This is a genomic window from Pseudomonas sp. A-R-19 (assembly GCF_019956575.1).
Lineage (GTDB): Bacteria > Pseudomonadota > Gammaproteobacteria > Pseudomonadales > Pseudomonadaceae > Aquipseudomonas.
Window position 1 is genome coordinate 57,672 of sequence record NZ_JAHBDR010000030.1, and the last position, 56,955, is coordinate 114,626.

A 56,955-nucleotide genomic window follows, 5' to 3' on the forward strand; every position below is an offset into this window, starting at 1 on the left:
CATGCGACATGCAGGCGCGGGCTCGATCATCAATGTCTCCTCTCGCTCCGGACTGGTCGGCATTCCGGGCGCGGCGGCCTACGCGTCATCCAAGGCCGCCGTTCGCAATCACACCAAGACGGTGGCGCTTTACTGCGCCGGGCAAGGCCTGAAAGTGCGGTGCAACTCGATTCATCCGGCCGCCATCCTTACCCCCATATGGGAGCCCATGCTGGGCACAGACGCAGGCCGTGAAGAGCGGATGGCGGCCCTGGTTCGCGACACTCCGCTGAGACGATTCGGGATGCCCGAAGAGGTGGCGGCCATGGCCCTGTTTCTCGCCGCGGATGACTCGACGTACGTCACCGGCAGTGAGTTCAACATCGACGGGGGGCTCCTGGCAGGCTCGGCGGTGACCCCCACGGCTGTCGATGACAGCGGGGACTAGCTCCATCCGGTCGTGCGAGCTCAAGTAATGTCTTAACTTGAACAGTCGCGCAAAATAACCTCTGGCCGGCAGGCACCAACCTGTCTGGTCACGGTCAATAAAACCCGCACGGCGTCACCGCACGTTTTCCCTCAATTCCATTCGAAGATTTAACCCATGCACCTACGCAAAATTGCAGTTGGGCTGTCGGCCCTTGTTTTGCTTTCAAACGGGGCGCAAGCCCGCAGCCTGCTGGATCTGCTCAAGCCGCCCACCGCGCAACACGAACAAGTGTCACGCTCGGGCTCGATCAGCCAGCGCGCGGCCCTGGACCTCTACTCGAACAAACAAAAGCAGCCAACGTTTGACGGCTGTGCAGAGCTGTTCCCGGCAGCGAATCCGATCAACACCGCCACCGTGCCTGCATCGATGAAGCCCCTGGCGCTGTGTTCCGACAACTTCGCGGTGTTGTACTCGCAAACCAGCAAGACCCCGCTGGTCGTGGTCGAACGCCTGAATGCGGCCCAGCTGCAGGATGCCAAAGGAGAGGAACGCACCAACCAGTTCTACCCGGACCCCCGCATCCCCAAGGGCGGGCGCGCGGAGTTGAGCGACTACCGCAGCCAGAAACCGGCCGTGGACCGTGGCCATCAATCCCCGGCAGCCGATGCACCGAATCCCAATGCCATGGCCCAGTCCTTTGCGCTGTCGAACATGGTGCCGCAAGACCCGACCAACAACCGCAAGATCTGGAGCAAGGTCGAGGCGGATGTCCGCAAGTTTGCCAAGCGCGCCGATGGCAACGTGTTTGTCTTTACCGGCCCGCTGTTTGACCCAGGCTACTCCACCATCGGCGACAACCAGGTCTGGGTGCCGACGCGCCTGTTCAAGCTGGTCTACGACGCATCGTCCAAGCGTGCCTGGGCCTATGTGCTGCCGAACGCAGAAACCCGTATCCAGAAGCCCATGGACTATGAAACCTTCGTGAAGAGTACCGGGCTCAAACTGCTCGGGAACCTGCCCGTGACAGGTTCAGCAGGGCGTACCTGATGGCTGGATGAGCAGTGCCCCGAAGGCTGGATTCATCCTTTGGGGTGTTTCACTCACGGATTAATAGGGTGCGTGATCGGTGAGAAATAGCGCTTTGGCATTAATACTTAGTGTTTATTAAAGCACCGAAAGACCGGAAAACAGGTTCGGTTACTTCGCCATGAACCCCACGGAAAAGCGGGTCAAGGAAATAAATCCGGCAAGAAGTAACAAATAGTAAAAATGAACTATACCCAATAGGGCAATCGCTCCTGACCCCGGGACTTGGTGCCTTTGAAGTTGATCGTCCCTGGAACTTCAACGTCATTAGACTGAGAGATTCTGGTTATGAACGCCTTGAAAATCGCTGCCAGCGAGGCGGTTCGGGATTGTTTTTTTAATTCCCGTGAAATCGTCCCGCTCGACCAGACTGACTTTACCGATGTCGCGGTTGCCGTGCTCTCGATCGATGATCTGGCAGCCGGTTCGCTGGACGCCATCAAGCGTACCGGCTTCGACATCCCGATCTTCCTGGTGGCCAGGAAGGGCGGCAGCAATCGCTCCCTGGAGGTCTACAAACAACTGCAGGATGTGATTTTGCAGGTCAATGGTGTCTTTGATGTCTCCAGCAATAATGCCCAGTACTACGGCAACCAACTGGAAACCGCCGCCAAGGCCTACGAAGAAAGCCTGCTGCCGCCGTTCTTCGACGCCCTCAAGCACTACACCGAAGCAGCCAATGCGACCTTCGCCTGCCCCGGTCACCAGGGCGGCCAGTTCTTTCGCAAGCACCCGGCCGGTCGGCAGTTTTTCGACTTTTTCGGCGAGACGCTGTTTCGCGCCGACATGTGCAACGCCGACGTCAAGCTCGGCGACCTGCTGATCCACGAAGGCCCGGCGCTGCTGGCGCAGAAACACGCGGCGCAAGTGTTCAATGCGGACAAGACCTACTTCGTGCTCAACGGCACCTCGGCGTCCAACAAGGTGGTGACCAATGCTCTGTTGACCCCCGGCGACCTGGTGCTGTTCGACCGCAACAACCACAAGTCCAACCACCAGGGTGCGCTGTTGCAGGCCGGCGCGACGCCGGTGTATCTGGAAACCGCACGCAACCCCTACGGCTTCATCGGCGGCATCGACGCCCACTGTTTCGAAGAAGACTACCTGCGCGAACTGATCGCCGAAGTCGCCCCGGACAAGGCGCAACTGCCACGGCCGTTCCGCCTGGCGATCATTCAACTGGGCACCTACGACGGCACCGTGTACAACGCCCGGCAAGTGGTCGACCGCATCGGCAAGCTGTGTGACTACATCCTGTTCGACTCGGCGTGGGTCGGTTACGAACAGTTCATCCCGATGATGAAGGACTGCTCGCCGCTGCTGCTCGACCTCGACGAAAACGACCCGGGCATCTTCGTCACCCAGTCGGTGCACAAGCAGCAGGCCGGTTTTTCCCAGGCCTCCCAGGTGCACAAGAAAGACCGCCACATCAAGGGCCAGGCCCGTTATTGCAACCATCACCGGCTGAACAACGCGTTCATGGCCCAGGCCTCGACGAGCCCGTTCTACCCGCTGTTCGCCTCGCTGGATGTGAATGCGCGCATCCACTCGGGCCGCAGCGGCCTGCGCCTGTGGGAAGACTGCGTGAAGTTCGGCATCGAGGCGCGCAAGTTGATCCTCGAAGCCTGCACCATGGTCCGCCCGTTCGTGCCGTACACCATCGAAGGGCGCGCCTGGGAAGACTATCCCACCGAAGAAATCGCCAATGACATCCGCTTCTTCGAGTTCCATCCCAAGGATCGCTGGCACGCCTTTGCCGGTTACGCCGAGAAGCAGTACTTCATCGACCCGTGCAAGCTGCTGTTCACCACCCCGGGGATCGACCCGGTCGACGGCAGCTACACCGACTTCGGCATTCACGCCGGCATCCTCGCCAACTTCCTGCGCGAGAACGGCATCGTTCCGGAAAAATGCGACCTCAACTCGATCCTGTTCCTGCTCACCCCGGCCGAAGACTGGGCGAAGATGACCCACCTGGCCGCGCAGATCGCCCGTTTCGAACGCTTCATCAGCGATGACGCGCCGATGAGCCGGGTACTGCCGGCAATCTACGCGCAGCATCAGGAGCGCTACCGCAACTACACCATCCGCCAGCTCTGCCAGGAAATGCACGACCTGTACCGCCATCACAACGTGCAGCAACTGCAAAAGGACATGTTCCGCAAGGAACACTTCCCGAAAAAGGCCATGAACCCGCAGCAGGCGCAAATCGAGTACATCCGCGGCAACGTCGAGCTGGTGGCGTTGGCGGATGCGGATGGGCGGATCGCGGCTGAAGGTGCGTTGCCTTATCCGCCGGGCGTGCTCTGCATCATCCCGGGCGAAGTCTGGGGCGGCGCGGTGCTGAAGTACTTCCTGGCGCTGGAAGAAGGCATCAACCGCTTGCCGGGTTTCACACCGGAGTTGCAGGGCGTGTATTTGCAGCAGGAAGCCGGACGAACCCGGGCCTACGGTTACGTGCTCAAGGTCTGATGCAGTAGGTGTTAGCCCCTGTCTGGCCGCGTGCTGCACGTCGCCAGGCCAGGTTCAAAACTCTGAACAAGGCAAGGAGTTTGCGATGGCGGATTCAAGCAAGAAAATGGGCCTGATGGGGCTCACGACGCTGGTGACGGTCAACATGATGGGCTCGGGCATCATCATGTTGCCTACCAATATGGCGCAACTGGGCGCCGTCTCGCTGCTGTCATGGATTTTCACCGCGATCGGCTCGATGGCCATTGCCTACTGCTTTGCCCAGTGCGGGGTCTTCTGTCCGCGTTCGGGCGGTTTGTCCGCCTACACCGAGGAAGCCCATTCAAAGTCGGGGTTTTTCCTCTGTTCGTACCTGTACTTCCTGTCCCTGGCTATCGCCAACGTGGCCGTGGCCATCTCGGCGGTGGGCTACATGACGGCCTTCATCCCCTGGCTGGGCACGGGTGCCATTCCACTGTGCGTCGGCACGATCGCGCTGATCTGGCTGACCACCTTCGCCAACTTCGGTGGCCCGGGCATCACCGGCAAGATCGGCGCTTTCACGGTGTGGGGCGTGATCATTCCGGTAGCGGGCCTGAGCATCATCGGCTGGTTCTGGTTCAAGCCCGATGTGCTGGCCGCCGCCTGGAACCCCAATAGCCTGGCGATTTCCGAAGCCATCGGCAAAGCCATCCCCCTGACCCTGTGGGCCTTCCTCGGTATGGAATCGGCGGCCCAGGCCACCGATGCCGTGGAAGACCCCAAGCGCAACGTGCCCCTGGCCTGCCTGTTCGGCACCCTGGGTGCCGCCGTGGTCTATGTGCTCTCGACCACCGTGATCCAGGGCATCATTCCCAATGCCGAGCTGGCCAAATCCTCGGCACCCTTCGCCTTGGTCTACGCGACGATATTCAACCCGATGGTGGGCACTATCGTCATGGCCCTGGCGGTGATGGCCTGTGTCGGCTCGCTGCTGGGCTGGCAATTTACCCTGGCGCAAACCGCGAAGATGACGGCTGACCAGAACCTGTTCCTCAAGCTGTTCAGCAAGGTCAACTCGATGAATGCGCCCGTCGTCGGGATGATCGTCTGCGGCGTGCTGCAGACCTTCATGGCCCTGTCGACCATCTCGCCCGATGCCGCCGCCCAGTTCAGCAAGCTGGTCAGCCTGGCAGCGGTGACCAACCTGATCCCCTATATCACTGCGCTGACCGGCCTGCTGGTGATCATGCACAAGGCCGGGGTTTCGTCGGCGATTCACACGCGTAATGTGGTGGTCTTGCTGATCGCCGTCACCTACTCCTTGTACGCCCTGTATGCCTGCGGCAAGGACGCCGTGATGGGCGGCACCCTGGTGCTCGCTGTCGGCTACCTGCTCTATGGATTCCTCGCCAAGCGCTTCACCGAAGCGCCATCCGCCAACCAGGCCAGGGCCGGTAATCCTTAGGCGTGGCCATCAGGACTGCACAGACATCTGCATACGGGGAAACCGGACATGAACGTACCATTTGCCACAACCACCAGACTGCTGCTGGCCTTCGCACTCTTGACGCTGCCGCTGGTGGCCGGCGCCAACACCCTTGAGCGCGTGCGCAGCAGCCACACTTTTACCTTGGGCTACTTGCCGGACCTGGCCCCTTTCAGCAAGCAGGAAGGCGACAAGGCCAGCGGTTATGCCATCGACCTGTGCCTGAAAATCGCCGACACGCTCAAGCGCGAACTGGGCCTGCCCGACCTGCAGGTGCACTATCAGCCGGTAACGGTTGCGGACCAGGTCAGTGCCGTGAGCCAGGGCAAGGTCGATATCCTCTGCACTCCGACAGCGCCCACCCTGGAACGGCGCAAGATGATCAGCTACTCCATCCCGATCTACACTGCCGGTCTCTCGGTCGTGGTGCGCAACGATGCGGGCGAACCCTTGCTCAATGTGCTCAATGGCAAGGTCGCCAACACCGGCCCGACCTGGCGAGCCAGCATCAACAATGGCCTGGCCAACCAGACCTACGCGACCCTTGAGGGCGGCGTGACCGAAGACTGGATTCGCGAGCAGATGCGCCTGCTCAACGTGATCGCTTCGCTGGTGACCGTGGCCAACAACGACGAGGGCGTCAAGCTGGTTGCCGAGGGCAAGGCCGATGCCTTCTTCTCCGAACGCATGCTGCTGCGCAACGAAGTGGCCAAGGAAGGCGCGGCCAAGAACCTGATGATCCTGGACCGCATCTTCGAGTACTCGCCGGTGGCGATGATGGTGGAACGCAACGACGAAGACTTCCGCTTGCTGGTCGACACGGCCCTGAGTGAGGCCTATTACTCGGGCTTTGTGGAAAAGGCCTACGACCAGTATCTGGGCGGGAGCAACCTTACGGTGAAGAGACTGTTCAGGGTGTATGCGTTGCCCTGATGTCATCGTGAATCAAAGGCCGCTTGCGGGCGTTATGTTGTTCACTTAATACGTGGTGGGGTGGTGTACATATCCGTTGCTGCGGTAACGGCTGCTTTTGGTTCCGCCCTTACGGCGGGTCACTTGGAAAAGCCCCATGTAACCAAGGGCTCTTGCCCCTTTCGTTCGGCCTCTCGATGGGGCAAGAAGATCCAAAGCAAAAGCCAAAGCGAGGCGGCCGACCGGCCTGATTGGGAGCCGTGCGTATTTTTCCCTGTAGGAGCTGGCTTGCCAGCGATGGCGGCCTGACAGCCGACCTGTTTTTTGTTGACTGCGTACATATCCGTTGCTGCGGTAACGGCTGCTTTTGGTTCCGCCCTTACGGCGGGTCACTTGGAAAAGCCCCAAGTAACCAAGGGCTCTTGCCCCTGGCGTTCGGTGCCTCGCTGTGGCTCGGCATGCCCTTGCTCCGGTCCTGCTCCGTGGGCCCGCCGCCATCGGCCATCCATGGCCTAGGGCGGCTAACCCGGCATCCATGCCGGGTTGCCCACTGCGCAGAACCTCCACTCGGCCTCTCGATGGGGCAAGAAGATCAAAAGCCAAAGCAAAAGCGAGGCGGCCTGCTGGCCGGCCTGGTCGATAGCTCGGACGTTTCTACGCTTTGGCTTTGGCTTTGGCTTTGGCTCTGGCTCTGGCTTTTGATCTTGATCTACCTGCCCCGTTTCCAGAGGCCGAACGCAGGCGTTGCGCAGTGGGCATCCCGGCATGGATGCCGGGATAGCCGCGCACGGCCATGGATGGCCGATCGCGGCGGGCCCACGGAGCAATGCCGGAGTGAGGGCATGCCGAGCATTAGCGAGGCACCGAATGGTGGGGCAAAGCCTTTTGGTTCCTTTTCGGCGTTTGGAAAAGGGACTCGCCGTAAGGGCGAAACCATAGGCCGCCGTTACCGCAGCAACGGATATGTACGCGATCAAAAAAAGATTGGCTTTGGCTTTGGCTCTGGCTTTTGATCTTGATCTACCAGCCCCGTTTCCAGAGGCCGAACGCAGGCATTGCGCAGTGGGCATCCCGGCATGGATGCCGGGATAGCCGCGCACGGCCATGGATGGCCGATCGCGGCGGGCCCACGGAGCAATGCCGGAGTGAGGGCATGCCGAGCATTAGCGAGGCACCGAATGGTGGGGCAAAGCCTTTTGGTTCCTTTTCGGCGTTTGGAAAAGGGACTCGCCGTAAGGGCGAAACCATAGGCCGCCGTTACCGCAGCAACGGATATGTACGCGATCAAAAAAAGACTTTGGCTTTGGCTTTGGCTTTGGCTCTGGCTTTTGATCTTGATCTACCAGCCCCGTTTCCAGAGGCCGAACGCAGGCGTTGCGCAGTGGGCATCCCGGCATGGATGCCGGGATAGCCGCGCACGGCCATGGATGGCCGATCGCGGCGGGCCCACGGAGCAATGCCGGAGTGAGGGCATGCCGAGCATTAGCGAGGCACCGAATGGTGGGGCAAAGCCTTTTGGTTCCTTTTCGGCGTTTGGAAAAGGGACTCGCCGTAAGGGCGAAACCCTAAGCCGCCGTTACCGCAGCAACGGATATGTACGCGATCAAAAAAGACATATCGGCTGGAAAGCCGCCTTCGCAAGCAGGCTCACTCCCACAAAGGAGCACTTGGTTTACTTGCGACTGGACCGGTATTGCGGATTGTTTGCCTGAAGCAACAAAACTTAAGTGAACAACATTACGCCTGCGGTCGGCATTTTCATTGGGTACCGCATCAATTGGCAAAGACCATGGCGAAGTAGCCGAGGACCGTCAGCAGAATGCCCGAGACTGCAAACGCGACCGGAAAACCGACCCACGGCACGTTGCTGCCGATCTCCGCCGCAGCCTCAAGACACGGGCCGGAATGACTGCGGGCACCGGCCATGCCACCCATCAGTACCGCCGGATTGATCTTCATCAAGTGATAGCCAACCACCCAGACGGCGAACGGCGGCAGCATGCAGGCGACGAAGCCCACCAGGAAAATCTGCACGGCGAGCATCCCCGTCAGTTGAGCGAGAAGGGTGGCGCCGGCATTGATCCCGACAATGGCAACGAACACCAGCAGGCCGATGTCCTCGAGGATGTTACGCGCTGCGTTCGGCGTATTGCCGAAGAAGCGCAGGCGCGAGGACAGCGACGAGACGATGATGCCCGAGACCATCAGGCCACCCGCGCTCCCCAGGCCGACGGAGGCGCCGAAGGCGGGGAACTGGATCAGGCCGATCAGCAGCCCCAGGGACATCCCGACAAACAACGTCAATAAATCGGTCATGCTGCTGGGCCGGGCGATAACCCCAAACAACTCGCCCGCGCGCTGCACGGCGCTGGACAGGCCGGTGACGAACAGCACGTCGCGACGCTGCAACCGCGTCTCAGGCCCGACGGGCAATGGAACACCGCCGCGCTGGATGCGAGTCAATTGAAGCTGCCCGGCCAGGTCCAGTCCGCGAAACTCCTTGAGCTGCTTGCCGATCACGGTTTTCTCGGTCACCAGGATCTCCGCGTGGTCCAGGGGGACGGCGAGCGCCTTGGCGTCATCGACCTCCGGGCCGATCAGGCCGATGTTGGTGGTCAGGCCTGTACGTGTGCTGCCAAGGGTAATCACATCCCCCAGCTGCAGCTGGATGTCAGGATCGGCCCCTATCGCCTCATCGCCGTGATGCACATTGACGATGCGATACTCCGGGAATCGAGCGAGAAATTCGCGGACGGTCAGGCCGGCAGTCGAACGGTTTTCCAGGCGATAAGCGCGCAACCCGAAGGCCTTGTCAGCGGTGAGGCCGTCGTCCTCCAGATCATGCATCCCATGCTCTTCCTCATAACGACGGGCTGCCGCCTTGGCATCGACCCCCCACCAGCGCGGCATGTATTTGCACATCAGCACGATGCCGACGGTGCCCCAGATGTAGGTGATGCCGTAGGACAGGGTGATCATCGCCGACACCCCCTCGACAGTGTCGCCCGGTGCGAGGTGGACGGCACCCGAGGTAACCGCCTGCTCGGCCGAGCCGATGGCGGAGGACATGGTCGTGGCCCCGGCGAGGATGCCGCCGGCCGCGCCAGTCGGCAGGTTGAAAAGACGCGTGCCCAAGACCACCACGGCCAGGCTGACCACACTGCAAATGACCGCAAGCACGGTGAACTTCAGCCCATCATCCTTCAGGCTATTGAGAAAGGACGGACCGACGCGCAAACCGACCCCGTACATGAACAGGTAGTAGAAGAGGTTCATGGTGAACGTGTCGAGCTTGAACGTGATGCCATAGAGAGAGGCGGCAATGGCGACGCCGCAGCCAACCACGATGGCGCCGCCGACGGTACCCAACCCGTAACCCTTGATGGTGAAGCGGCCAATCAGCACCGCCAGGCTCACCACCAGGAACAGCAACATGTAGGGATTGGCGTTGAGAAACGCGAAGAGTGCCTGCACGGTTTGAATCCCCCGGTTTAGCTATGTTTATACCTGATGCCAGGAAAGCCTCAGGCAGTAGCGTAGCGTGTGAAGCCGAGGGTGTTGAACCAAGTGCCAGATAAGTAACGTCCATGGCTTTTCCTCCCGCTGTGAGGAAAAGCCTGAGCGGACCTTTGCCAAGTTGTCACGACCTTCAGTGGTCGGTCAGACAATCCCGACAAACGACAGGATGAACAGGACGATCACAACAGCACCGACGAGATAGATAATGTTGTTCATGACTTCAGCGCTCCATCTGGATTGGGATGCGAAACAGAGGTGTCTATACAGCTGACACCTTCGCTCGCATTTCCGTTCCGCAATCCATCTTGCCGGGGCGCTGATGACTATCGACTAAAACGCGCAGCCAGGCTGTGCAGGTACTCGGCCATGACTTCCAGGTCCTGGCTGATCGCGGCACCTTGTTTGGCCTGCCCGGCGCTGTGATCACAGAGTTGGGCAATTCGCGTGATCTGTTGGTTGATGTCTTCAGCCACATGGCTCTGTTCTTCAGACGCCGAGGCCATCTGCTGGCTCATGCCGGTAATCCGGGTGACGGCCTGGCTGATACCGACCAGAGCCGACTGCACCGCCTCGACACGCTGCATGCTTTCACGGGAAATCTGCTCGCCACGGCTGGCCGTCGAGACTGCGCGATCGGCACCGCTATACAGCGAAGCGATGATGCCGTGGATCTGTTCGGTGGAGGTGCGAGTGCGTTGTGCAAGGGAACGCACCTCGTCGGCCACCACGGCAAAACCGCGCCCTTGCTCACCGGCGCGGGCCGCCTCGATCGCCGCATTGAGTGCCAGCAGGTTGGTCTGTTCGGCAATGGAGGTGATGACATCCACGACACTGCCGATCGATTGCGTTTCGCTCGCCAATGCATTCACCGCCTGGCCAATCTCGTTGACCGCCGCGTGCATGGTTGCCATGGCGCTCAGGCTTTGCTCCGCCAGCTCAGTGCCCTCACGGGTCAACTGGTCGGCCTGCGACGCGGCATGTGCGGTGCTGATGACGTTTTGGGTGACTTCCTGGATGGTCGCGGCCATCTGGGAAATGGCGGCGGCGGACTGATCGGTTTCACTGCGCTGACGATCCAGCGACTGCGCCTGGGAACCCGAGAGTGCGGATGACTGCGCCGCCTTGGCCTTGACGTTGACCCCGGCATCGACGAGCCGGGACAGGGCTGTCTGCAAGCGCGCTTCCTCACTGAGCATGGCCATGTCCAGGCGACCCTGGGGGCCGTGGTTGTCGCTATAGGTGAGCGCGACCAATGGATCGGAAAAGGCTTTCGGATGCTCGGCCAGGGTGCGCTCGATGGCTCTGCGCTGTCGGGATTCGATCAGGTACCAGGCAATGCCCAGGCTCGCCACCAGGACTCCTTGCGCCGCCGTTTGTGGTAGCCACTGACTGCCCAGCAGTGAGAGCCCGCCAGCCATCAGCAACGGCCAGCCGTGTTGCAGCGGTCTTAGAATCCGCGCACTGCGGGCAACGATCGGCTTGCCGGCGCGCATCCTTGCATAGAGTGCCGCTGCCCGACTGACCTGGTCGCGGCTGGGCAGCGAACGAACCGACTCGTAACCACTCAGGCGTCCGTTTTCATAGATGGGCGTGACGTAGGCACTGACCCAATAGAAGTCACCATTTTTCGAGCGGTTTTTCACAAGACCCATCCAGGGTTTGCCTTGCTTGATGGTGTGCCACATATGAATGAATACCCCGGGAGGCATATCGGGGTGTCGAACCAGGTTATGGGGCTGACCGACCAGTTCGTCGTAGGTGAAACCGCTGATGGCCACAAAGGCGTCATTGCAGTAAGTGATGCGGCTGTCGAGGTCGGTGGTGGAGATCAATCGCTGTTCGGCAGGGAATACTCTTTCATGCTCGGTCACGGGTAAATTCACGCGCATACGGTGCGGCCCCTCGGATTATTATTATGATGTTGAGCATATAAAGCAGACAGGCGCCCAGCATTGCACCGGGCTCGACTAGGAATTTATGGGCGGGGGAGACTGGCGGCGATTCATTCGACGACAATTTCTTGTCATTTCATGACAAGTCCACGATGTCGATTTCAGGCACTGCGGGCAAGCCATGGAGAAAGGCGGCTATCTGGCGGCTACCGCGCAAGTGCACCACAGGAATCCGTGGGCCTATGGTCAGGCGCACCGCCTCGATACCCGGGCGGTAGCCTCGATCGAAATTCCACACGAACTTGAGGAAGGTCAGGAACGCCCGGTCGAGCTTCTCTGTGCAGCCGGCTGCCAGGTCGGGGCGAGGGCGGTTCAAGACGCTGCGCATGATCACCCGGATGAAACAGGTGAGTCGCGGCGTATCGAGCCAGATGATCAGGTCGGCCCGGGGCAGGCGCAGGTCGAAGGTGCGCCGGGCATAGTTGCCTTCACACACCCAGGTATCCGCTGTGATTGCTGCGCTGACCCGCGCGCGGAACTGCCCGGCGTCGGGTTCGATCCAGCCGGGCTCCCAGAACAATGTATCGAGGTGCACCACCGGCAAGCCCAGACGCTTGCCGAGCGCGCGGGCGAGGGTGGATTTGCCGCTACCGGCATTGCCCAGAATTACGATCCGTTGCATGGGAGGGACGTCCTGTCGCGAAAAAAGCCGGCAATTGTGCAGGGTTTTGATGGCCAGTCAACGGCTGTCAAGGAAACCTCACGGATATAGCGCCTGGCCGGCTCGTTTCGTGTTTTAGACCGCAGCGCTCACTCCTGCGCCTTTCTCCTGTGTCGCAACCTCATGCAGGGAAATCCTCGAGGTCTCCGGCAATGCCAGTCCACCCGCCAGCGCGAGCAAGGCCACCGCGATCAGGTAGAACGCCGGTGACAGGTTGCTGCCGGTGGTGCTGATCAGCCAAGTCGCCACCAGCGGTGCGGTGCCGCCGAAAAGGGTGTACGCCATGTTGTAGGTGATCGCCGAGGCGGTGTATCGGGTACGGGTAGGGAAGGTTTCCGAGAGCAGGGCCGCCGTCACCACGCCACACAACACGGCGCCAATCGCCAGGAGCATGACGCCGACGACAGACGCCGCGAACGAGCCGGAGCTGGCCATCAGGAACGATGGATACACGGTCACGATCAGCAGCGCGCATGCCGTCATCACCGTCCTTCGACGTCCGACCCGGTCCGAATACAGCCCCGCCAGCGGGCAGATCGCCGCAGCGAACAGCAATGCGATCAGTGAGACCAGCAACGCTGTGGCGCGACTCAAGCCGCCGGCGACTTGCAGGTAAGTCGCGAAATAGGTGGTGAACATATAAAACGACAGTGCGGTGAGTGACACAAAGGCGCCCAGGCAACAGATCGCCGTCCCATGATTGCGCAAGGTTTCCTTGAGTGGCGAGTGGGCGACGGCATGTTCCTCGGTCACCGCCTGGAATGCCGGTGTCTCATCGAGCTTCCAGCGCAGGTAAAGCCCCACCAGGCCCAGCGGCGCGGCAATCAGGAACGGCAGGCGCCAACCCCAACTGCCCATTGCTTCGGCGGACAATGACGCTTCGAGCGCGTAGGCCACCACGGCGGCCGCGGCGAAGGCGGAAAAGGTCGACACCGGAATGAAGCTGCCGTACCAGGCGCGTTTATCACTCGGTGCATGTTCCATCAGGTAGGCACAGGCGCCGGCGTATTCGCCCCCGGCGGAAAAGCCCTGGGCGCAACGGATCAGCGACAGCAGAATCGGCGCCGCGACCCCGATCGCCGCATAAGTGGGCAGCAGGCCGATCAGGGTCGTCGCACCGGCCATCAACAGAATGGTCATCGCCAGGGTGCGCTTGCGGCCGATCCTGTCGCCCAGCATGCCGAAGAAAATCCCGCCAAGGGGTCGAAACGCAAAGGCCACGGCGAACACCGCAAAGGTCTTGAGCAACGCGGCACTGGCATCGCCACTGGGGAAAAATTGCTGGGCGATGGTCGTGGCCAGAAAGCCATAGACGGCGAAGTCGAACCACTCGACGAAATTGCCAATGCCGGCGGCCACAATCACTCTTCTCAGCGTTTTTGGGCTGACTTGTTCCATAGTTGCGCTCGTCATGCTTGACCTCGACAATTCGTCAGTAAGCTATCGATTATCAGGGCAGGCTCTGCGGCGGCTTACTTCAAAAGTGTCATCCACATAGTCAGCACCGACGTCTTGCCGTTAAATTGCCCGCTGTTCGCCTACCAGGACTTCAACGATTTAAAAGGGATGAAAATGACATTGACTGTCGAAAAACTGATCAGTATCGCAATGACCAACCCGGTAAACGCAGCGCTTGCCGAGCGCTTGCCCGAGCTCGGTCTGCAGCAATGCATGCTCACGGCCGGTTGCCTGTTCCAGGCTGTCTGGAATCATCAGTCACAGCGACCGGTAGCGTGGGGAGTGAAGGATTACGACGTCTTTTACTTCGATGAAGATCTGTCCTGGGAAGCAGAGGATGAGGTCATCCAGCGCGCCGGGCGTCTGTTCGAGGACCTCGGGGTGAACGTTGAAGTCAAGAACCAGGCTCGCGTGCACCTGTGGTACAGACAGCGGTTTGGCGGGGATTATCCTCAGCTTCAGTCGGCCAGGGACGGGATCGATCGCTACCTGGTTGCCGGTACCTGCATGGGTTGGGATGTTGCAACCGGCGAGGTTTATGCTCCTAACGGCCTGGCCGACACAGAGCACGGGCTACTTCGAAACAATCCAAAGAACCCCAGTCCAGACTTGTTCGAGCAGAAGGCGAAAAGTTATCAGGCCCGTTGGCCCTGGCTCAGGATCATCGAGCCCCTCGGTTGAACTGCAGATGAGAGCCGATTGTTGCCTGTTACGCTGTCCACCTGGCATTTATTGGGTTCTTCACGCAATCCCGGGGAACACCAAAACGCAATACCTGTAGGAGCCGGCTTGCTGGCGATGGACTGTAGGAGCCGGCTTGCTGGCGATGGACTTGAGTGCACCGCGTTTATCCTGTCCACCCGCGTTATCGTTAACGACCATCGCCGGCAAGCCAGCTCCTACAAGGGACCGCGTCCCGGTCGAAATGATGTGAACGCCAAACTGTAGGAGCCGGCTTGCTGGCGATGGACTTGAGTGCGCCGCGTTTATCCGGTTCATGCGCGTTATCGTTAACGACCATCGCTGGCAAGCCAGCCCCTACAAGGGACCGCGTCCGGGTCGAAATGATGTGAACACCAAACTGTAGGAGCCGGCTTGCTGGCGATGAACTCCAGTGCGCCGCGATTATCCAGGTCATACGCGTCATCGTTAACCACCATCGCTGGCAAGCCAGCTCCTACAAGGGACCGCGTTCATCCGGCTCACCCGCGTCATCGTTAACGATCATCGCCAGCAAGCCGGCTCCTACAAGTGACCGTCGAAACAAAAGGGCCTCAAATCTTTTGAGGCCCTCGTTGCTAAAGCCAGGTTGAACTCAGTTCCCCACTACCGGCACCGTCACGGTTTTGCCGAAGGCCGACTTGATGGTCGCTGTCGGGCTGGTCGATGGCGGACTACCGACGGTGGTCACCGCGAACTGCCAGCGTGCGCCGGTAGGCGTGGTGGTCAGGGTGGCGTTGCCAAGGTTCACCGTACCGGTTGTGGTCGTGGCAGTCGCTGTGATGCTATTGCCTGTGCCACGCGAGGTGGTGCCGGACAGGACCCAGTAATAGCGGCCGTTGCTGCGGGCAGTAACGGTAGCGCCGGTAACGATCAGATTCTCGACGACCGCTGCCGAGACCGCCACGGATACCGTTGCCGGTGTCGACTCCGCACCCTTGGCATCGGCGGCCTGATAGGTAAAGGTCGCGGTGAACGGTGCGGCGACAGTAGCCGGTGGTGTGTAGACCACGCGCAGGCCATCGGTGCTGACCGTGCCCTTGCCGGAGTCCGGTTGCGCCAGGCCCACCACTTTAAGTGGCACGTTACCGTCAGGGTCGGTGTCGTTGGCCAGGACGTTGATGGTCACCGGTTGACCGTTGCTGACAGCGCTGTCGGGGTTGGCGATCGGTTTTTTGTTATCGCCGTCACCATTACGTGTATCGCCAGTGCGGAAGGTTGGCAGCGCGGCGGAGTTGACGTAGGTGACGCCGTCCCAGCCGGGCAGTGGCGTTGGCATCAACTGGAACTGGCCGGGATTCTCGACATCCCAGCGCAGCAACATGGACGTGTCCTCGTGCTGGGTGTTGTGGCAGTGCTCCATGTAGGTCCCGGCGAATTCACGGAAGCGGATCGCCATTTCCACGTCCACCGTACTGTCGATGCCCTGGCCGATGATATAGACGTCCTTGCGTGCCCATTTTTCCCATTCCGGCGGTGCCTTGCCGTCGCGGTTGAGGATGACGCCTTCTTCGAAGTGCACGTGCACCGGGTGGCTCCAGCCGTTGCCGCCGTTCCTGATTTTCCACACTTCCAGGGTGCCGTCGCCGGAGAACCCGGCAGGGCTCGGGCCAGTGGCCAGTTGCGGCGCGGCGCTGATCCGGCGTAGGTCCGCGCGGTTGCCAAAACCACCGTCGGTCTTGATGGTCCAGGGTTCCTGGTCGGTGCCGTCGGAGCGGCCGAAGACAAACTCGCGATGCCGCGCCAGCTTGAGCTTGGCCTGCATCGTCGGATCGTCGCGGTTGATCGTCAGCGGGATCATGACCTTGCCCACCGGTTTACCCGGTTTGGCGGGTTCGTAGTCGGCGGGGTTCATGCTCACGTCCTGGCCGGCATAAGGCTGCACCACCATCTGCATGAACTTGCCCACCGCCGGGTCACCCAGGTCCCATTCCAGCCCCTTGCTGCCCGACTTGAGCACCGCCTTGTACTTGCCGGACAGTACGTCGGCCAGGCTCAGCGGTGTACTCTCCGGCCCCTTGCCGCCCTGGTGCTCCATCAGGTTGACGAAGTACAGCTTGTCGCCGGTCCTGATCCCGTTTTTCGCGAAGTTGACGATGATGTCGAAGCGCTCGGCAATGCCCTGGGTCGGCAGGATGGCGTTGTGGTCTTGCACATCGCCGTCGGCGTCCAGGTCCATGCTGCCGTCGAACGGCACGGCGTGTTCCATGAGGTTGCCGTCGTTGCCGATCATGTGGAACGGCACCCGGGTATACGACAGGCCGGAACCGGCCGGGCCGGGGAACTCACCACCGGTGCCAACGACTTCACGCACCAGCGCAATCCTGAAGAAGCGCGACACCGAACCATTGAGGATGCGGAAGCGATAGCTGCGCGCCCGCACGTTCAGGCGCGGCTGGTACTGCCAGTTGACCAGGATCTGATCGCCGAGGAAGCCGTCGGTGTTGAACGGGTTGAACCACAGTTGGCCATTGGCGTCCCAGGCCTTGTCGGCGATCATCAGGTTGACGTCATAGTCGCGGTTGCCCCAGGGCAGCGCCGAACCGCTGGGCAGGCGCAGGTTGACCCCGTCTTGCAGCGCTTCGTTGCCACGGTCCACGGCGCTGTAGTAGTTCATCATCGTCGCATTGCCCTTGTAGACGTTCTGCGCGGTGAAATCGAGCATGTGGTCGTGGAACCAGTGGGTGCTCATGGTTTCGCGCCAGTCGCCACGGATCTTGATGCTGCCGTTGTTGCAGGTCTTCAGGCCCGGAGTAGCGTCGTTGACGAACAGGGTTTCACCCGGGGCGCAGGGGAACGCCGCGCGCGCATCCTGGGCGTTGGTATTGATGCTGTCATAGCCGGCCAACTGGATCGGCCAGCGATAGTCGTAGTACTGGCCCGGGAAGAAAAACGCGTTGGCATAGCCGTCGCTTTCGGCCGGGGAGTGGCCGTTGTGTTCGTGGGTGCTGAGGGTGTGCAGGCCGAACCCCATGTTGGCCGACGGATCGATCGGCAGGGCGTTGTAGTGCCGCATCAGCACCCCTTGGCCGTAGCGCACCATCAACAGTTTCGGCGGAAAGGTGCCGTCGAAGGTCCAGAGCGCCTTGTGGTTCTGGATCGGCATGTTGGGGTGAAAACGCGTGTCGATGCCTTTGGTGGTGCCCGCGATGATCGGCGCGTCCGAGGTCTGGTTATACAGCCCACCCGGCCCGAACTCACCGACGGCATAGTTGTGCAACTGGCGGCGGTCGCGCATGCCGCCGTTGAGCTTGGCGCCCGCTTGCGCGGTCTTGAAGGCGACCTGTGGGTAGAACTCGTTCCAGCGCTGGTGCGACCAGCCTTTTCCTGGCGGACGACCTTCGGCCGGCGAGCTGACTGGATGGCGGTTGAGGAAAGCTTCGATCTGCGCTTTCCACGGGTTGCGGTCCAGCACGTTGGAGTACTGCGACGGAAACGGGTACAGCCCCGGCTGGCGCATGAAGGCTTCAAGCGACGCCGCCGAAGGGCCACTGCGGGCGATGCTGTTCGGGTCCTGCGTGGGCGCCGGGCCAACGATCGGAGGCGGGAAGGTCAGCGGTGGGGCCGGCAGTGTCGGGTCGAGTTTTTCCGTGCCGAATTCTTCGAACAGCAGCAGCTGCTGCGTGTACGGCAGGGCCCCGAACAATGGGCTGGGCTTGCCGTTGGTAGGGATCTTGAAGGATGTCTGCAGGGCTGGCGGCAGCACGTTGTCGGCCCGTGGCGTGTCCCGGTCGCCATACGCGCCGTTGGGCAGGGCGATGGCGCCCTGGTTGGTGGCTGGCAAGGTCAGCAAGGCATCCAGCGCGGCCTTGGGGTCGGCTGGCGGGTTGGCAAACGCCGAGGGGTCGGTCGGTGGTGGCGGGCCGAAATCATCCAGCGGCACGGCGTCTGCCGTGGCCAGGGAAAACAACATCGCACAAGGCAGGCCTGTTTTGCGCAGCAGATAGAGCGAATTGCTTGAGTGTGTTGCGCGTTTCATAGGTCACCCCTCGCTTGATGTCCCGCCGTCTCCATGTCCGGGACGACTGCTGTTTTGGGCACAAAAGGGGGTGTGCAACTAATGAGCCATTACTGGAGCAAAAGAAACTCAAATCAACGAATCAGTTTTTCCGGGCGTTGCAGCCCAAAGAAGTGGGGGGGAGAGAGGGGGTTATTCCTCTAATTTGGTGATAAACACCCGGGTAGGTGGGTGAAGAACCCCATTTCCGGGGGATGTGGCGGCCCGGTCTGAGACTTTGGTCTGATACAATCGAGCAATTACAGGTTGAGCAGAACACCATGAATCGTCGCAAGAAACTGAATCAGATACTCAAGGCCAACGCGAAAAAGGCCAGCGCCAAACTGGCACCGAAAAACAAGGATAAATACATCAGCAAGGCTGACCGGTTGAAGCTGGAAGCCGAAGCCGCTCAAGACCCGGTCGTATCCCCCGAAAGCTGATCCCGGAAGCACTGGCCCCGTTCTTTCGAACCAGAGGGGCCTTTTATCGCCACGAACTCAACGAATACCGGTGCCCGCCATGGACTCCGGCACCCACTGCGCCGTCGATAGCGGCTCGATGTAGCGGATGCCACCATGGGGGCCCACCACGCCATTGATGTTGTAGGTGCCTTTCGACAGGTCGTACGTCATGAACGGGGTGGCATCCGGGACCTGCTTGTCATAGCTCTGGCTGAAGAAGGCGAAGGAACCACGGTACAGCTGGCCACTGGTGTCGTATTGATCGGAGGCCACCGCGGCCCAGGTATCTTCATCCAGGTAAAAGCGGCGCTTCTGATAGATATGCGTTGCACCGGCCTTGAGGTTGCCCTCCACGACATAGACCCGGTGCTTTTCCCAGCGCACGAAGTCCGGCGCAATGAAGTTCGGCGTGGTCAGTGATTTGGCATCGCGAGCGTAGGTCAGTTTGTAGGTGTTGTAGGGCACGATCATTTCCTGCTTGCCCACCAGCGTCCAGTCATACAGCTCGAGTGCACGGGCGGTACCGGGGTTTGGGGTGTCATAGGCCAGGATCGAAATCTGTTTGACCCGGCGCTGGGCCGGCATGTACTGCCAGGCACGGCCGGGGCGCTGCAGCGGGTTGGTGGCGTTCTTGAGCATGATCGACTCGCCGGCCCGCCGCGCAGGTCCGGTGTAGGACAGCTTCAACTGGTAGTAGATGTCGGAGTTGTTGATCGGTTTCGCCATGTTCTCGTAAATCGGGAAGGAGACGAACGCCTCGCCGGTCACAGCCAGGCTCGCCACGCCCGCCGTGTCGACGCTCCACGAGTCATATTTGGAATGGATGTTGACGCCCTGGTAGCGCAGCAGGAAATTCCACATGGCCTCGGCGCCCGATTGCGGGATCGGGAACGGCACACCCGGCAACACGTTGTCGAACGCAATTCCGCCGTTGAGGGACTTGGCGGCTGTGGCGTTCTTGCGGCTATTGTCCAGTACCGCCTGTGGCAGCGATGCCGTGCGGTGGGTCGGATACACGTCGATGCGAAAGCCGGGGTAGCGCTTGGCCAATGCTACGGTGGTGGCGGTGAGCATGCCTTTGTAGGCATCGACGTTCCTGCCGTTGATCACCAATAGCGGTTTTTCGTCCGCAAAGGGGTCCGGGCGCATGCTGTCGCCGGTCTTGAAGCTGGAGGGGGCGGTGGTCAGGCCACCGTTGTAGGGCGGAATAGAGCCGTCGGCATTCCCGGCCTTTTCGGCCCCCACCCACGTCAGGCTGGTGCCGAGCCGGGCGGCTTCCTGGTTCGATACGGCGGCATGGGCATCAATGGCCAGCACCATGAGCGGCACGGCGGCCAGAAGACTTTTCACGAATTTCATATTGTTATTCTCCTGCCTGGCGTACCAGGCAACTCGTGACTCGGGCGCAGCGGTCGTATCCGCCGGCTCGATAGCCAGAGACTTTTTAGAACCTCCATTAAAAGCCCCACGGTACGGGGGCGCTTTTCATTTGACGACAGTCCCTTGGCTATCCATGACAGACCCGGGTGTCTGGAGGGGGCATTTGCTGGCGTGATGGCTGAGTGCTACGCAGCAATTGTTTGTATTTCCTAAAGGAATCATTGAGTTACTGGATGGTCATAGCCACGACTGAACGCTGCCCGGATGAAAATTCGGACGGCCGCAACCCTTGCATACCTCCGACATTCAGGACGTTCCTATGAATCGCGCAGTAACCTTGATCGTGGCCATTTCCAGCGCCGTCTTGTTGGGAGGCTGCGGCCCGCACTGGGATGACGGAGAACGGTACGGCCGCTATCACGATCATGACCATCGACGGGGTTACGACCAAAGAGGGGACGATGATCAGGGATATGATCGTCGAGGCTATGATCGCAGTGATTATGACCGCGATCACCGTCGCTACCGCGATCGTGATGACAACGACGACTGATAGATTCAACGCCATTTGAAAGCAGGGGCTAATGGGCAGTTGCCGTGGAACCTGGCCCCTCGCAGAGCTTGTGTCTGAGACTGAACATCAAAAAAAACGCCACTCACTAGAGTGGCGTTTCTTTGTTAGGGTCGCTTGCCGCCCGCTTCGCTCAGGGTGATCAAGCGCATCACCATGGATACCTTGCCTGGGCAACAGGCAGCGAATAATTTGCGGCCAGTCTCATCCCTGGTACTAAAGTGAACAAAGTCATTGAAAAAAACCGCTATAAGCTTTAAATGAGAGGAGTAATGTCATATTGCTAGTAGGTAGTAGGTGAGTTTCGGCAGTTTTTGGCGCAGGGAGCCCTGATGAGTATTCGTACATTGACCGACTCCCGCCGGCATTCGAGCCATTGCGAAGTGGCCGCACTTCAACCCATAGGGAACCCGGATACTGTCGGCATGGCTTACGCTGGCGACGACGACACCATCGAACACTTGATGGACTCAGCGCGGAACTGGGTCCATACCACCGCGTGGGTGTTTTACCGCGCCGGTGAACAGATGCATCGGGTTGGCCAGGGCGATCCGCGGGCACAGTGGCCTTCAAGCGTTGCGAATGACGAGTTTGAAGCCTTTTGCCGCGCCCGCAACGTGCACCGCTGGCCGACCGGCAGGGGCGAAAGTGAGTTGGGTTGGCTGCTTGCGCCAATCGAGGATGCTGCGGCGCCGGCGCTCGCGGGATTTGCCCAGCGCCTGGGCATCCAGCTACAGACCGATACCCTGGCCCGCGCGCAGATCACGCAGCGTGTGCTGTATGAAATCACCTACCTGGCCAGTTCGACCCGTGATCGCTCGGTATTTCTGGTCGGGGTTCACCGCTTGCTGGCCAGCCTGATCGACGCCGAGAACTTCTACCTCGCGCTGTATAACCCGCGCACCGGCAAGATCGACTATCCCTATTACGTCGATATCATTGATCCGGAGGCCCTGGAGGCCGAGAACTACGAATACCTTGACCCAACGCACCTGTCGTTGACCGGCCAGGTATTGACCTCCGGCCAGCCGGTGCTGATCGACGCCGCCGGCATTCTCGCGGCTCAAGCCGAAGGGCGTTTCTACTGCGTGGGCGAGCGTCCCGAGTTCTGGATGGGCGCGCCGTTGAAAAACGCCTCGGATGACGTGTTTGGCATGCTGGCGATGCAGGTCTACGACGTTTCTCGTACCTACAGTGCCGAAGACCGCGCGCTGTTTCTGGTGGTCGCCCGCCACGTGGCCATGGCACTGGACCGGATTCTGCACCGCGAGGACCTCGAAGAAACAGTGATGCGTCGCACCCTGGAGCTTTCGGCACTCAATGACGCCTTGAGGCAGGAAGTGGCAGACCGCGAACGCGCCGAACATCTGCAGAGCGCGCTGTTCCAGATTGCCGAACTGTCGAGCCAGCCGGGCGACATGGCCGAGTTGTTCCAGACCCTGCATGGCATCGTCGGCGATCTGCTGTTCGCGCAGAACTTCTACATCGCGCTGTTCGACGACGACACCGGTGAGGTGACGTTTCCCTATTATGTGGATGAGCGGCAGACGACCTGCCCGGCGGCACGCCGAGGGCGCAGGGGCTTGACCGAGTACGTGATCCGTCAGCGCCGGCCTTGCCTGATTGACGCCGGCGAGGCTGAGCGATTGTCGGCCCAGGGTGAAATCGAAGAGGCCCGCGAGTCCGTACGCTCCTACTCCTGGCTGGGCATTCCATTGTTCGAAGAGGACGTGGTGCGTGGCGTGCTGGCGGTGCAGAGCTACACCTCGCAGGTGCGCTATACCCTGCGTCACCAGGAACTGCTGACGTTCGTGTCACGGCACATAGACACTGCGTTGTCGCGACGCACGGCGGCCGAAGCGATCCATGCCGCCAACCTCAAGTTGGAAGCCCGGGTGCAGAGCCGTACCCGCGAACTCGATCACGCCAATGCCAAGTTGCAGCACGAAAACTCCCACGATGCGCTGACCGGGCTACCAAATCGCACCTACCTGCAACAGCGCCTGAATCTGGCCTGGGCGCGGTTCGGCAGCGAAGGCGGGCACCTGGCGGTGATGTTCATCGATCTCGACCGCTTCAAGATGGTCAACGACAGCCTCGGCCACCATTTTGGCGACCTGCTGTTGATGCAGGCGGCCCACCGTTTGCGCGGTTGCCTGCGCGACACCGACATGCTGGCGCGCCTGGGGGGCGACGAATTTTCGGTGCTGGCGCCCGACGCCCCGCTGGAAGTGGTGATCGAAATTGCCGAGCGGATCCTGGTCGCGTTCGACCTGCCGTTTTTCATCAATGGCTATGAGGTTTTCTCGTCCTGCAGTATCGGCATCGTCAGTGCCGACAGTCAGTTCCATCACGAGCCCGCCGACTTGTTGCGCGATGCCGATGCGGCGATGTACCGGGTCAAGAGTGCCGGGCGCGACAGCTTCGCGGTGTTCAACCAGGAAGTGCGCCGTGAAGTCTCGGACCAGGTCGAGCGAGAAGGGGCCTTGCGCAACGCGCTCAAGCGTACTGACGAGCTGCTGCCGTATTTCCAGCCGATCGTCAGCGTCGAGACTGGCGAACTGTTGGCTCTTGAGGCGCTGATCCGCTGGCATCAGCCGGGCGACCGGGTGATCGCACCGGGGGAGTTCCTGCCGGATGTCGAGGGCTTGCGCCTGATCGGTCGACTGGACCTGTACATGCTTGCCAGCATTGCCGCAATCCTCGCACAACCTGACCACGCCAATTGGCCACCGGTGCACGTCAATTGTTCGAGCTACAGCATGACGCGTCCCGACTTCGCCAGTGAGGTGCTGGAACTGTTGGCTCAGCACCGGGTCTCGCCGTCGCGAATCTGCCTGGAACTGACCGAAGGGGCGCTCGTCGCCGAGCCGGCGATTGCCCGGCAGACCATGCAGCAACTGGCGGACAACGGCATGTCGGTGGTACTCGATGACTTCGGTGCAGGGTTTTCATCCCTGAGCTATGTGCATCAATACCGGTTCAGCGGCTTGAAAATCGACAAGTCGTTCATCCTCGAACTGACCACCAGCCCGCGCAGTCGCGCGATCGTCCGGGCGATAGTGCGGATGGCCGAGTCGCTGGACCTGAGTGTGGTGGCCGAAGGTGTGGAAGATGAAGCGACGCTGGAGCTGCTGCGGGAAATGGGGGCAGGGCAGGCCCAGGGTTATCATTTTGCCAAGCCGATGGGCTTGAAGGCGCTGCTGGCCAGTTCACTGCTCGGTCCCTTGTAGGCGCTGGCTTGCCAGCGATGGCGTGTGAACCGGATAAACGCGGCGCACTGGAGTCCATCGCCAGCAAGCCGGCTCCTACAGTTTGGCGTTCACATCATTTCGACCCGGACGCGGTCCCTCGTAGGAGCTGGCTTGCCAGCGATGGTCGTTAACGATAACGCATACAAACTGGATAAACGCGGCGCACTGGAGTCCATCGCCAGCAAGCCGGCTCCTACAGTTTGGTGTTCACATCATTTCGACCCGGACGCGGTCCCTTGTAGGAGCTGGCTTGCCAGCGATGGTGGTTAACGATAACGCGTACAAACTGGATAAACGCGACGCACTGGAGTCCATCGCCAGCAAGCTGGCTCCTACAGTTTGGCGTTCACATCATTTCGACTCGGACACGGTCCCTTGTAGGAGCCGGCTTGCTGGCGATGGTCGTTAACGATAACGCGTACAAACTGGATAAACGCGGCGCACTGGAGTCCATCGCCAGCAAGCCGGCTCCTACAGTTTGGCGTTCACATCATTTCGACCCGGACGCGGTCCCTCGTAGGAGCTGGCTTGCCAGCGATGGTCGTTAACGATAACGCGTATGAATTGGATAAACGCGGCGCACTTGAGTCCATCGCCAGCAAGCCGGCTCCTACAGTTTGGCGTTCACATCATTTCCACTCGGACGCGGTCCCTTGTAGGAGCTGGCTTGCCAGCGATGGTCGTTAACGATGACGCGTATGAATTGGATAAACGCGGCGCGTTGGAGTCCATCGCCGGCAAGCCGGCTCCTACAGTTTCCCGGGAATGCGTGAAGAACCAAATTTCATGATAGAAGCAAACACGGATGAGTCATTCTTCAAGGGAGCTACACATGGCATCAGGACAATGTCTTTGCGGGGCGGTACGTTTTTGCCTGGCCGTTGAACCACGATTTTTCTATCGCTGCCATTGCAGCCTGTGTCGCAAGCAAACCGGGGTCGGCCATAATCTCGCGACGCTGGTCAATGCCCGCGACTTTCGATGGGAAAGTGGGCAAGAGGCGATCAGCAGTTGGCGCAAATCCAGCGGCTACAGAAATGACTTTTGCGCAAGCTGCGGCTCGACGGTGCCAAATCCGCTTCGAGAAACGCCTTACTTCTGGATTCCGCTCGGGCTGCTCGATGTCGAGTTGCACATGGAATGTGTTGGCGATTTCTGCACCGATGACGCGATGCCGTGGGATGAACACCGTTCGGAAAAAAGTCATTGCGCAGCCCCGGATTCACTGGGGTTCATTCTGCAAGAACTGCGGGTCAATGATTGATTCAGGCGCCTGGTCGGCATAGGGATGAATGGGTAGCCTGGCCCGGAACCGGTTCACCGCTACCCGCTACCTGGAGCGCCCAATGTCGCCCATCATCACGTGCCTTTTGGCGCTGCTTGTGTTTGGCCTGACGCTTGAAGTGCCGGCCCAGGCCAACGACTGTCCGGCTGGCGAGAAACCAGTCTGCCTGGACGACTGCATCTGCCTGCCGGACGTGGTGCCCGATGGCATCTACCAGATCGCCGTGCCGGCCCTGGCGCTGTGGCTGGCCCAAGCCCGCGCCGAAGCAGCCAGTGCCGGCATCCAGCCGATTCCAGCGCACATCCGTGAGCAACTGCTGCATTGGTACGACCCCGACGTCCTCGATACCGCGCGCTACAAAATCAGCGACAACGGCCAATTCAGCGCCGCCACTGCCATGCTGCAAAACCCCGATGTCGGTGCCGTGACGCTGATCGACATCATCCTCTTCCGCGACGCTCAAGCCGCAGAGCAGGACATTGCGCTCTGGGCGCACGAACTCAAGCATGTGCAGCAGTATCAGGCGTGGGGAGTGGCGGGATTTGCCCAGCGCTATACACAGGATTTCAATGCCGTGGAGGCGCCGGCCTATGCCATACAGGCTGAGGTCAGGCGGTCGCTGCGCAAAGAAACGACCCCTTCGCGAGAGTGAACACCCAAGGCGTGCCCCAGCCTGTACTACACAGATCAGCCGTTGGTGCGATTGCTCGCCTTGGCCTTGCTTTGAGCCACAGCGGCTTCAGCCTTCTGTTTCTGCGCAACCTGGAAGGCTTCCATCGAGACTTTGCGGGCCGCCTCCATGCGATTGAAGTTCTTGTCACCACCACCCGTGGCCATGGCCAGGGAAGAAGCGGTCAGAGCGGCGATTACGAAGAGAGTTTTCATGGATTTCATTTGATTATCCTCAAGGGAAAAAGTGAGATTTAGTAAAAGTTAACAGCGAATTCGTGGGCTAAAGCTGAACCTGCTTAGCGTTACCAGCCAGCCAGGGCAGCGTTTCTGCTGCCCCAGGTGCGTTGCTCCATACGGCCTTCAGCGTCTTTGTTTTTTGCCCAGGCAGTGAGCAGTACCATCGCGCCAAATCCACCGACGATGAGCACCGGATAGGCGGCCAGCAACTCGACCAGCGAGTACTTCCAGGCCAATGGGCGACCAACACCGAGCATGGCGGCATAGAACCACGACACACCAGAGAGGGCGCCGGAGAACAGCGCGAGCATGCGCAAGTTGAAGGAGAGTTTGAGTATCGAACCGGCTTTTTTCAGCGCCGGCAATACAGCGCTATGCAACAGGAAACCATTAAAGGTCAGCAGTACAACGATGCCGATCTTGGCTTGTAACTTTGGATTGAGGAAATACTCCATTCCCTTGCCGGCATAATCGATGCCGATAATACCAATGCCGGTAATCCAGAGCGCTACAAGTGCAAACGATACGGTTTTTTGAAGGCTTTCCATGTGCGCGTCATCCTGGTGACCCGACACATCTCCCTTCAGGAGTTGCTTGACCATTGCAATATCACTGGTCAACACCAGCCCGATTGCCACACAGCAGGCGATAAGATGAAAATATACAACGCCCAAACGCATATATTCCACGGTGGACGAAGAGAACATACTAAGTTCCATGGTGACCTCATGACTTCAATAGTGAATCAACATGGCTCTCGGCACGGCTTGATTGGAGTTTGCCGTTACTGATTGCAATCAGGATCCAGTAATTATTATTAAATAAACTTGCAGCGTTACGCCGGCAAGATAATGGCGATTTTCGCGAATGAGCTTTTAATCATTCGATCATGTCCATTTTCAGGTAACAAAAAACCTCAATCGCACTGAGTGCATCGACGGTTCAACTTCCACTTCTGGGGGGGGGGCGGCGAGGCCCGGAACACTCTCGGCGAGCGGATCAGACAATGCTGGCGGGGTTGGCAGGGCTTCCACCCCATTCGAGGAAACGGATCTTCTGGACTTCGCCCTGGCTGTCCAGGTAGACCAGGGTCACCGGTACCACGCCGGTCTTGTCGGATGTATCGGTGCGCTGCAAGACCTGTTTCACATCGATGTCCATTCCGTAGTGGTAATCGATGGCTGAGACATGTGCACCTGGCGCTTGCAGGCCGTTCTGGTCAAAGACACTGGGTGCGAGACTCGAAATCACGGCACTTACTACTGTGGCCATGTTCATTAAGCTGTACCTCTACTGAAGTTCACTTGACGGGGACCTAATGTGACACGTGATGAAAGTGAAGTTCACTTGACAGCGACGAACGTGCCCACCTGAAAAGCCTGTAGTGGCTGCAAACTCCCGGCAATTCCCCGCGCTTGACGCCTCTTGACCGTTCGTCCTTTAAACCCCGTAATTGCTGGTCAAAGTCGGTTTTTTAAAGAGGTCATGACATGTCATGACGGATTGTCACGCAGGATGAATCAGTGCTTTTAATTGAGTCGGCTTAGTCGGGGCGAACTCGAATTGAGGCGCAAGTGACCGACTGCGAGCGCCCCATAACAGTCGCTGGCGGACCTCAAGAGTTAATCCGGGAAACATAGCAGTCAGCTCTCTGACTGTCCGCAATTGGCTTGCATATTGTATTCATCATGGCGGTAAACCGTACAAATGACGGGCACGATCCTGGCAACGCACGGGGATGCTGGCTCAACGTGATCTACACTCCCCGGACCTGTGAGTGGGTGCTTCGCCCCTGTATTGAAGCTCTGACCACCAACATGACTTGGCACTATTGAAAAAAATCGGGGAAGGGTTCAGGCATTCAGATTGTTTCGCCGTGGCCATAAACACTCACGAAGCCAGCTTGCTCAAAACTAACGAGGTGGAAATGAACAGGATGTTTAACAGGGGATGGACAATGGCTGCGGCAGTCGTCGTAGTGGGTTCAACACTTTTCGCAGGGTGTGCGAGCAAGACCGATCCGATCACGCAGGCAGACCAAGCCGATGTGGCCAAGGGCGTGCCCGCGCCGAGTCTGGAGCAGACCAAGGCGATCGCCGAGGAAGGCTTTGTCTACGGCTTGCCGTTGGTCATGAACTACGCCGTGATGAATGAGTTCGCGGTGGACTCCAGGTCCAGCCAGTTCAAGGCCCCCTTTAACCAACTGTCCAACGAGCATCGGGTCGCGACGCCCGCTGACACCGCCGTCATTACGCCAAACAGCGACACCCCGTATTCGATACTCTGGGCCGACCTGCGGGCCGAACCTCTGGTGATTACGGTGCCCGCAGTCTCGAAAAAGCGCTACTACTCGGTGCAACTTATCGACGGTAACACCTATAACTACGGCTACATCGGCAGCCGGGCAACTGCCAGCGCACCCGGGAGCTATCTGATTGCAGGCCCCGATTGGAAGGGGGCGACACCCCGCGGCATCGATAAAGTGTTCAACTCCACGACCCCCTTCGCACTGACGTTGATCCGGACCCAGTTGTTCAATCCAGCCGACATGCCGAATGTCGAGAAGGTTCAGGCGGGTTACAAGGTCCAGCCGCTTTCCGCCTTCCTCCATCAACCCGCGCCGCCCGCTGCGCCGAAGATTGATTTCGTACCGGCCACCACGGCTGGTATCAAGGACAATTTCTTCGAGTACCTGTCGGCCGCGTTGGAGTATGTGCCGCCATCGGCTGACGACAAGGCAATCCGGGCGAAGCTGGCCAGCATCGGCGTAGGCCCCGGCCGGCGCTTCGAATTCAAAGACCTGTCGCTGGAGCACAAGGCTGTGGTCTTGCTGGGGATGAAGGCTGGCGACGAGAAAGTCGACAGGTTTCTCTCGAGCGGTATGAAAAATATCAACGGCTGGAACGTCGGTGCGTTCTTCGGCGACCAGGCGTTCTACAAGGCCGACTGGTTGATGCGTGCCGGCGCCGCGAAGGGCGGACTGTACGGTAATGACGCCGTCGAGGCGATGTACCCCTATACCCGCACCGACGGCACCGGCAAGACGCTCGATACCAGCAAGCACAACTACACGCTGACCTTCCCCGCTGGAAAGCTGCCACCGGTCAATGCCTTCTGGTCGGTGACCATGTACGACGGCAAAAGCCAACTGCTGATCAAAAACCCGATCAACCGTTACCTGATCAATTCGCCGATGTTGTCGGCCATGAAGAAGAACGCGGATGGTTCGCTGACGCTGCATATCCAGAAGGACTCCCCCGGCAAGGCCAAGGAAGCCAACTGGTTGCCGGCGCCTGACGACACGGTCTATCTGGTGATGCGTCTCTACTGGCCGAAGACCACACCGCCTTCGATTCTTCCTGCTGGCGAAGGCAGCTGGCAGCCACCGGCGCTGGTGGTATCGAAGTAGTGCGACTTTTGCTCAGGATGTGCCCCCCGGGATTGGTAGAGAGGAGCGGGGGGAGACTAGGATTTTGTTTGTTTTTATTTTCACATTCGAGTCCTTGGAACGCGGATTGGGTAACTGCGGCAAATCTCCAGCACCGAATTCAAGGCCGGCGAATGGGCGCCGGTATTGCCGGTGTTGCGTTCCGACGATGGATGATCATCAAGGGAGAGATGGTAGGCGTGTAGCCAGTTTAAATCTCAGGAATCCTAGCGCATCTTTGTAAATCTGATGCCATGCATCAGAGGGCTCGCTCACCAATGGATGCCAAAAGAATCTGAACGCATGCCCACCGTCATCTTCAGCATGATGAACCCAGGTATCGGGTAGCTCTTGTGCAACGTGACACTCATGGAATGCCCATGTATGTCCTGTTATACGCGAGCGCCACGTTCCCAGATCTCGCACTACCGCACCTTGAATTCCTGCTTCTTCTACCAGCTCTCGTGCAGCGGTCACATCAGTAGACTCACCGGGCTCGACACTCCCTTTGACCAATTGCAGACCGGCCATCGGATGCTCAAAAGCCAGGATTTCTAGCGTTTGACGGCTCCGTAGCACCACCGGGCAAGCTTTATCTATCATCATGGCGCCTTCTCCTTTGGCGGGTAATTTTGTGTGCTGAGCGGGTTGGAAAGCCTAGGTGAAGTCAGCCAGTGAGGCAATCAGACTCACGCGTGGCATCGTCAAGATCTATTAGCAATCCGCATACAAGCAGCGGGTCGACAGTCGCGAGTCCCAGTTTGATCACCGAGAAATTCACGCCCCATATGGCCGTGATCGAAATGGCGAGCAAGAGGTGTCGGGTCTTCATGCGGTTCTTCCTTGATGGTTCGTTGAGCCATGCAGCGTGAGAAACCACACCGCCAGGGCCATCGCGCTGATCGAGGCGCCCAGCAGGCTGACGGCTATCCAGCCCCATAGCGCATAAACCTGCGTCGCGGCGGCAGCTCCCACTGCGCTGCCCACCGAGTAAAAGCACATGTAGGCAGCGACCATGCGACTTTGCGCGTCGGGTCGTGCCGCAAAAACCAGGCTCTGGTTGGTGACGTGTACGGCTTGCACGGCGAAGTCGAGCAGGATCACTCCGCACACCAGCGCGATCAGTGACGCCTGCGCAAACGCGATGGGCAGCCAGGACAGCGTCAGGATCGCCAGCGAAATGCCGGTCACGCGTTGCCCCAGGCCCTGGTCGGCCCAGCGACCGGCTCTTCTGGCAGCCAGGGCGCCAGCGACGCCTGCCAGGCCGAACATGCCGATGAGCGTGTGTGAAAGCGCCAGCGGCGGGGCGCTCAACGGCAGCACCATGGATGTCCACAGCACGGAAAAAGCGGCAAAGATCAGCAAGGCCAGCAGGCCCCTGATGCGCAAGACCGGCTCGGTCATGAACAGCGTGAAGAGCGACCGGATGAGTGCCGGGTAGGTGTATCGATTGTGTGGGGACACCACAGGCGGCAGCGTTTTCCAGAACACCGCGGCGAGGATCAGTATCAGCCCCGAGGAAACGAAATACACGGCGCGCCAGCCCGCCAGATCGGCGATCAGCCCGGAGGTGAATCGCGCCAGCAGTATGCCCAGGACAATGCCGCTGGTGACGGTTCCCACGGCCTGGCCACGTTGCGACGGTGTTGCCAGCGCGGCGGTGCAGGCCACCAGCACCTGGACCATCACCGCCAGCAAACCCACGACGATCATGGCCCCCAACAGGGTCAGCCATTGTTGTGCGGCGCCAACCCCCGCCAGTGCCACTGCAGACAGCAATGCTTGCGTCAGGATCAGTCCTTTACGGTTCAACAAGTCGCCCAGCGGGACGATGAACAGCAACCCCAGCGCATAACCGACCTGAGTCGCCGTCACCACAACCCCGATCATCGATGAAGCAACACCCAGGCTCCGGGCCATTGAATCGAGCAAGGGTTGAGCGAAGTAAACGTTGGCGACGGCCAGCGCGCTGGCGACAGAAAATAAAAACGTGAGTGCCGGAGAAAGTCCCGGAGCCTGTGTGACAAAAGGATGGATGGCTGAGTCGGTATCTGCTGTCACATGAGCCTCCGTGGCGCTAAACTGGTTTCAATTGAAAACTGGATTCGATTGTTAATGAATCAGGTTTCAAATTGCAACCACATTGTTCAGGATTGAACGACGGACGTGGCAGTCCTAATCCAAAAGGTAATTACGATGGTCGAAGACCCTTCATCGCAAAGCAGCGAATGCCCGGTAGCAAGAACACTGGAGGCCATTGGGGATCGATGGTCGCTGATGATCATCCGCGACGCGTTTGACGACATTCGCCGATTCAGCGAATTTCAGAAAAGCCTGGGGGTGGCCAAGAATATCCTGGCATCGCGCCTGAAAACGCTGGTTGAGGTCGGAGTATTCGACGTCCAACCGGCGTCGGATGGCAGTGCCTACAAGGAGTACGTCCTGACGGACAAAGGCCAGGAGATCTTTCCGGTGGTGGTCAGCATGCGGCAGTGGGGCGAACGTTTCCTGTTCAAGCCGCAAGAGACGCGCTCTGTGTTGCTGGACAATGAGTCCGGCCAGTCCCTGATGCCGATTGAAGTGCGCTCATTGAGTGGTCAAAAACTCGGACCGTCCGATTGCCACAGGGTCAGGGTGGTTGCCGACGAGTCATGAATCGATCGAGTTCAAGGGCAGCCGTCGTCCGGGGTTGATCTCCCCCCGCACCGATACACTGCCCAAACGCTGTGAGCGGTTTTGCACGTCATGAGGTACGCGATTGGAGTGTCGCGCTGCTCAAGCCCTCGGCGGTCGTCAGTCGAGCAGTGCCACCAGCCGTGGTTCGATTGACTGGGCCTGCACTTCAAGCAACGCCAGCGTGACAGGCAACGTGAAGCGTCGACGTCCGGCGCTGCCCGGATTGAGGAACAGCCGCTCACCGCGCCAGTCGATGCCCGGCTTGTGCGAGTGCCCGGTAATCACCAGCTTGATACCGTCATCGAGATTGGCCGCCACATCGGCCATGTCATGCACCAGCAGAACCTTCCAGCCATTGAGGTCCAGGCGCAGACAATCGGGTAACTCGCGCGCCCAGGGCGCGTCCAGGTCATTGTTGCCACGCACGGCATCCACCGGTGCGATAGCGGCCAGTTGCTCAAGGATCTGTGAACTGCCGATATCGCCCGCGTGGATAATGCGATCACAGCCTTGCAGGGCGGCGATGGCTTCGGGGCGGAGCAAGCCGTGGGTGTCTGAGATAACGCCGACTTTCATAAAACAGCCACCTATCGCACCGAACTTTGTTGAACGAATCGCTCAATCAGCCATCTCGCGGCCGGTCCCGGCGGCAGGTCCGTGCGGTAGATGACGTCAAAGGCATAAATGCCGCTCTGGTATTCCGGCAAGTTCAGACGCACCAGCCGACCGGCTTGCAGGTCTTCTTCGACCATCGGCCGGGGCATGTTTCCCCAGCCAATGCCTTCACGCAGCAGCATGTGCTTGGCGCCCAGGTCCGCCAGGCGCCAGGTGCGGTTACTGAGGACGGCGAAGTCCTTGTCCTTGGTCAGAAGCGAGCGGTCGGACAGCACCAGCTGCGTGAACTCACGCCCGGCGCCAGGAATATTGCTGTCACTTGAGGCCAGTGGATGATTCGGTGCAGCCACCGGAATCAACTCGACACTGCCGACGCCAATTCTTTCGATCCCGTCGATGCCCTCGTTCATGGGGCCACTGACGCCGACGATCGCCCCACGGTTGATCACCAGGTCGGTGACCGCGCCGAGCGCTTCCATATGCAGGTGCAGGGCAACCGTAGGGAATTCCTCGCGAAAGGATTTCAGTGCATCCACCACGCGCTCGGGGGGAAGCATGACATCGAGCACCACATGAACTTCGGCTTCGAGCCCCTGCAGCAAGCCCTTGACCTTGGCGCGTAGCCCATGAATGCCGTTGGCAATGGTCCTGGCTTCGGCCAACACGGTGCGACCGGCATCGGTGAGTTGGGGTTTGCGGGTGGTCTGGCGGTCGAACAGCGACACGCCAAGCTGCATTTCAAGATTGGCGATCGAGTAGCTGATGACCGAGGTGGCACGGTGCAGTTTTCTCGCGGCCGCCGCAAAACTGCCGACTTCCACGACCGTCAGGAACACGCGCAGTTGGTCCAGTGTCGGTGTACCGGGGTCAGAGATCATGCCCATTTCCTTGAGTCAGATGTCGCTTGGCAAATGGCACGAATGAACTCCTTAACCGGCGATGTGGGTTTACTTTTCTAATTTATCGAACTTAGTGATCTAAATTAGTCAGCTATTCAGGTTAGCTGACGAAGAGCAACATTTCCTCACCCGGACGGTTCCTGTCGAATCGCACCCAATTGAAGGAAATACCCCATGACGACTTCTGCAAACATCGCTCAAACAAACACCTCTGAACCGAGCCGTTCCGACGTGACCCAAGCCTCGGCCTCGTTGATCGGCCGCGTACTGCTCAGCGCAATCTTCATCCTTTCCGGTTTTTCGAAACTGGCCGCTCCGGCGATGATGGTCGGCTACATCGGTTCGGTCGGGCTTCCGCTTCCACAATTGGCACTGGCGCTGGCGATCATTGTAGAGATCGGCGGCGGCCTGGCGTTGATCGCCGGCTATCGCACCCGCACCGTCGCCGCCGTATTGGCAGTGTTCAGTGTGTTCACCGCACTGGCGTTCCATAACGCGCTGGGCGACCAGAATCAGTTCATCCACTTCTTCAAGAACATCGCGATGGCCGGTGGCCTGCTGCAAGTCGTGGCCTTCGGTGCCGGTCGCTTCAGCCTCGATGCCCGCCGTCGTTGATCCCCCGCGCTGCGAAGGTCAGCCCCTCGCGGCGCAGTGCATTCTCCTTTTTTGTAATAGTCGAGACCTCCATGAAAGCCATACGCGTGTACGAATACGGCAGTCCTGAAGTTTTACGCCTGGAAGATGTTGCAGACCCTGTCGCCGGTGTCGGTGAAGTGCTGATCGATGTCGCCGCGGCAGGGGTGAACCCGATTGACTGGAAAGTCCTGTCGGGTGCCATGAAAGCGTTCATTCCTTTGCCGCTGCCTTTTACCCCGGGTGTGGAAGTGGCCGGCACCGTCGTCGCGTTGGGCAAGGGCGTCACTGAATTCAGCATCGGCGATGAAGTGTTCGGCTTCATCAACATCGTCGGTGGTTATGCAACCAAAGCGATTGCCCAGGTCTCCAAGCTGGCGATCAAACCAAAATCCCTCGGTATCTTGCAGGCCGGCGCTGCGCCCGCAACGGCCCTGACGGCCTGGCAGGCACTGACCGAACACGCTGGCGTGCAACGACGACAGAAAGTGTTGATCCACGCAGCGGCCGGTGGTGTGGGCAGCATGGCCGTGCAGATTGCCAAGTACCTGGGCGCTGAAGTCTACGCAACAGCCTCGGCACAGCATCATGCCTACCTGAAGGAAATCGGTGCCGATTACACCATCGACTACAGGACTCAGGCCTTCGAGGCGCTGGTATCCGGCCTCGACGTGGTACTGGACCTGGTGGGTGGCGAAACGCAAACCCGTTCGTTTGCGGTACTGAAAAAACACGGAGTGCTGGTATCGCCCGTAAGCCTGCCGAACATCTCGCTGGCCAACGACTACGGCGTGACCCCCGCCAACTTTGCCACTCGCTCGGATGGCCGGCAGCTCTCGCTCATCGCCGAACTGTTCGACAAGGGGCACCTCACGGTCGACGTAGAGGCATATCCCTTGAGTGAGGCAAAAGCTGCGATCGAGAAAAGCATGGGCCGTCACTTACGCGGCAGGCTTGTCCTCGATACCACGAAGTAAGTGGTTGCCAGAGTTTGTTCGTAGAGTTGGGCGTCGAAACTGGAGACGCCCATCTGCCGCTGTATTGTGTGACGACCGTTACTCGTGGATCTGATCAACCGCTCGCCTCACCTGATTCAACAGGTGATCGACATCTTCGGCGGTGGTGGCGAACGAGGTGACAAAGCGCACGATGTTCGGCCCCCAGCGATCGTGATAGAAGCCGAAGCCGGCCTTTAATAGTGCTTCGATCATTGTCGGGTCCAGCCGACAGAACAGGATGTTCGCCTCGGTGCCGCCCAGCACTTCAACGCCGCCCAGGCCGCCAAGCCCTTGCGCCAGGCGTTGGGCGGCAGCGTTGGCCTTGCGGGCGTTGCGCAGCCAGAGATCGTCGGTCAGGTACGCATCGATCTGCGCGGAAAGAAAGCGCATCTTCGAGAAGAGATGGCCCGCACGCTTGCGCCGGTAATTCAATTCGGTGGCGAGCGAGGTGTTGAACAGGACGATGGCTTCCGCCGCCAGCGCGCCGTTCTTCGTGGCACCAAACGACAGGGCATCGACGCCGGCCTTCCACGTCATCTCGGCAGGGGAGCAACCAAGCGACACCAGGGCGTTGGCAAACCGGGACCCATCCATATGGAACCCAAGGGAGGATGACTGGCAGACTTCACCAATGGCTGCAATTTCGTCCAGGGTGTAGAGGCTGCCGACCTCCGTGGCCTGAGTGATGCTGACGCAGGCGGGTTGAGTCGTGTGCACGTCGCCGACTTTGTCGCGAGTCCGCTCGCGCAGGCGGACGATATCCAGCTTGGCTGCCGGGCCGTCGACGGTCATCAGCTTCGCACCGTTGGAAAAGAACTCCGGCGCGCCGCACTCATCGTTGTTGATATGACTGGCCGGATGGCAGTAGATATTGCCCCAGGGTGGCGTCATCGCGCTCAGGCACAGGGCGTTGGCGGCGGTGCCGGTGGGCACGAGCAACACCTCCACGTCACGCTCGAAGATCTCGCAGAATTTGCGCCGGACCTGCGCCGTCAATTCGTCGCTGCCATAGGGGCCCGCCTGGCCCGTGCTGTGCTTCACGATGGCTTGCGCCACCTCTGGCGATGCGCCGGCGATGTTGTCACTTGAAAAACCCAGCGCGGGCGCTCTGTTTGTTTCACCGTTCATCATCCAAATCTCGCCTGTGCGGGCGAAGGTGTTTCGCCCGGATTGACGCATCCTATGGAGAAGGAAGGTTAACGCGCTTGTAAAAAATTGACGGTCGTCCGATGGCCGACGCCCTATGTCCTGTAGCGCGAGGGCGCGACGCCAAATGCCTGGCGAAAGGCGCGATTGAAATGGCTTTGATCGTAAAAACCAACAGCCTGGGCGACATCGATGATCGGTTGGCCGCTGCGTGACAGCAGGCCACAGGCCCGTTCGAGACGCAGGCGCAGCAGCCACGCATGCGGCGTCATGCCGACGGTGCGCTTGAACTGCTTGAGAAACGCAAAGCGGCCCAGCCCACACAGCCCGGCGAGATCATCGAGGGTGATTCGTTCATCGATATGGCTGAAACAATAGTCCCTGACGCGAGACCATTGCAGGGGGGATAGCGTGCCGGTAATGGTCTCGGGCTTGATCGCCCGTGACTGGCTCAACAGGTGTTCAACGAGGGTGAGCCATTGCGTCTGCAGTGCGAGGTTGCCGGGGCCGACAGCCTGCTGCATCGCTTCGTGCAACCCGTGCAGGTGGCCGACAAGCCCCGCGTTTTCGAGCAGCACACCGGCCAACTCAAGCTCGCTCGGTTGGCCGCTGATCTCTTCGGTCATGCTCGCAACCAGCGCCTGGGACAGACGGAATGTCTTGAGCGTATAGACACTACCGCCCTCGGGCACACCATCGTGGATTTCACCCGGCGGCATCAGTGCAATACTTCCCGGCCCCAAAAGAAACGACTCGCCTTTGGATCGATGACGCTGGATGCCTTCGGTGACAAAGCCAATGTGGAAATCGAGGTGGTAATGGCGATCGAAACCGTTGTCTACAAAGCGTGCGGACCCGAGCACCAGGCCTGGTACTTCGGACACGTGATGGTATTTGGCATGCTCAGTCATGGGGCTCGTTCAACAATCGGCGAGGAGGGCGAGACACGCAAGGTTCAGGCTCACAAGAGTCAGGGGGCGATGCGTTGCCGGCAATGGGCGCGATTATTGATACACCGTCGGTGCGTCCAGCGCATTCATTTTCTGGATCACCAAAGCGATGAACGACGATACCGCAAGCGGTAGCTGCCGACGGCTCGGGTACAGCACGTTCAGGCCGTAGCCCTTGGGTTGGTATTGCGCCAGTACCGGGACCAGCAGGCCGGCCTCGACTTCAATCCTCGCCATCACCGGCGGCAGCAGCGCGATGCCGAGGCCCGCCACGGCGGCCTTGCGCAATGCCTGGGCGGTATTGCCGCTGAAGCGCCCGGCCACTTGTATTTCTTCCTCACCGTTCGGACCGACCAGACGCCAGGTGGCGTGGCTGCCGGGATGCGCAGATATCACGCAGTCGTGGTTCACCAGGTCCTGCAGCGTACGCGGTGAGCCACGCGCCGCAAGGTAGGCAGGACTGGCGACCATCCCGACGCTGCGCGGATCAAGGATCTGCCGGCCGACAAAACCGGAGTCACGCAAGGCGCCGCCGCGAAAGGCGACATCGATCTGCTCTGCGATCAAGTCTGCTTTTGCATCGCTGAGCACGAAGTCGAGCCGTACGCGCGGATGTGCGGCGAGAAATTCGCTCACCCAGTCCATCTGAAAGAAATCGAAGAAGTCTGCCGGTGCCGCCACGCGCACCAGACCACTGGGCTCGTGACTGCCCGTGATCAATTCCTGTCCGGCTTCGAGCAGACCATCGACTGCGCCTGCACAACGCTCATGGAAATCCTCGCCAGCGCTGGTGAGCGTGAGCTTGCGGGTGGAGCGTTGCAGAAGCCGCGTACCCAGATGCATTTCGAGTTGCTGGATGCGGCGACTCACGGTATTGGCTGGCATGCCCAGCCTTCGTGCCGCCTCGGCAAAGCTGCCGCAGCGTACCACCTGGACAAACATGGCGATGTCATTGAGGTCGAGCATGCCGGTCATTCCTGACGTCAGTGGACGAGTGCAATCCAATTGTACCGGCTAATAAAGTAATCGGCCTCGCTCTATTGTTCCAGGCATCGAGCCCAGAGGCTTCCCACTTCGAGTGATCATGATGAACCTTCAGCGACGACCTCACATCGCCATTGACCCAGGCCCTGCTCGCGAACCCGAAACTCATCGCGCAATCAGCTATCGCACCACAGGCAGCGGGCATGGCTCGATTGTCCGGCTGATGAGCCCTGGCGATCTCGGCCACCTGGTCAAACCCTTCGTGTTCCTTGATCTGTTTGAAGGCGAGAGCTCATTCATCAATGGCATGCCACTGCACCCGCACTCGGGGATCGCCACCGTCACGGTCATTACCGAAGGCAATCTGCGCTTCGAGGACGCTGATTCGGGCAAGGGGATGATTGACTACGGCGGTGTCGAGTGGATGCGCGCGGGAGGCGGGGTCTGGCACGGCAAGGAAATGTCGGTCGGTACTTCGAAACGGATTCAGGGTTTTCAACTGTGGGTAGCATTACCGCCAGCGTTGGAAAACGCCAGTGTCGACAGCCAATACCTGGAGTCAAGCGCGATGCCTGAAGTGGGGCCGGCGCGGTTGATCCTCGGCACCTACCGGGGCGTCCAGAGTCCGGTCCGCGCTCCCGCCGGCATGAACTACCTGCTGGTCACGCTGCGAGCCGGGGAGTCCTGGACCTATGTGCCACCCAATGGGCACGCGTCGTTGTGGTTGAGTGTCAGTCGGGGCGCTTTGTCCGCACCAGGGTTGATCAACGCGGCAGAGATGGCCATCTTCGAACCCGGCAACGATGCCGTTACGCTCACCGCGCCGCAAAAAGATACAGTCTTCGTGATCGGCTCAGCGCAACCTCATCCTTACGATCTCGCGCTGGGCAACTACTCGGTGCATACCAACCCGCAAGCCTTACGGGCAGGTGAGACGAAAATTGCCGAGATGGGTGCCCGGTTGCGTGAGTACCTGAAAAAGCCCAACGCGTCAGCCAGCGTGCCGGTTTTCAAATAATCCGAGCCGAAAAAATTACTTCAGGGTAATGGTCCACGTAATAAAGCCGGCAATGCCGGTGGTGCAGGTCAGCGCTATCAGGAAAAGAGCATCGGTGAGCTTTTCCAGCAAGGGGTTGCGGTTGATTTTCTGGGTGCGCAACGTCCAATAGGAAAGCAGGGTGGTGATCAGGTACAAAATGGCGTTGATCGCAAGAAAGTCATCACCCAGCGAGTTTTCACTTCTCAGCGTGGTGATGACCTGGAATATCCCGATCACCGTGATGCAGACGCCCACCATGGCGGCGGAGGCGGTGAAGACATGAACGCAGATATCTTCATCGAGGCTGACAGGCGATTTGTTCTCGCTCATCGGGTGTCACCTCTTCAAGGGTCAAGACCGACATCTGCATCCATTACCCTGGCCGCCACTAGCTCTGTGGCACTACCCGCGCTTCGTTGCCGGAACCTTCGACATAAACGTTCATGCCTTTTTTCAACGCGGGGTTGATCGGCTGGGTCACCTGGACCAGTACGCCGCTGTGGGTGCGGACGATGATCTGCTGGGCGTCCATGGGCTGATCATATTTTTTCTTTTCGACGTAGTTGCCGCCTACCCCGCCAGCGAGGGCTCCCGCGACCATTGCCACATCCCGGCCCGTACCCTGGCCGATCAGGCTTCCCAGGGCTAAACCGCCGATACCACCCAATATGGCCCCGACGCCGCTATCGTGATTGGTCTGCATCTGGGTCTGGGTAATCTGCTCGATCTTGCCCGAGCGAATCTCCGTCTCGCCTGCGCCTCCACTCACGGAGTCGACCGCGGAACAGGCACCAAGCACTAGACCAAGCAGCGTAATCGTCAGCCAGGAAACAATAGTTTTCATCGTCGAACTCCATTTTCAGAGGAAGTGGATCATGCAAAAGCATCCATTGACGTTAGACGAAAAAGCGGCCTCTGCTATCAATGTGGCGCCAAGCGCAAAATGCCGGCACCCGCTTTACGGGTGCCGGCTCATAGGCGTCATTGACGCAGGTTGACTGAGGGGCCTTCGACAGTGCCTGTTGTCAGAACTGGCGCTGCGTCAGTCCCGCCCAGAAGCCCTTGCCACCGACCGCGATCGCTGCCTGGCCGAGGACTTCAGCCCACTGCGAATCGCTGCCGAATTCATCGCGCCACGACCACAGGCGGCGGGTGGTGAAATGCAGGGTGTGCTCGTGGGTGAAGCCGATGGCCCCGTGAACCTGATGAGCGATAGACGTCGCCAGGGTGGCGGCCTCGCCAGCGCAGACTTTGGCCACGGCCACATCGAACGCCAGGCAGCTGCGGCTACCGGCGTCGGCTTGCAGCACTTCGCAGGCACTGCGCAAGGCAACCTGGGTCGCCATGCGCGCGGCACCGATGGCACCGGCCATCTGCGCCAATTGCTGCTGGATCGCCTGGAATTTGCCGATGGCCTTGCCGAACTGGGCGCGTTCATTGGCGTAACCGACGGCCTTGTCCAGGCTCGACTCCAGCGCACCGACCAGCGCACAGGCACGGATCAACGCACCGAAGACCCAGACAGGCTCCTGCACATCGGCCAGTTGCAGGTGGCCAACGGCGTGAGTGCGAGCATGGGCGAAGTGCAGGGTGTCGCGCTCCTCGCCGGCAAAGTTGCTGCCGGCCTCCAGGCTGACGGTGGCCTGGCGCAGGTCCACCAGCGCCACCTGTCCTGTGCCATCGGCGACCACGGCCCAGCGACTGCTGCGGGCCCACGGCACATTGAATGTACGGCCGTCGAGATGACCCTCCGCGGTCAAGACCAGCTCACCGAGGCGACCGATCTGGATCAGCGTGATGGGCTCTTCGGGCACCTCCAGACCGGCACGGGCCAGCAACAACGAGGCGAGCATGGTTTCGCCCAAAGGCAGTGGCGCGCTCCAGTAACCAATGGCGCGCAATACCGGGCTGACTTCCAGCCAACTCGCGGCGCTGCCGCCGGCTTCTTCGGCCATCAGGGCGCCGGGCAGGCCTTGCTCGACCACCTGTTGCCACAACGCTGTCGCGGCGTGGCCGGCATCGAAACTGGCCAGCACCTGAGGCGTGATCTGTTCGGCGAACAGGCGCTCGACGCTGTCGGCGATGATCGATTGCAACTGGGATGGAGCACTGTCGTCCAGCGCTTGAGAGTGGGTGGCCTGGTTCATCGCAGTCCTAATCCTCTGGCAATGATGCCGCGAAGAATTTCGCGGGTGCCGCCACGCAGGGAAAACGACGGGGCGGTCTGGGTCAGGTAACGCATCACCTGGTCGAGTCGGGAACCGGGTTGGCGGGTGCCGCCAAACAGGTCATGGGCAAGGTCGGGCAGGGATTGTTCGAGCAGGGCGCCCTGATCCTTGACCAGCGCTGCCGGAGTTGCCGGGTTGTCGCCGCGAGCGAGCATGCCGGCGACGCCCAGCGACATCTGCCGCAGCACCGCGTAGCGCGCGGCGACGCGACCGAGGCTGACACTGTGGCGCGAATCCTCGGGGTCGGCGGCGTCGAGCATTTCCAGGTACAGCTGGGTGCTGCTGAGGTAGCGTTCCGGGCCGCTGCGTTCAAGCGCCAGTTCAGCGCCGACCTGCTTCCAGCCATCGCCTGGCTGGCCGATGACAAAGTCGTCTGGCACAAACACATCGTCGAGGAACACCTCATTGAAGTCGTGCTCGCCCAGCATGTTGTAGATCGGACGTACCGTGACGCCCTTGGCGTGCATGTCGATCAACAGTTGCGAAAGGCCCGCGTGGCGATTGCTGTCATCTTTCGGACCGGTACGCAGCAGGGTGACCATGTAGTGGCAGCGGTGGGCACCGGTAGTCCAGACCTTGCTGCCGTTGACGACCCAGCCGCCCTCGGTCTTGACCGCCCTGGTCTGCACCGACGCCAGGTCGGAACCGACATTCGGCTCGCTCATGCCAATGCAGAACAGCAGTTCGCCGCGTGCAATCGCCGGCATCAGTCGCGGCGCCAGCACATCGGGGGAAAACTTCATCAGCAACGGACCGGATTGACGCTCGGCGATCCAGTGCGCATTGACCGGCGCGCCAGCGGCGAGCAGCTCCTCAAGCACCACATAACGTTCCAGGGCACTGCGTTCCTGTCCGCCGTAGCGCTTGGGCCAGGTCATGCCCAGCCAGCCGCGCTGGCCCAGCTTGCGGCTGAATTCAGGGTCGGCGCCATTCCAGTTTTTCGCGCGTTCGTGGGCCGGGTAGTCCTTCAGTGTTTCGGCGACGAATTCGCGCACTTCGGCCCGTAAAGCCTGTGTTTTGGCGTCCAATTGACAGGGACGGATATCGAGTGCCTGCATGGCTTTTTGCTCATGTGAAGAGTGGGTGGTGGTCTTGTTTTCTAACTTGCTGAACGCCCAACAAGTAAATAAGCTAACAGCAACCTTGGCAGCGAATCAAGCCGCTGCCACTCTTGAACATCGCCAAAGACACGGAGCTTTCATGTCGACCAACACCTCCTTTATCCCCGGCCGCGGCCTGACACTGAACCTTGAAGGCCATGTCGCGATCCTCGATTTCAATCGTCCGCCATTGAATTTTTTCGATGCCGAGCTGATCAATGACCTGGCCGACGCACTGCAATACCTCGACGATTTGCCAGAGTGCCGGGTCGTCATCCTGCAGGCTGAAGGCAAGGTGTTCTGTGCCGGGGCCGACTTCTCGGGTGCCGATCAGCGCGACCCGCAATACCCGCGTCGCGTCTACAAGTCGGCCGTGCGCCTGTTTCGCAATCGCAAGCCGCTGATCTGTGTGGTGGAGGGCGCCGCCATCGGCGGCGGCCTGGGCCTGGCGCTGGTCGCGGACTTTCGCGTGACCAGCGAAAAAGCGCGGTTCTCGGCCAACTTCAACCGGCTCGGCATTCATCAAGGCTTCGGGATTTCGGTTACCATGCCGCGCCTGGTCGGCCCGCAAATGGCCTCGCTGCTCATCGCCACCGGGCGCCGCATCGATGGTCGCGAAGCGGTGCGTATCGGTTTGGCCGATGTACTGGCAGAGCCGGGCACGGAGCGACAAAAGGCCCGCGAGCTGGCCGAGGAAATCGCCGCTTCGGCACCCGGCGCGGTCATGTCCAGTCGTGAAACCCTGCGCATGGGGTTGGCCGATGCGGTTGACCGGATCATCGATCGCGAGGCGTCCGAGCAGGAATGGCAGATTGTCAGCACCGATTTTGCCGAAGGCACCCGCGCCATGGCCGAACGTCGCACGCCCGTTTTTACAGGACAGTAAGGAATCACCCGATGGAACCCGTTGAAAAAACCACCCGGCCGACGTCGCGGCGCACGCAACTGGAGCGTCGCGCCGAGGCGGAACAACGCCTGCTGGTCGCTGCCCGACAGATCGTTGCGCGCAAGGGCTGGGTCGGCATGACGCTGTCGGAGGTGGGCGAGGAGGCGGGCTACAGCCGTGGCCTGGCGACTCACCATTTCGGCAACAAGGCCGGTCTGCTGCGTGCCCTGGCGGGTTTCGTCAACTCGACGTTCATGGAGTTGGTTCAGGCCCGGTCGCCACAGTGGCGCCCGGGGATGGATGCGCTCAAGGGATTTGTCAGTGTCTATCTGGCGCGCCCGGACGGCGACTGGGTCAATACCCGCGCGCTATTGGCCCTGATGTCTGAAGCGGTGACCCAGGACTCGGAAACCGTGCAGGTCCTCGCCGAGTACAACCTCTCGGTGCAAAAGCACCTGGCACGCTACATCCGCGAAGGCATCGACAACGGCGAGATGCGCCCGGACGTGGACCCGATGACGGGCGCCTTGCTGTTCCTGGGCACGTTGCGCGGCATGATGCTGCAGGTCCTGCTCAATCCTGCGGGCGTCGACCTGGAGTTGGTGCATTCGCAGATGCTGGCTTTCGTTGAAAACGCCTTGGCGTGCGCGCCGTCTGCTTGAGTCCGCGGTCCTGCACGCAGGGATGCAATCCCTTTTTCGCCCTATAGCCCCCCACCGCGGGGGGCATGTTCGGGGTGGGTGCCCTGCTAGCGTAGTGGCCATGCTTCGCGCATCGCGCGCGATCAATGCCCCGTTGTCAGCTCCCGACGAAAAAGGAAAAAACACATGCTCTCAGGTATCAAAGTCGTAGAAATCTGTGGCATCGGCCCGGGGCCGTTCTGTGCCATGCACCTGGCCGACCTGGGGGCGGATGTCATCGCTGTCGAGCGTGCCGAGTCAGTCTCGATCACCGGCCAGGCCAATGCCCCGGTCAATCCGCTGAACCGAGGCAAGCGCTCGGTGGTGGCCGACCTGAAAACCCCGGAGGGGCGCGAAGCGGTCCTGAAACTCATCGAGAGCGCCGACGTGCTGATCGAGGGCATGCGTCCCGGGGTCATGGAACGCCTGGGCCTCGGACCGCAGGAATGCCAGGCGCGTAATCCACGCCTGGTCTACGGGCGCATGACCGGTTGGGGCCAGAACGGCCCGATGGCCAGTGCCGCCGGTCACGACAACAACTACATCGCGCTTTCGGGGGCGCTGTACCACAGCGGCACGGCCGGCGAAGCGCCGTCCTCGCCGATCACCCTGATCGGCGATGTCGGTGGTGGTGCGCTGTATCTGGCGGTCGGTGTGCTGGCCGGTGTCCTCAGTGCCCGGCAGACCGGCAAGGGCACGGTGGTCGATGCCGCCATCGTCGACGGCTCGGCGCACATGATGCAGTTGATGATGTCACTGACCCGCCGAGGCCTGCTCCAGGAGCAGCGCGGCAAAAGCGTTCACGACGGCTCGCATTTCTACGCCACTTATCGCTGCGCCGATGACCAGTACGTGGCGCTGGGTTCGATGGAGCCGCAGTTCTATGCGCTGTTGCTGCAAAAGCTTGGGCTAGAGCATGACCCGCGTTTCGCCAAACAATGGGACAGCAAGCGCTGGGAGGAACTGCGCGGGCTGTTGGCCGATGTGTTCGCCAGCCAGCCGCGCGCGCATTGGTGCGATCTGCTCGAAGGCACCGATGTGTGCTTTGCGCCAGTGCTGAGCCCGCGTGAGGCCGCGCAACATCCGCATATGGTGGAGCGGGGCGTGTATTTCGAACGCGATGGCCTGCTGCAGGCCAGTCCCGCGCCGCGATTTGACGGCCGGGTCGCGACGCCGGGAGCGATTCCGACACGGGGTGCGCACACGGCCGAGGTCATGGCGGGCCTCGACGGCGATGACCTCACCGCTGTCTGGCGCTCGTAGTTTGTGGACATCCCGCTGGCCTTGACGCTGGCCAGCCGACAACCTTGCACGTACTGGCGATATCTATGGTGTGCGCGATTCGGATGGAATAAGGATGACCAGATCCGTATCACCGGTGTCGACACCTGCTTGTGAAAGCAAGGTCGTCACTTGCCCGCGGTGGTGGGTCTGATGGTTGAAGAAGTGCATGAGCAAGCCATGAAAATCCTTGTCGGCGGGCACTCCCTTCATGCTTGAGTAGTTGAGGATGTGATCCAGGTCCGACTCGGTAATGGAGCGAGACCAATCGACAATGACTTGGTCGAGCCACACTCGATGTGCCGACAGCTCGCGGATATTCGAGAACAGCAACTCGTTGAGGTTCCTGGGGGCAGGCAGCTGTCGAATCGGCTCCAGCGCCAGGTAGTTCGCCGGGTGCGTGGCGAATCGCTTGAGCCAGACAGTATCCCCGGCCACCAGGTGATTGAGCGTCCCGAGAATGGAACCGAAGAATGCTTTGCGGTCCGCTGCGAGTTCTTCATCGGACAGGCTGTTGGCCGCCTGGCAAATCTTTTCGTTCATCCACTGGTTGTAGGTCGCCATCAGGCAGGTATGGCGGGTGCGGCTCATGGTGTTCCTCCTTTCAGGTCACCCATATTGATGTCTGTTTTCCAAACAGTCTCTGCGTTTTTACACACGCTGGGTCGAGAGCGGCCACATCTTTACCTGTAGGCCTGGGTTCTGGCCCGGTTCAGTGCCAAGGCGCTTTGCATCAGGCTGCGCAATTGGAGAATTGCCTGCGCAATCGGGGAGGTTGGCAGGCAGTGCAATCGCTAGTTTAGGGCTCATCCACTTCCACGACGTCGGTGCCGGTTTCCGCTATGTGGGTGGTGTGGACTAAGGGAAACCTTTAGCCGGGCGGGAGATTACCCCTCAACGGATGCTGTTCATCTTGATACCCCCGCGGCGTCTACTGACTTACCTTGCACAGGCACGAGGCGTGTCGTCATGGCGGACTGGTCCATTGAGCCCACCAGGCGCTTTACCCGATAACAACAAAAGACCGGCGCTTTTAGTTTTTAGTTTAATTCTGCTCCTATAAATACAGTGCCCAGCACATACAGATGTGGAGAAGTTAGATGCATGAGGTAAAGCAATCTTGCCGAGGGCTCAGTATTGCCAGCGTGTTGGGGATGATCTGTTCGCCATTGGCAGTGCATGCCGATGTTATTGATGACAGTCACTTCAAAGTGGATACGCGTAACTTCTACTTGCACCGTAACTACACCAATACCAATGCGCCGGTTTCTGAAGTGCATAGTTGGTCCCAGGGTTTCGATGCGCAGTTCACCTCCGGTTACACCGACACGGCCTTGGCCATCGGCCTTGATGTGGACGCGCAATACGCCGTGCGCCTGGATTCGTCGGGCAACGACGGTTCGCTGCCGTACAGCGTCAGCGAACAGCAGACGGCCGATGACTACAGTCGCGCCGGCGCAACCTTGAAGATGCGCTACAGCAAGACCGAGTTGAAGGTGGGCGACCTTCGCCCACAATTGCCGGTGGCTTTCGATGACACCAGTCGGCAATTGGATACGATCTATCAAGGGGCGGTGGTCGAGTCCAAGGAAATCGATGGGTTGACGATGACCGGCGGCCGTTTCTGGTCGGCGGCGACACGGGAGTCTTCCAATCACGAGAAACTGTACAAGTTTGGCTCTACCGATAATCTCGACAGTGACGGCCTGGACTTCGGCGGCGCAACTTACGACATTACCAAGAACCTGCAAGCCAGTTATTTCTATGGCGTGTTGCACGATATTTATCAGCAACACTATTTCGGCCTGATGCACATGGCTGATCTGGGTAATGGCTACAAACTTAAAACCGACTTGCGCTACTTCAATAACAATGAAGATGGCAATGCATTGAACGGTGAGATCGACAACCGCTCCTACGGTGGCTTGTTCACCTTGCTCAAAGGCGCCCACATGTTTGGTCTCAGTTACCAGCGCATGCTCGGTGACAGCGTGTTCCCGACGATGAACGGTTATATCCCGCAACCTTACCTGGTGCACTGGTCGTCCCTGGGGTTCGTCCGCCCGGGTGAAAAGTCCTGGGGCGCGCGCTACAGCTATGACTTTGCCGGCATGGGCATGCCGGGGCTGAAGCTCTACACCCGCTACATCAAGGGCACCCACTGGAACCGTGGCAACAACCTCAGCGATAACCAGGAAAGCGAACGTTTCCTCGGGCTCAGCTACGTGGTGCAGAGCGGGGCGCTGCAAGGCCTGGGGCTGGACCTGCGCAACATCGACGTGAAACAGAAGTACGGCTACGACTACAACGAATTTCGAGTCGCCACGACCTACACCTGGAAGTTCTGGTAAGCCCGGTCCACCCAGGGATTGACCCCATAACAATAAGAGGCCTGACCATGTTCGAACCCTTTGTCCTTTGCATCTGCCCCGCAACTTCCCAGTCGGTGTGCTGTGCACCGTCAACCGGCGCGCTGCGCGCATGAGCGGATTCCAAGAGGAGCAAACACTAGTGAATATCCAGGTCGATAACGCGGTCCTACAGCAGCAGAAGAAGAAAACCTACATCTACGAGTGGTACGTGGTCGGCTTGTGCATGATCGCCTACATCTTTTCGTTCGTGGATCGGCAGATCCTGGCGTTGATGATCGAGCCGATCAAAGCCGACCTGCAGATCAGCGACACCCAGTTCAGCTTGCTGCACGGGCTGGCCTTTTCGTTGTTCTACGCGTTCATGGGCATGCCCATCGCCTATCTGGCCGACCGCTTTTCGCGCCCGAGGATCATCGCTGTCGGCGTGGTGTTCTGGAGTCTGGCGACAGCGGCCTGCGGCCTGAGCAAGAACTTCTTGCACATGTTCCTCGCGCGCATTGGCGTCGGCGTCGGCGAAGCGGCCCTGTCGCCCTCGGCCTACTCGATGTTCAGCGATATGTTCCCCAAGGAGAAACTCGGCCGCGCCGTGGGCATCTACTCGATCGGCTCGTTCGTCGGTGGTGGCCTGGCCTTCCTGGTGGGCGGCTATGTGATCGCGATGCTCAAGGACATGAACACCATCGAGGTCGCCTTTCTCGGCGCGATGAAGGCCTGGCAACTGGCGTTCTTCATCGTCGGTCTGCCCGGCATGCTGGTCGGCCTGCTGATCTGGCTCACCGTCCGTGACCCGGCGCGCAAGGGCCTGCAGGTCGATGCGCAGGGTCGGGCGAAGAAGGTTGCGATGAGCGATGGCTTGCGTTTCCTCGGCCGCCACCGTGCCACCTTCACCTGCCATTACCTGGGCTTTTCGTTCTACGCCATGGCCCTGTTCTGCATGATGAGCTGGAGCCCGGCGCTGTACATCCGCAAGTTCGGCCTGTCGCCAATGGAGGCGGGCTACATGCTCGGCACCGTGCTGTTGGTGGCCAACACCGCCGGGGTGCTGTTCGGTGGATGGCTCACCGACTATCTGGCCAAGAAAGGCTATCAGGACGCAGCCATGCGCACCGGCGTCATCGGTGCCCTCGGCATGGCGGTGCCGGCCGTATTGTTCCCGCAAGTCGATCAACTGTGGCTGTCGGTGACGCTGTTGGTGCCAGCGATGTTCTTCGCCTCGTTCCCGATGCCAGCCTCCACGGCGGCGATGCAGATCCTCGCGCCGAACCAGGTGCGTGCACAGGTTTCTGCCGTGTTCCTGCTGATCAGCAACCTGCTGGGCCTGGGCCTGGGCACCACGCTGGTGGCGTTGCTGACCGACCGCTACTTCGGCTCGCCCGCGGCGGTGGGTTCTTCGATGTCGCTGGTGATCGCCGGTGCCTCGGCCTTGACGGTGCTGTTGCTGTGGCGCGGTTGCCGTCGCTTCCGTGAAAGTTATGCCCGGGAATATCCGACCCGGGCCTGATCAGCCACAGACCGCAATCGGCACCTCGGCCTCGCTCCTTCAACGGATGCGGGGCTGATGTGCTTCAGACAGGGGGAATCCTTGATGTTGAATGACGTACACCTGCTGGAACGGCACAGCCTGCTCAGCTCGGCCGATTACCGCGAGATCAAGGACAAGGTCAGCCACTACCTGTGCCCGCACAGTTTCAACGTACTGCGTGACGAGCCGATGTACACCCGGCTCAACGGCGTGTTTTTCGGCGACTCGGCGCTGCTCGACTTGAGCTATGGCGCGCCGGTGGAGATCACCATCGGCGACATCGCCGATCAGTACCTGTTTCGCATTACCTTGCAAGGGCAGTGCGAAGTCGCCCACGGTCGGCGCAGCGCGGCGATGCAGTCGGGCTACCTGAGCGTGTCCTCGCCATTTGCGCAAAGTCGCATCGTCACCAATGGCGAGTGCCGCAACCTGATCCTGCGAGTCGATCGCGATGCCCTGGAGACGCAACTGCAACGCCTGCTCGGCCGCAGCCTGCGCCAATCGGTGATCTTCGATGTCAGCGTCGACCACCTGGGCGCCGGCGTCGTCAGCCTCTATCACACCCTGGACTACATCTGCCGGCTGTACGGCAGCGGCGTCGACGGTTCGTGCCTCGCCGGCGGTCTGTCCGAATACCTGATGCAACTGCTGCTCACGCAATTGCCGCACAACTACTCGGCGGATCTTTTGCTCGATTCGCGCGCGCCGCTGCCGCACCACGTGAAGAAGGCCCGTGACTACATCGAGGAGCACCTCGACGAACCCATCAGCCTGACGACCTTGAGCGAGCTGTGTGGCGTCTCGGTGCGCACCTTGCAGAACGGCTTCAACCAGTTCCTCCAGCAGGCGCCAGTTGAGTACATCCGTGACCGCCGACTGGCGGTGATCCATGAGTCGCTCAAACAGGGCAGGGCCGGTGAGACTGTCACCGATATCCTGTTGCGTCACGGCATCAACAGTTTCGGGCATTTCTCCAGCGCCTATCGGCAACGTTATGGCTGCCTGCCGTCGGACACCCTGCGGCGGCAGAAGCATTGAGACTGCTGCGCAATCCGTCATTCGGCTGCGCAATCGGATGAGTCTGTGGCGGTGCGGCTCGATAGGATCGAGTCTCTAACAAAAAGGAGTATCTGCATGAATATTACCGTGCTGGGTGGTGGTCACGGCTGTTACGCCGCTGCTGTCGAAATGGCTGAAAAGGGGCACCAGACCCGCCTGTGGCGTCGAGACTCCGCCGCGCTCAAGGAGCTGCTGGCCATCGGCAGCCTGACCATCAAGGACTACAAGGGCACTCGCCAGTTGTCCGTCGGCCAGCAGGGCGACAAGCTCTCGTTCACCGACGACCTGGCCGAAGCCCTGGCCGACGCGCAACTGGTGATCATCCCGCTGCCGTCGACCTCCCACGAAGACCTGGCCAAACATGTGGCGCCGCACCTGCACGACGGTCAGGTGGTGTTCCTGCCGCCGGGCACCTTCGGCAGCTTCGTGTTCGCCAAGGCCATGGCCGATGCGGGCAACCGCAGCAAGGTCGCCTTCGCTGAAACCGGCACGTTGCCGTACCTGGTGCGCAAGCATGGCGCCAGCGATCTGGTGATCAGCGGCTACGCCACCCGCCTGCCGACTGGCGTATTTCCCAGCAACCTGTCCGAGCATGCGTTCGCGGTGCTGCGTGAAGCCTATCCGAGCGTCGAGCCGATTGAAGACGCCCTCAGCGGTGCGCTGATGAACGCCGGTCCCATCATTCACCCGCCGCTGATCATGATGAACGCCGGTCCCCTGGAGCATTTCGAGTCCTGGGACATTCACAACGAAGGCACCCAGCCGTCGATTCGTCGCGTGACCAACCAGCTTGATGCCGAGCGCATGGCCGTGCGCGAAGCACTGACCTACGGTGCGCCGCACTTCCCGCTGGCCGACCACTACAACACCACCGAAGGCGAAGAGTGGATGTACGGTCGCGGTGCCCATGGCAAGCTGACCGACAGCGGCGACTGGCGTGAAGACATCGACCTGCAGAAGCATCGCTACATGCTCGAAGACACCCGCCTGGGCCTGTCCTTCCTGGTGTCCGTCGGCCGCTGGGCCGGTGTGCCGACCCCGGTCGCGCAGGGCTTGCTGAGCATTGCCTCGGTCGTCGCGGCTCGTGACCTCTATGCCGAGGGCCGCACCCTGGAAAACCTCGGTCTGGCCACGCTGAGTCGGGCGCAGATGACCGAACTGCTGACCAAGGGCTACAACTGATGAACGCCGCGCTGCCCCAAGTCAGCGTGGTCGGTGCCGGCCGGATGGGCGAGGGCATTGCCCTGGCATTCATCCATGCGGGCCTGCCGGTGACGCTCATCGATATCAAGGATCGCGCCGAGGATGAGCGACAAGGCTACTTCGAGCGAGTGCGCAACAACATCCGCGGCGAACTGCAGATGCTGGTGCGCCTGGGCATGCTCGCGCCTGCACAGGCGGACATCGCGATCTCCCGGTTGACGCTGCAATCCCGGTCCCGGGCCGCCGAGGTTTTGCGCCAGTGCGACCTGGTGTTCGAAGCGGTGCCGGAAGTCATCGCGGTCAAGCAGGAGACCTTCGCGTGGGTCAGCGAGCATGTCCCGGCGTCGACCATCATCGCGTCGACCACCTCGACGTTCCTGGTCACCGAGTTGAGCGAAATGGTCAGTGAGCCGCAGCGCTTCGTCAACGCGCACTGGCTCAATCCGGCCTACCTGATGCCGCTGGTGGAAGTCAGCCGCAGCGAAGCGACCTGCCCACAGGTGGTCGAGCGGTTGCTGCAACTGCTCAAGCGCATCGGCAAGGTGCCTGTGGTGTGCAACCCGGTGGCTGGCTACATCGTGCCGCGCATCCAGGCACTGGCGATGAACGAGGCCGCACGGATGGTGGAAGAGGGCGTGGCCAGCGCGGAAGATATCGACACCGCGGTGCGCGTCGGTTTCGGTTTGCGCTTCTCGGTGCTGGGCCTGCTTGAGTTCATCGACTGGGGTGGAGGCGACATTCTCTACTACGCCTCGCGCTACCTGAGTGGAGCGCTGTCACCGCGTTTCGAGTCGCCGCAGGTGATTGCCGACAACATGCAAAACGGCCGCAATGGCTTGCGCGATGGCCAGGGTTTCTACGATTACCGCGACCTGGACGTGGACGCCTACAAGCAGCAGCGTCTCGGCGACTTTGTGCGCAAGTTGGAGTTGTCGGGGCTGACGCCGGCGTTCGATGGCGCCTTGCGGCAGGCCTGAACATCAGGGTCCGGAGGTCGGGCCCTGATCAGCGCACTGCCTGCTATTCCACTGCAGGGATAGCAGGCCTGCGCGAAATCCGCCTTGCCTGCCGTCGCGCTGGGTCTGCATTGGGCCGATGGGCTAGGCGCTGGTGTTGGTGGCGGCGCACTGTTTCACGCCTTTGTCGCCTTTTGGCGCTCTCATCAGCAGCGGGCCGAATGTTGCCAGCAGGCCAAGCATGATCAACGGGAAAAACATCAGCGAATCCAGGCCGAAATGGCTGACGATCACGGTGATGGCGGCGGGCCCCACGAGCATGCCGGAGAAACCGATGCAATTGACGATGCCGATGTTGCGGCCCGCATGTTGCGGGTCCCGGCGTCCAGCCGCGGAAATCATCAGCGGCGCGATGCAGGAAAGGCCGAGGCCGAACAACGCGAAGCCGAGGATGCCGGTAACGGCCGTGCCGCCGACGATGGTGAGGGTCATGCCAAGGACGCAGACTGTCCCGCAGGCGAAAACCACTTGGGCATTGCCAAAGGTTGCCGCCAGCCGGTCGCCGAACAGACGCCCGATGAACGCCGCACCGACGAATATCGACACCGCCATGCCCGCAGTGGAAGTCGAGGTCGAGAACTCGCGGCGCATGTATTCCTGGCCCCAGTCGGCGATTGCATTCTCACCCATCATGCTGCCGAGCAGCAGGGCGCCGAGCGCAATCATCACCAGAAGCGTTTTGGTCGACGGCCCCTTGCCGATTTCATCCGCGGACTGAGCGCCCGCTTGCCAGTCGCCCAAGGCAGCGTCGGGGACGTCATGCTTGCCCAGCAGCCACCGGCTGAAAATACAGCCGACGATCAACATGGCGATACCCAGCACGGTAAAAGGCACTTTTACGCTGTCGGTGTAGAAACCCGTCAGCCAGCTGCATGCCATCCCGAGCAGAAAACCACCCAGCGAATAGAACGCATGGAAGCCGGACATGATCGAGCGCTGATAAAACCGCTCGACCTGCACGCCATGGGCATTCAACGCCGTATCCAGGGCGCCGCGCAGCAGTCCCAGGACAACGCCAAAACACATCGCGAACCAGAAACCGCTGACGAAACCCAGCGGGATAATGGACAGCGGGTAGGCGAGGGCGCACACGGTGATCACCGGTTTTGCACCGAAGGAGTCCAGCAGACGCCCGACCAGCAGCGCTCCTGCCGCCGAGCCGACGCCGACCCCGAGTGCGATCAGGCCGAAGTTCGCGTCACCCAGCTCACCGGTAAAGCCCAGTTGTGTCCTGAACACACTCACCCCGGTCGACCAGATGTACATCATTGCGCCGATCATCATGAATCCGAGAAAGGTCGCGATACGCGCCTTGCGGATGCGTTTGGGCACTGGAGTTTTTTGAACGTTATTCATCACGCTGCATTGTCCCTGTTGTTTTTGTTGGGTGTGCATGCAAAAGCTGGGTAAGACCAGAAAGAGTTATACGTATAACTCCAGCAAAAATAGCATTGGTGGCGCCACTGATGTCAACTGTTTCGAGCGTCATTCTCAAGTCAGGCGACGTATAGCACGCAACCCGGTTCACCGAGGCTGCCGGTTTTTAATGGATCCTGTGGCCGAACGGATTATTTTGAGTTATACGTATAACTCTAAATAATCCGAGCCCAGGGGTGTCCGTGTCGTCTCAAGAATTGCTACTGCCGTGCGCTACGCCTCATCTACCGGCCTATCGATCGACGTTCCTGCTGTCAGGGGTATGCATGGGCGCCTGGGCGCCGTTGGTGCCCTATGCGCGCACGAGAGCGGGGATCGACGACGCTGCCCTGGGACTGCTGTTGCTGTGCCTTGGCCTGGGCTCACTGGTGATGATGCCGCTGGCGGGCATTCTCAATGCGCGCAGGGGCTGTCGCTTTACGATGCACGTGGGTATTGCCCTGGTGCTGCTGACCTTGCCCTTGTTGGCGACGACTCATTCCTTTGCCGGCTTGATGTTCAGCCTCATCGTGTTCGGGGCAGGGTGCGGGTCGGTCGACGTGACGATGAACGTTCAGGGCGTGATGGTCGAACGCGCGACCGGACGCTCGCTCATGTCCGGCTTTCATGGGCTGTTCAGCCTCGGCGCGATTATCAGTGCGGCGGGTATCACTGCATTGTTATGGCTGGGCGCCACGCCGTTGGTGGCAAGCAGTGCGGTCATGGCGATCCTGGTCACCTTCGTCCTGACGCATGGTCGCCAGTTGCTGGGGCGCAGTGGTGACGAAGGCGCCCCGATATTTGTCAGGCCCACCCGAAAAGTTTTACTGCTGGGTATGCTTTGCCTGTTCGCCTTCCTCGCGGAAGGGGCGATTCTCGACTGGAGCGCGGTGTTCCTGGCTGACGAGCGAGGTGTCCAGCATTCGCTGGCCGGCCTGGGCTACGCGGTGTTTGCGGTCATGATGGCGCTGGGCCGATTGAACGGAGACCGGATACTGTTGAAGCTGGGCGCGCGGGTGGTGCTCATCGGCGGCGGACTGGTGGTCATGTCCGGGTTCGCGATGGTGGTGTTGGCGAATGACTGGCTATTGAATCTCGTGGGGTTCGCGGTGATAGGCGCAGGTCTGGCCAACATCGCTCCGGTCTACCTGTCGCTGGCAGGCGCGCAAACGTCGATGCCTGGTGAGCTGGCCATTGCCGCCGCCACCAGCTTGGGCTACCTCGGCATATTGATGGGGCCGGCGGCCATCGGGTTCGTCGCCCATGCAAGCAACCTTTCGCTGGCATTGCTCGTCGTTGCCTCGTTGATGATCGCGATCATTTTCAGTGCCACTCGACTGGTTCCGAAGGTTTCGCCGCAACGGTTACACTGAGCACATGGCGTTTTTTTTACTGACCTCTCATGAGGTTTTCAAAACAGATCGGGAAGCAAGCGATGGCATCCGTTTCAATGAAAGATGTAGCACTGGCGGCGGGGGTGTCTCAGCCTGCGGTGTCTTACGCCTACAATCGCCCATCCAAACTGTCCGAGGCCCAACGTGAGCATATCCTTGCCGTAGCCGCGTCACTGGGCTACCCGGGACCCAATGTGCTTGGCCGCAGCCTTCGCTCGGGCAAGATCGGGGCGATCGGGTTGATGATGATGGACAAGTTGTCCCTGGCGTTCGCCGACCCTTGCACCGTTGCCTTGCTGCGCGGGATCAGCGAGGTGGGCGAACTGGAGAACGTCGCGCTGACGTTGTTCCCGCTCAACAACAATCGGCTCATTGGCCGCACACCCGCAGCGAACCACGGCAGCCTCGCGCTGCGCGGGCTGGTGGATGGCTTGATCATCTCGACCCTGCCTGATGACCATCCGGCCGTGCTGGCCGTGGTGAAACAGAACATTCCGTTTGTGGTGATCGATTCGCCATTGGTGGAAGGCTCCTTTTTTGTCGGGATCGATGACCGCGGTGCCGCACGCGCGCAGATGCGTCACTTGCTCGAGCTGGGGCACCGCAAGATAGGGGTCATCATCGACCGGCTGAACCCGGATGGATATCGCGGACCAATCGACCGCCACCGCTTCAAGAGTGCCAGCGAGCGTATCGTCAGGGAGCGGCTGACCGGCTATGTGGAGGAGGCCAGTGCAGCGGGCCTGGCATTCGAGGACCTGAGCATCATAGAGGCCGGCGGGCTTGATTCGACGTCCGGGCAAGCCGCGGCCTTTACCTTGCTGACATCCAGCGACGTCACGGCAGTGGTTGCCTGTTCGGATGTCATGGCGATCGCCTGCATGAAAACCGCCCACGCGCTCAATCGCGAGGTTCCGCAAGCCCTTTCGGTGATT

At 60.3% G+C, this 56,955-nt stretch carries 50 protein-coding genes and 1 pseudogene (2 of these 51 running past the window's edge); 28 read left to right on the forward strand and 23 right to left on the reverse strand.

Annotated features, from left to right (window positions below):
* From KGA88_RS02150 to KGA88_RS02180, 7 genes are all read left to right on the forward strand, one after another.
* Window positions 1–427: the 3' portion of an SDR family oxidoreductase gene (locus KGA88_RS02150; RefSeq protein ID WP_223588543.1), read on the forward strand. It extends 395 nt beyond the left edge of the window; 427 of the gene's 822 nt are visible here — the last part of the coding sequence; its start codon lies beyond the left edge, outside the window; it ends in the stop codon at window positions 425–427.
* Window positions 428–583: 156 nt separating this feature from the next.
* Window positions 584–1,456 carry a DNA/RNA non-specific endonuclease gene (locus KGA88_RS02155; protein WP_223588546.1) on the forward strand — a complete coding sequence of 291 codons (873 nt, stop codon included), beginning with the start codon at window positions 584–586 and terminating at the stop codon, window positions 1,454–1,456.
* 327 nt (window positions 1,457–1,783) lie between these two features.
* Entirely contained in the window at window positions 1,784–3,967 is a 2,184-nt protein-coding gene (gene speF / locus KGA88_RS02160; RefSeq protein ID WP_223588548.1) for an ornithine decarboxylase SpeF, read from the forward strand.
* A gap of 85 nt (window positions 3,968–4,052) precedes the next feature.
* Entirely contained in the window at window positions 4,053–5,393 is a 1,341-nt protein-coding gene (gene potE, locus KGA88_RS02165; protein WP_223588550.1) for a putrescine-ornithine antiporter, read from the forward strand.
* Between the two features lie 48 nt (window positions 5,394–5,441).
* Window positions 5,442–6,347 carry an amino acid ABC transporter substrate-binding protein gene (locus tag KGA88_RS02170; RefSeq protein ID WP_110662412.1) on the forward strand — a complete coding sequence of 302 codons (906 nt, stop codon included), beginning with the start codon at window positions 5,442–5,444 and terminating at the stop codon, window positions 6,345–6,347.
* Window positions 6,348–7,168: 821 nt separating this feature from the next.
* Window positions 7,169–7,339, forward strand: a complete 171-nt coding sequence (locus KGA88_RS02175; RefSeq protein WP_223588552.1) for a hypothetical protein — start codon at window positions 7,169–7,171, stop codon at window positions 7,337–7,339.
* A gap of 140 nt (window positions 7,340–7,479) precedes the next feature.
* Window positions 7,480–7,737 carry a hypothetical protein gene (locus KGA88_RS02180; RefSeq protein ID WP_223588678.1) on the forward strand — a complete coding sequence of 86 codons (258 nt, stop codon included), beginning with the start codon at window positions 7,480–7,482 and terminating at the stop codon, window positions 7,735–7,737.
* Between the two features lie 362 nt (window positions 7,738–8,099).
* Here the strand turns inward: KGA88_RS02180 and KGA88_RS02185 are convergent, their stop codons facing one another.
* The 5 genes and pseudogenes from KGA88_RS02185 to KGA88_RS02200 all read right to left on the reverse strand — a co-directional run bounded on the left by KGA88_RS02185 (window position 8,100) and on the right by KGA88_RS02200 (window position 13,871).
* Window positions 8,100–9,800, reverse strand: a complete 1,701-nt coding sequence (locus tag KGA88_RS02185) for an aspartate:alanine exchanger family transporter (RefSeq protein ID WP_223588554.1) — start codon at window positions 9,798–9,800, stop codon at window positions 8,100–8,102.
* A 368-nt stretch (window positions 9,801–10,168) separates the two neighbouring features.
* Window positions 10,169–11,338 carry a methyl-accepting chemotaxis protein gene (locus KGA88_RS02190; protein ID WP_411740830.1) on the reverse strand — a complete coding sequence of 390 codons (1,170 nt, stop codon included), beginning with the start codon at window positions 11,336–11,338 and terminating at the stop codon, window positions 10,169–10,171.
* A gap of 117 nt (window positions 11,339–11,455) precedes the next feature.
* A pseudogene (locus KGA88_RS31685) lies at window positions 11,456–11,734 on the reverse strand (PAS domain-containing protein); the annotation flags it as partial.
* Between the two features lie 139 nt (window positions 11,735–11,873).
* Window positions 11,874–12,419, reverse strand: coding sequence for an AAA family ATPase (locus KGA88_RS02195; RefSeq protein WP_223588556.1), 546 nt, complete (start codon window positions 12,417–12,419; stop codon window positions 11,874–11,876).
* A 114-nt stretch (window positions 12,420–12,533) separates the two neighbouring features.
* On the reverse strand, window positions 12,534–13,871 hold the full coding sequence (locus tag KGA88_RS02200; RefSeq protein ID WP_223588559.1) for an MFS transporter: 1,338 nt from the start codon (window positions 13,869–13,871) through the stop codon (window positions 12,534–12,536).
* A 159-nt stretch (window positions 13,872–14,030) separates the two neighbouring features.
* On the opposite strand from KGA88_RS02200, the gene KGA88_RS02205 reads away from it, so the two are divergent.
* On the forward strand, window positions 14,031–14,597 hold the full coding sequence (locus tag KGA88_RS02205; RefSeq protein WP_223588668.1) for a nucleotidyltransferase family protein: 567 nt from the start codon (window positions 14,031–14,033) through the stop codon (window positions 14,595–14,597).
* A gap of 634 nt (window positions 14,598–15,231) precedes the next feature.
* Here the strand turns inward: KGA88_RS02205 and KGA88_RS02210 are convergent.
* A complete protein-coding gene (locus KGA88_RS02210; RefSeq protein WP_411740828.1) occupies window positions 15,232–18,615 on the reverse strand; it encodes an Ig-like domain-containing protein in 3,384 nt (1,127 codons plus the stop codon).
* A 299-nt stretch (window positions 18,616–18,914) separates the two neighbouring features.
* On the opposite strand from KGA88_RS02210, the gene KGA88_RS02215 reads away from it, so the two are divergent.
* Window positions 18,915–19,076, forward strand: coding sequence for a DUF2986 domain-containing protein (locus tag KGA88_RS02215; protein ID WP_110662633.1), 162 nt, complete (start codon window positions 18,915–18,917; stop codon window positions 19,074–19,076).
* A 57-nt stretch (window positions 19,077–19,133) separates the two neighbouring features.
* Here KGA88_RS02215 and KGA88_RS02220 read toward each other — a convergent pair whose 3' ends face one another.
* A complete protein-coding gene (locus KGA88_RS02220; RefSeq protein WP_223588562.1) occupies window positions 19,134–20,456 on the reverse strand; it encodes a DUF1329 domain-containing protein in 1,323 nt (440 codons plus the stop codon).
* A 340-nt stretch (window positions 20,457–20,796) separates the two neighbouring features.
* On the opposite strand from KGA88_RS02220, the gene KGA88_RS02225 reads away from it, so the two are divergent.
* From KGA88_RS02225 to KGA88_RS02240, 4 genes are all read left to right on the forward strand, one after another.
* A complete protein-coding gene (locus KGA88_RS02225) occupies window positions 20,797–21,030 on the forward strand; it encodes a hypothetical protein (RefSeq protein ID WP_110662179.1) in 234 nt (77 codons plus the stop codon).
* Window positions 21,031–21,380: 350 nt separating this feature from the next.
* Window positions 21,381–24,281, forward strand: coding sequence for an EAL domain-containing protein (locus tag KGA88_RS02230; protein WP_223588565.1), 2,901 nt, complete (start codon window positions 21,381–21,383; stop codon window positions 24,279–24,281).
* 853 nt (window positions 24,282–25,134) lie between these two features.
* Window positions 25,135–25,566 carry a GFA family protein gene (locus tag KGA88_RS02235; protein WP_110657746.1) on the forward strand — a complete coding sequence of 144 codons (432 nt, stop codon included), beginning with the start codon at window positions 25,135–25,137 and terminating at the stop codon, window positions 25,564–25,566.
* Between the two features lie 82 nt (window positions 25,567–25,648).
* Window positions 25,649–26,239: a DUF4157 domain-containing protein gene (locus KGA88_RS02240; protein ID WP_223588568.1), complete on the forward strand. Its 591-nt coding sequence runs from the start codon at window positions 25,649–25,651 to the stop codon at window positions 26,237–26,239.
* 35 nt (window positions 26,240–26,274) lie between these two features.
* Here the strand turns inward: KGA88_RS02240 and KGA88_RS02245 are convergent, their stop codons facing one another.
* The 3 genes from KGA88_RS02245 to KGA88_RS02255 all read right to left on the reverse strand — a co-directional run bounded on the left by KGA88_RS02245 (window position 26,275) and on the right by KGA88_RS02255 (window position 27,774).
* Window positions 26,275–26,481, reverse strand: a complete 207-nt coding sequence (locus KGA88_RS02245) for a co-regulatory protein PtrA N-terminal domain-containing protein (protein ID WP_110657749.1) — start codon at window positions 26,479–26,481, stop codon at window positions 26,275–26,277.
* A gap of 80 nt (window positions 26,482–26,561) precedes the next feature.
* Window positions 26,562–27,215 carry a hypothetical protein gene (locus tag KGA88_RS02250; protein WP_223588571.1) on the reverse strand — a complete coding sequence of 218 codons (654 nt, stop codon included), beginning with the start codon at window positions 27,213–27,215 and terminating at the stop codon, window positions 26,562–26,564.
* 280 nt (window positions 27,216–27,495) lie between these two features.
* Complete coding sequence (locus KGA88_RS02255) at window positions 27,496–27,774, reverse strand: DUF2790 domain-containing protein (RefSeq protein WP_223588574.1); 279 nt, start codon at window positions 27,772–27,774, stop codon at window positions 27,496–27,498.
* Between the two features lie 679 nt (window positions 27,775–28,453).
* Here KGA88_RS02255 and KGA88_RS02260 point away from each other — a divergent pair.
* On the forward strand, window positions 28,454–29,905 hold the full coding sequence (locus KGA88_RS02260; RefSeq protein WP_223588579.1) for a DUF1254 domain-containing protein: 1,452 nt from the start codon (window positions 28,454–28,456) through the stop codon (window positions 29,903–29,905).
* A gap of 198 nt (window positions 29,906–30,103) precedes the next feature.
* Here KGA88_RS02260 and KGA88_RS02265 read toward each other — a convergent pair whose 3' ends face one another.
* Window positions 30,104–30,529 carry an NUDIX hydrolase gene (locus KGA88_RS02265; RefSeq protein ID WP_110662157.1) on the reverse strand — a complete coding sequence of 142 codons (426 nt, stop codon included), beginning with the start codon at window positions 30,527–30,529 and terminating at the stop codon, window positions 30,104–30,106.
* Window positions 30,530–30,751: 222 nt separating this feature from the next.
* Window positions 30,752–31,984 carry an MFS transporter gene (locus KGA88_RS02270; RefSeq protein ID WP_223588584.1) on the reverse strand — a complete coding sequence of 411 codons (1,233 nt, stop codon included), beginning with the start codon at window positions 31,982–31,984 and terminating at the stop codon, window positions 30,752–30,754.
* Between the two features lie 135 nt (window positions 31,985–32,119).
* Here KGA88_RS02270 and KGA88_RS02275 point away from each other — a divergent pair, with 135 nt between their 5' ends.
* Complete coding sequence (locus KGA88_RS02275; protein ID WP_223588588.1) at window positions 32,120–32,578, forward strand: winged helix-turn-helix transcriptional regulator; 459 nt, start codon at window positions 32,120–32,122, stop codon at window positions 32,576–32,578.
* Window positions 32,579–32,716: 138 nt separating this feature from the next.
* On the opposite strand, the gene KGA88_RS02280 is transcribed toward KGA88_RS02275, so the two are convergent.
* Window positions 32,717–33,175 (reverse strand): metallophosphoesterase family protein, encoded by a 459-nt coding sequence (locus tag KGA88_RS02280; RefSeq protein WP_110657633.1) that lies wholly within the window; start codon window positions 33,173–33,175, stop codon window positions 32,717–32,719.
* An 11-nt stretch (window positions 33,176–33,186) separates the two neighbouring features.
* Window positions 33,187–34,092: a LysR family transcriptional regulator gene (locus KGA88_RS02285; RefSeq protein WP_110657635.1), complete on the reverse strand. Its 906-nt coding sequence runs from the start codon at window positions 34,090–34,092 to the stop codon at window positions 33,187–33,189.
* Between the two features lie 195 nt (window positions 34,093–34,287).
* Here KGA88_RS02285 and KGA88_RS02290 point away from each other — a divergent pair, with 195 nt between their 5' ends.
* Complete coding sequence (locus tag KGA88_RS02290; RefSeq protein WP_110657637.1) at window positions 34,288–34,728, forward strand: DoxX family protein; 441 nt, start codon at window positions 34,288–34,290, stop codon at window positions 34,726–34,728.
* Between the two features lie 71 nt (window positions 34,729–34,799).
* On the forward strand, window positions 34,800–35,723 hold the full coding sequence (locus KGA88_RS02295) for an NADP-dependent oxidoreductase (RefSeq protein ID WP_110657639.1): 924 nt from the start codon (window positions 34,800–34,802) through the stop codon (window positions 35,721–35,723).
* Between the two features lie 78 nt (window positions 35,724–35,801).
* Here KGA88_RS02295 and KGA88_RS02300 read toward each other — a convergent pair whose 3' ends face one another.
* From KGA88_RS02300 to KGA88_RS02310, 3 genes are all read right to left on the reverse strand, one after another.
* Window positions 35,802–36,875: a threonine aldolase family protein gene (locus tag KGA88_RS02300; protein ID WP_223588592.1), complete on the reverse strand. Its 1,074-nt coding sequence runs from the start codon at window positions 36,873–36,875 to the stop codon at window positions 35,802–35,804.
* 110 nt (window positions 36,876–36,985) lie between these two features.
* Window positions 36,986–37,801, reverse strand: coding sequence for an AraC family transcriptional regulator (locus KGA88_RS02305; protein WP_223588597.1), 816 nt, complete (start codon window positions 37,799–37,801; stop codon window positions 36,986–36,988).
* Window positions 37,802–37,894: 93 nt separating this feature from the next.
* Window positions 37,895–38,806, reverse strand: coding sequence for a LysR family transcriptional regulator (locus KGA88_RS02310; protein ID WP_110657643.1), 912 nt, complete (start codon window positions 38,804–38,806; stop codon window positions 37,895–37,897).
* A gap of 121 nt (window positions 38,807–38,927) precedes the next feature.
* On the opposite strand from KGA88_RS02310, the gene KGA88_RS02315 reads away from it, so the two are divergent.
* Window positions 38,928–39,842 (forward strand): pirin family protein, encoded by a 915-nt coding sequence (locus KGA88_RS02315; protein ID WP_223588675.1) that lies wholly within the window; start codon window positions 38,928–38,930, stop codon window positions 39,840–39,842.
* A 15-nt stretch (window positions 39,843–39,857) separates the two neighbouring features.
* Here KGA88_RS02315 and KGA88_RS02320 read toward each other — a convergent pair whose 3' ends face one another.
* The 4 genes from KGA88_RS02320 to KGA88_RS02335 all read right to left on the reverse strand — a co-directional run bounded on the left by KGA88_RS02320 (window position 39,858) and on the right by KGA88_RS02335 (window position 43,149).
* On the reverse strand, window positions 39,858–40,193 hold the full coding sequence (locus tag KGA88_RS02320) for a hypothetical protein (RefSeq protein ID WP_110657645.1): 336 nt from the start codon (window positions 40,191–40,193) through the stop codon (window positions 39,858–39,860).
* A gap of 58 nt (window positions 40,194–40,251) precedes the next feature.
* Window positions 40,252–40,707: a glycine zipper 2TM domain-containing protein gene (locus KGA88_RS02325; RefSeq protein ID WP_110657647.1), complete on the reverse strand. Its 456-nt coding sequence runs from the start codon at window positions 40,705–40,707 to the stop codon at window positions 40,252–40,254.
* A 181-nt stretch (window positions 40,708–40,888) separates the two neighbouring features.
* Entirely contained in the window at window positions 40,889–42,010 is a 1,122-nt protein-coding gene (locus KGA88_RS02330; protein ID WP_223588601.1) for an acyl-CoA dehydrogenase family protein, read from the reverse strand.
* Window positions 42,007–43,149, reverse strand: a complete 1,143-nt coding sequence (locus tag KGA88_RS02335) for an acyl-CoA dehydrogenase family protein (protein ID WP_110657652.1) — start codon at window positions 43,147–43,149, stop codon at window positions 42,007–42,009. The genes KGA88_RS02330 and KGA88_RS02335 overlap by 4 nt, the downstream gene beginning before the upstream one ends.
* A 142-nt stretch (window positions 43,150–43,291) precedes the next feature.
* Here KGA88_RS02335 and KGA88_RS02340 point away from each other — a divergent pair, with 142 nt between their 5' ends.
* The 3 genes from KGA88_RS02340 to KGA88_RS02350 all read left to right on the forward strand — a co-directional run bounded on the left by KGA88_RS02340 (window position 43,292) and on the right by KGA88_RS02350 (window position 46,020).
* Window positions 43,292–44,077, forward strand: coding sequence for an enoyl-CoA hydratase/isomerase family protein (locus KGA88_RS02340; protein ID WP_223588606.1), 786 nt, complete (start codon window positions 43,292–43,294; stop codon window positions 44,075–44,077).
* 11 nt (window positions 44,078–44,088) lie between these two features.
* The gene (locus KGA88_RS02345; protein ID WP_223588610.1) at window positions 44,089–44,739 is read left to right on the forward strand and encodes a TetR/AcrR family transcriptional regulator; all 651 of its coding nucleotides are present in this window, start codon (window positions 44,089–44,091) and stop codon (window positions 44,737–44,739) included.
* A 165-nt stretch (window positions 44,740–44,904) separates the two neighbouring features.
* On the forward strand, window positions 44,905–46,020 hold the full coding sequence (locus tag KGA88_RS02350; RefSeq protein WP_110657657.1) for a CaiB/BaiF CoA transferase family protein: 1,116 nt from the start codon (window positions 44,905–44,907) through the stop codon (window positions 46,018–46,020).
* 63 nt (window positions 46,021–46,083) lie between these two features.
* Here KGA88_RS02350 and KGA88_RS02355 read toward each other — a convergent pair whose 3' ends face one another.
* On the reverse strand, window positions 46,084–46,629 hold the full coding sequence (locus tag KGA88_RS02355; RefSeq protein WP_223588613.1) for a DinB family protein: 546 nt from the start codon (window positions 46,627–46,629) through the stop codon (window positions 46,084–46,086).
* A 509-nt stretch (window positions 46,630–47,138) separates the two neighbouring features.
* Here KGA88_RS02355 and KGA88_RS02360 point away from each other — a divergent pair.
* The 5 genes from KGA88_RS02360 (at window position 47,139) to KGA88_RS02380 (ending at window position 53,171) form a co-directional block, all read left to right on the forward strand.
* On the forward strand, window positions 47,139–48,389 hold the full coding sequence (locus KGA88_RS02360) for an OprD family outer membrane porin (RefSeq protein ID WP_223588616.1): 1,251 nt from the start codon (window positions 47,139–47,141) through the stop codon (window positions 48,387–48,389).
* Window positions 48,390–48,549: 160 nt separating this feature from the next.
* Entirely contained in the window at window positions 48,550–49,911 is a 1,362-nt protein-coding gene (locus KGA88_RS02365; RefSeq protein ID WP_110657663.1) for a spinster family MFS transporter, read from the forward strand.
* Between the two features lie 84 nt (window positions 49,912–49,995).
* Window positions 49,996–50,970 carry an AraC family transcriptional regulator gene (locus KGA88_RS02370; protein WP_223588620.1) on the forward strand — a complete coding sequence of 325 codons (975 nt, stop codon included), beginning with the start codon at window positions 49,996–49,998 and terminating at the stop codon, window positions 50,968–50,970.
* Window positions 50,971–51,066: 96 nt separating this feature from the next.
* Window positions 51,067–52,173 carry an NAD/NADP-dependent octopine/nopaline dehydrogenase family protein gene (locus KGA88_RS02375; protein WP_223588623.1) on the forward strand — a complete coding sequence of 369 codons (1,107 nt, stop codon included), beginning with the start codon at window positions 51,067–51,069 and terminating at the stop codon, window positions 52,171–52,173.
* Window positions 52,173–53,171, forward strand: a complete 999-nt coding sequence (locus tag KGA88_RS02380; RefSeq protein ID WP_223588625.1) for a 3-hydroxybutyryl-CoA dehydrogenase — start codon at window positions 52,173–52,175, stop codon at window positions 53,169–53,171. The genes KGA88_RS02375 and KGA88_RS02380 overlap by 1 nt, the downstream gene beginning before the upstream one ends.
* 123 nt (window positions 53,172–53,294) lie before the next feature.
* Here the strand turns inward: KGA88_RS02380 and KGA88_RS02385 are convergent, their stop codons facing one another.
* Entirely contained in the window at window positions 53,295–54,566 is a 1,272-nt protein-coding gene (locus KGA88_RS02385) for an MFS transporter (RefSeq protein WP_110657669.1), read from the reverse strand.
* Window positions 54,567–54,913: 347 nt separating this feature from the next.
* Between KGA88_RS02385 and KGA88_RS02390 the strand changes: the two genes are divergently transcribed.
* Both KGA88_RS02390 and KGA88_RS02395 read left to right on the forward strand, forming a co-directional pair.
* Window positions 54,914–55,999: an MFS transporter gene (locus tag KGA88_RS02390; protein ID WP_263295986.1), complete on the forward strand. Its 1,086-nt coding sequence runs from the start codon at window positions 54,914–54,916 to the stop codon at window positions 55,997–55,999.
* Between the two features lie 62 nt (window positions 56,000–56,061).
* On the forward strand, window positions 56,062–56,955 hold the 5' portion of the coding sequence (locus KGA88_RS02395) for a LacI family DNA-binding transcriptional regulator (protein WP_110657671.1). Its footprint extends 201 nt past the window's final position; 894 of the gene's 1,095 nt are visible here — the first part of the coding sequence; its start codon is at window positions 56,062–56,064; its stop codon lies off the right edge, out of view.

Bases quoted from the DNA above. Each gene is read 5' to 3' on its own strand.
- KGA88_RS02280 (WP_110657633.1), bottom strand. From the start codon at position 33,175: ATGAAAGTCGGCGTTATCTCAGACACCCACGGCTTGCTCCGCCCCGAA.
- KGA88_RS02325 (WP_110657647.1), bottom strand. From the start codon at position 40,707: ATGAAAACTATTGTTTCCTGGCTGACGATTACGCTGCTTGGTCTAGTG.
- KGA88_RS02315 (WP_223588675.1), top strand. From the start codon at position 38,928: ATGAACCTTCAGCGACGACCTCACATCGCCATTGACCCAGGCCCTGCT.
- KGA88_RS02155 (WP_223588546.1), top strand. From the start codon at position 584: ATGCACCTACGCAAAATTGCAGTTGGGCTGTCGGCCCTTGTTTTGCTT.
- KGA88_RS02370 (WP_223588620.1), top strand. From the start codon at position 49,996: ATGTTGAATGACGTACACCTGCTGGAACGGCACAGCCTGCTCAGCTCG.
- KGA88_RS02380 (WP_223588625.1), top strand. From the start codon at position 52,173: ATGAACGCCGCGCTGCCCCAAGTCAGCGTGGTCGGTGCCGGCCGGATG.
- KGA88_RS02375 (WP_223588623.1), top strand. From the start codon at position 51,067: ATGAATATTACCGTGCTGGGTGGTGGTCACGGCTGTTACGCCGCTGCT.
- KGA88_RS02340 (WP_223588606.1), top strand. From the start codon at position 43,292: ATGTCGACCAACACCTCCTTTATCCCCGGCCGCGGCCTGACACTGAAC.
- KGA88_RS02320 (WP_110657645.1), bottom strand. From the start codon at position 40,193: ATGAGCGAGAACAAATCGCCTGTCAGCCTCGATGAAGATATCTGCGTT.
- KGA88_RS02180 (WP_223588678.1), top strand. From the start codon at position 7,480: ATGCCGAGCATTAGCGAGGCACCGAATGGTGGGGCAAAGCCTTTTGGT.
- KGA88_RS02290 (WP_110657637.1), top strand. From the start codon at position 34,288: ATGACGACTTCTGCAAACATCGCTCAAACAAACACCTCTGAACCGAGC.
- KGA88_RS02385 (WP_110657669.1), bottom strand. From the start codon at position 54,566: ATGAATAACGTTCAAAAAACTCCAGTGCCCAAACGCATCCGCAAGGCG.
- KGA88_RS02225 (WP_110662179.1), top strand. From the start codon at position 20,797: ATGAATCGCGCAGTAACCTTGATCGTGGCCATTTCCAGCGCCGTCTTG.
- KGA88_RS02240 (WP_223588568.1), top strand. From the start codon at position 25,649: ATGTCGCCCATCATCACGTGCCTTTTGGCGCTGCTTGTGTTTGGCCTG.
- KGA88_RS02310 (WP_110657643.1), bottom strand. From the start codon at position 38,806: ATGCTCGACCTCAATGACATCGCCATGTTTGTCCAGGTGGTACGCTGC.
- KGA88_RS02390 (WP_263295986.1), top strand. From the start codon at position 54,914: ATGGGCGCCTGGGCGCCGTTGGTGCCCTATGCGCGCACGAGAGCGGGG.
- KGA88_RS02275 (WP_223588588.1), top strand. From the start codon at position 32,120: ATGGTCGAAGACCCTTCATCGCAAAGCAGCGAATGCCCGGTAGCAAGA.
- KGA88_RS02345 (WP_223588610.1), top strand. From the start codon at position 44,089: ATGGAACCCGTTGAAAAAACCACCCGGCCGACGTCGCGGCGCACGCAA.
- KGA88_RS02215 (WP_110662633.1), top strand. From the start codon at position 18,915: ATGAATCGTCGCAAGAAACTGAATCAGATACTCAAGGCCAACGCGAAA.
- KGA88_RS02260 (WP_223588579.1), top strand. From the start codon at position 28,454: ATGGCTGCGGCAGTCGTCGTAGTGGGTTCAACACTTTTCGCAGGGTGT.
- KGA88_RS02335 (WP_110657652.1), bottom strand. From the start codon at position 43,149: ATGCAGGCACTCGATATCCGTCCCTGTCAATTGGACGCCAAAACACAG.
- potE (WP_223588550.1), top strand. From the start codon at position 4,053: ATGGCGGATTCAAGCAAGAAAATGGGCCTGATGGGGCTCACGACGCTG.
- KGA88_RS02300 (WP_223588592.1), bottom strand. From the start codon at position 36,875: ATGATGAACGGTGAAACAAACAGAGCGCCCGCGCTGGGTTTTTCAAGT.
- KGA88_RS02200 (WP_223588559.1), bottom strand. From the start codon at position 13,871: ATGACGAGCGCAACTATGGAACAAGTCAGCCCAAAAACGCTGAGAAGA.
- KGA88_RS02265 (WP_110662157.1), bottom strand. From the start codon at position 30,529: ATGATGATAGATAAAGCTTGCCCGGTGGTGCTACGGAGCCGTCAAACG.
- KGA88_RS02195 (WP_223588556.1), bottom strand. From the start codon at position 12,419: ATGCAACGGATCGTAATTCTGGGCAATGCCGGTAGCGGCAAATCCACC.
- KGA88_RS02255 (WP_223588574.1), bottom strand. From the start codon at position 27,774: ATGAACATGGCCACAGTAGTAAGTGCCGTGATTTCGAGTCTCGCACCC.
- KGA88_RS02355 (WP_223588613.1), bottom strand. From the start codon at position 46,629: ATGAGCCGCACCCGCCATACCTGCCTGATGGCGACCTACAACCAGTGG.
- KGA88_RS02210 (WP_411740828.1), bottom strand. From the start codon at position 18,615: ATGAAACGCGCAACACACTCAAGCAATTCGCTCTATCTGCTGCGCAAA.
- KGA88_RS02285 (WP_110657635.1), bottom strand. From the start codon at position 34,092: ATGATCTCTGACCCCGGTACACCGACACTGGACCAACTGCGCGTGTTC.
- KGA88_RS02175 (WP_223588552.1), top strand. From the start codon at position 7,169: ATGCCGAGCATTAGCGAGGCACCGAATGGTGGGGCAAAGCCTTTTGGT.
- speF (WP_223588548.1), top strand. From the start codon at position 1,784: ATGAACGCCTTGAAAATCGCTGCCAGCGAGGCGGTTCGGGATTGTTTT.
- KGA88_RS02230 (WP_223588565.1), top strand. From the start codon at position 21,381: ATGAGTATTCGTACATTGACCGACTCCCGCCGGCATTCGAGCCATTGC.
- KGA88_RS02235 (WP_110657746.1), top strand. From the start codon at position 25,135: ATGGCATCAGGACAATGTCTTTGCGGGGCGGTACGTTTTTGCCTGGCC.
- KGA88_RS02295 (WP_110657639.1), top strand. From the start codon at position 34,800: ATGAAAGCCATACGCGTGTACGAATACGGCAGTCCTGAAGTTTTACGC.
- KGA88_RS02350 (WP_110657657.1), top strand. From the start codon at position 44,905: ATGCTCTCAGGTATCAAAGTCGTAGAAATCTGTGGCATCGGCCCGGGG.
- KGA88_RS02220 (WP_223588562.1), bottom strand. From the start codon at position 20,456: ATGAAATTCGTGAAAAGTCTTCTGGCCGCCGTGCCGCTCATGGTGCTG.
- KGA88_RS02330 (WP_223588601.1), bottom strand. From the start codon at position 42,010: ATGAACCAGGCCACCCACTCTCAAGCGCTGGACGACAGTGCTCCATCC.
- KGA88_RS02205 (WP_223588668.1), top strand. From the start codon at position 14,031: ATGACATTGACTGTCGAAAAACTGATCAGTATCGCAATGACCAACCCG.
- KGA88_RS02305 (WP_223588597.1), bottom strand. From the start codon at position 37,801: ATGACTGAGCATGCCAAATACCATCACGTGTCCGAAGTACCAGGCCTG.
- KGA88_RS02245 (WP_110657749.1), bottom strand. From the start codon at position 26,481: ATGAAATCCATGAAAACTCTCTTCGTAATCGCCGCTCTGACCGCTTCT.
- KGA88_RS02250 (WP_223588571.1), bottom strand. From the start codon at position 27,215: ATGGAACTTAGTATGTTCTCTTCGTCCACCGTGGAATATATGCGTTTG.
- KGA88_RS02170 (WP_110662412.1), top strand. From the start codon at position 5,442: ATGAACGTACCATTTGCCACAACCACCAGACTGCTGCTGGCCTTCGCA.
- KGA88_RS02190 (WP_411740830.1), bottom strand. From the start codon at position 11,338: ATGCGCGCCGGCAAGCCGATCGTTGCCCGCAGTGCGCGGATTCTAAGA.
- KGA88_RS02360 (WP_223588616.1), top strand. From the start codon at position 47,139: ATGCATGAGGTAAAGCAATCTTGCCGAGGGCTCAGTATTGCCAGCGTG.